Source organism: Sagittula sp. S175, from assembly GCF_049800975.1.
Classification (GTDB): domain Bacteria; phylum Pseudomonadota; class Alphaproteobacteria; order Rhodobacterales; family Rhodobacteraceae; genus Sagittula.
In genome coordinates this window covers 1-57,671 of sequence record NZ_JBNAGB010000015.1, presented here as the reverse complement: position 1 = coordinate 57,671, position 57,671 = coordinate 1, and the positions used below count along the sequence as shown (strand labels likewise).

The 57,671-nt window shown below is 66.1% G+C and carries 48 protein-coding genes (1 of these 48 running past the window's edge); 28 read left to right on the top strand and 20 right to left on the bottom strand.

Translation table 11 applies throughout. The annotated features are described in order from the left end of the window. From ACP16H_RS17565 to ACP16H_RS17555, 3 genes are all read right to left on the bottom strand, one after another. A protein-coding gene (locus ACP16H_RS17565) for a TIM barrel protein (protein ID WP_425073557.1) crosses the window boundary here: on the bottom strand, window positions 1-194 show its 5' portion. It extends 610 nt beyond the left edge of the window; only the first 194 of its 804 coding nucleotides appear in the window; it begins with the start codon at window positions 192-194; its stop codon lies off the left edge, out of view. Window positions 195-371: 177 nt separating this feature from the next. Next, window positions 372-506, bottom strand: coding sequence for a hypothetical protein (locus tag ACP16H_RS17560; RefSeq protein WP_425073556.1), 135 nt, complete (start codon window positions 504-506; stop codon window positions 372-374). A gap of 6 nt (window positions 507-512) precedes the next feature. Further along, window positions 513-698: a LacI family DNA-binding transcriptional regulator gene (locus ACP16H_RS17555; protein WP_425073555.1), complete on the bottom strand. Its 186-nt coding sequence runs from the start codon at window positions 696-698 to the stop codon at window positions 513-515. Window positions 699-848: 150 nt separating this feature from the next. Between ACP16H_RS17555 and ACP16H_RS17550 the strand changes: the two genes are divergently transcribed. Together ACP16H_RS17550 and ACP16H_RS17545 are read left to right on the top strand one after the other, a co-directional pair. Further along, window positions 849-1,928 (top strand): fatty acid desaturase family protein, encoded by a 1,080-nt coding sequence (locus tag ACP16H_RS17550; RefSeq protein ID WP_425073554.1) that lies wholly within the window; start codon window positions 849-851, stop codon window positions 1,926-1,928. A 31-nt stretch (window positions 1,929-1,959) separates the two neighbouring features. After that, complete coding sequence (locus tag ACP16H_RS17545) at window positions 1,960-2,268, top strand: MocE family 2Fe-2S type ferredoxin (RefSeq protein ID WP_425073553.1); 309 nt, start codon at window positions 1,960-1,962, stop codon at window positions 2,266-2,268. A gap of 18 nt (window positions 2,269-2,286) precedes the next feature. On the opposite strand, the gene ACP16H_RS17540 is transcribed toward ACP16H_RS17545, so the two are convergent. Further along, entirely contained in the window at window positions 2,287-3,090 is an 804-nt protein-coding gene (locus ACP16H_RS17540) for a sugar phosphate isomerase/epimerase family protein (RefSeq protein WP_425073552.1), read from the bottom strand. Then, entirely contained in the window at window positions 3,090-4,775 is a 1,686-nt protein-coding gene (locus ACP16H_RS17535; RefSeq protein WP_425073551.1) for an FAD-dependent oxidoreductase, read from the bottom strand. Before ACP16H_RS17535 ends, ACP16H_RS17540 begins: the two co-directional genes overlap by 1 nt. 116 nt (window positions 4,776-4,891) lie before the next feature. On the opposite strand from ACP16H_RS17535, the gene ACP16H_RS17530 reads away from it, so the two are divergent. The 6 genes from ACP16H_RS17530 to ACP16H_RS17505 all read left to right on the top strand — a co-directional run bounded on the left by ACP16H_RS17530 (window position 4,892) and on the right by ACP16H_RS17505 (window position 11,880). Then, window positions 4,892-5,809, top strand: coding sequence for a LysR family transcriptional regulator (locus ACP16H_RS17530; protein WP_425073550.1), 918 nt, complete (start codon window positions 4,892-4,894; stop codon window positions 5,807-5,809). Between the two features lie 154 nt (window positions 5,810-5,963). Continuing rightward, window positions 5,964-6,965: a Bug family tripartite tricarboxylate transporter substrate binding protein gene (locus ACP16H_RS17525; protein WP_425073549.1), complete on the top strand. Its 1,002-nt coding sequence runs from the start codon at window positions 5,964-5,966 to the stop codon at window positions 6,963-6,965. Window positions 6,966-7,077: 112 nt separating this feature from the next. Then, complete coding sequence (locus tag ACP16H_RS17520) at window positions 7,078-7,650, top strand: tripartite tricarboxylate transporter TctB family protein (RefSeq protein WP_425073548.1); 573 nt, start codon at window positions 7,078-7,080, stop codon at window positions 7,648-7,650. After that, entirely contained in the window at window positions 7,647-9,149 is a 1,503-nt protein-coding gene (locus ACP16H_RS17515) for a tripartite tricarboxylate transporter permease (protein ID WP_425073547.1), read from the top strand. Before ACP16H_RS17520 ends, ACP16H_RS17515 begins: the two co-directional genes overlap by 4 nt. Window positions 9,150-9,151: 2 nt before the next feature. Then, entirely contained in the window at window positions 9,152-9,997 is an 846-nt protein-coding gene (locus tag ACP16H_RS17510) for a shikimate dehydrogenase family protein (protein WP_425073546.1), read from the top strand. After that, entirely contained in the window at window positions 9,994-11,880 is a 1,887-nt protein-coding gene (locus ACP16H_RS17505) for a bifunctional sugar phosphate isomerase/epimerase/4-hydroxyphenylpyruvate dioxygenase family protein (protein ID WP_425073545.1), read from the top strand. Before ACP16H_RS17510 ends, ACP16H_RS17505 begins: the two co-directional genes overlap by 4 nt. 187 nt (window positions 11,881-12,067) lie before the next feature. On the opposite strand, the gene ACP16H_RS17500 is transcribed toward ACP16H_RS17505, so the two are convergent. After that, window positions 12,068-12,826, bottom strand: a complete 759-nt coding sequence (locus tag ACP16H_RS17500; protein ID WP_425073627.1) for an IclR family transcriptional regulator domain-containing protein — start codon at window positions 12,824-12,826, stop codon at window positions 12,068-12,070. 105 nt (window positions 12,827-12,931) lie between these two features. Between ACP16H_RS17500 and ACP16H_RS17495 the strand changes: the two genes are divergently transcribed. Genes ACP16H_RS17495 through pcaF form a run of 3 tightly spaced genes read left to right on the top strand, consistent with a single transcriptional unit; the run spans window position 12,932 to window position 15,521 of the window. Continuing rightward, complete coding sequence (locus ACP16H_RS17495; RefSeq protein ID WP_425073544.1) at window positions 12,932-13,639, top strand: 3-oxoacid CoA-transferase subunit A; 708 nt, start codon at window positions 12,932-12,934, stop codon at window positions 13,637-13,639. Next, window positions 13,636-14,334, top strand: coding sequence for a 3-oxoacid CoA-transferase subunit B (locus ACP16H_RS17490; protein ID WP_425073543.1), 699 nt, complete (start codon window positions 13,636-13,638; stop codon window positions 14,332-14,334). The genes ACP16H_RS17495 and ACP16H_RS17490 overlap by 4 nt, the downstream gene beginning before the upstream one ends. Further along, a complete protein-coding gene (gene pcaF, locus ACP16H_RS17485; protein WP_425073542.1) occupies window positions 14,331-15,521 on the top strand; it encodes a 3-oxoadipyl-CoA thiolase in 1,191 nt (396 codons plus the stop codon). Before ACP16H_RS17490 ends, pcaF begins: the two co-directional genes overlap by 4 nt. A gap of 155 nt (window positions 15,522-15,676) precedes the next feature. Here pcaF and htpX read toward each other — a convergent pair whose 3' ends face one another. After that, the gene (htpX, locus tag ACP16H_RS17480; protein WP_425073541.1) at window positions 15,677-16,582 is read right to left on the bottom strand and encodes a zinc metalloprotease HtpX; all 906 of its coding nucleotides are present in this window, start codon (window positions 16,580-16,582) and stop codon (window positions 15,677-15,679) included. Between the two features lie 232 nt (window positions 16,583-16,814). On the opposite strand from htpX, the gene ACP16H_RS17475 reads away from it, so the two are divergent. The 11 genes from ACP16H_RS17475 to ACP16H_RS17425 all read left to right on the top strand — a co-directional run bounded on the left by ACP16H_RS17475 (window position 16,815) and on the right by ACP16H_RS17425 (window position 32,222). Next, entirely contained in the window at window positions 16,815-17,408 is a 594-nt protein-coding gene (locus ACP16H_RS17475; RefSeq protein WP_425073540.1) for a DUF6931 family protein, read from the top strand. A 53-nt stretch (window positions 17,409-17,461) separates the two neighbouring features. After that, entirely contained in the window at window positions 17,462-19,189 is a 1,728-nt protein-coding gene (gene tagH, locus ACP16H_RS17470) for a type VI secretion system-associated FHA domain protein TagH (RefSeq protein ID WP_425073539.1), read from the top strand. Window positions 19,190-19,243: 54 nt separating this feature from the next. After that, complete coding sequence (locus tag ACP16H_RS17465) at window positions 19,244-20,587, top strand: ImpA family type VI secretion system protein (RefSeq protein WP_425073538.1); 1,344 nt, start codon at window positions 19,244-19,246, stop codon at window positions 20,585-20,587. Between the two features lie 130 nt (window positions 20,588-20,717). Then, window positions 20,718-21,221 (top strand): type VI secretion system contractile sheath small subunit, encoded by a 504-nt coding sequence (gene tssB, locus ACP16H_RS17460; protein WP_425073537.1) that lies wholly within the window; start codon window positions 20,718-20,720, stop codon window positions 21,219-21,221. Window positions 21,222-21,245: 24 nt separating this feature from the next. Continuing rightward, complete coding sequence (tssC, locus tag ACP16H_RS17455) at window positions 21,246-22,748, top strand: type VI secretion system contractile sheath large subunit (protein WP_425073536.1); 1,503 nt, start codon at window positions 21,246-21,248, stop codon at window positions 22,746-22,748. A 63-nt stretch (window positions 22,749-22,811) separates the two neighbouring features. Then, window positions 22,812-23,309: an Hcp family type VI secretion system effector gene (locus ACP16H_RS17450; RefSeq protein ID WP_425073535.1), complete on the top strand. Its 498-nt coding sequence runs from the start codon at window positions 22,812-22,814 to the stop codon at window positions 23,307-23,309. Window positions 23,310-23,453: 144 nt separating this feature from the next. Then, window positions 23,454-24,050 carry a type VI secretion system baseplate subunit TssE gene (tssE, locus tag ACP16H_RS17445; RefSeq protein ID WP_425073534.1) on the top strand — a complete coding sequence of 199 codons (597 nt, stop codon included), beginning with the start codon at window positions 23,454-23,456 and terminating at the stop codon, window positions 24,048-24,050. Further along, window positions 24,047-25,975, top strand: coding sequence for a type VI secretion system baseplate subunit TssF (gene tssF, locus ACP16H_RS17440; protein ID WP_425073533.1), 1,929 nt, complete (start codon window positions 24,047-24,049; stop codon window positions 25,973-25,975). Before tssE ends, tssF begins: the two co-directional genes overlap by 4 nt. After that, entirely contained in the window at window positions 25,972-28,152 is a 2,181-nt protein-coding gene (gene tssG / locus ACP16H_RS17435; RefSeq protein WP_425073532.1) for a type VI secretion system baseplate subunit TssG, read from the top strand. The genes tssF and tssG overlap by 4 nt, the downstream gene beginning before the upstream one ends. 72 nt (window positions 28,153-28,224) lie before the next feature. Further along, window positions 28,225-30,954 carry a type VI secretion system ATPase TssH gene (gene tssH / locus ACP16H_RS17430; protein ID WP_425073531.1) on the top strand — a complete coding sequence of 910 codons (2,730 nt, stop codon included), beginning with the start codon at window positions 28,225-28,227 and terminating at the stop codon, window positions 30,952-30,954. A gap of 158 nt (window positions 30,955-31,112) precedes the next feature. Further along, window positions 31,113-32,222 carry a peptidoglycan-binding domain-containing protein gene (locus ACP16H_RS17425; protein WP_425073530.1) on the top strand — a complete coding sequence of 370 codons (1,110 nt, stop codon included), beginning with the start codon at window positions 31,113-31,115 and terminating at the stop codon, window positions 32,220-32,222. Between the two features lie 33 nt (window positions 32,223-32,255). Here ACP16H_RS17425 and ACP16H_RS17420 read toward each other — a convergent pair whose 3' ends face one another. From ACP16H_RS17420 to ACP16H_RS17400, 5 genes are all read right to left on the bottom strand, one after another. Then, on the bottom strand, window positions 32,256-32,642 hold the full coding sequence (locus ACP16H_RS17420) for a type II toxin-antitoxin system VapC family toxin (RefSeq protein WP_425073529.1): 387 nt from the start codon (window positions 32,640-32,642) through the stop codon (window positions 32,256-32,258). Further along, window positions 32,639-32,866, bottom strand: a complete 228-nt coding sequence (locus tag ACP16H_RS17415) for a type II toxin-antitoxin system Phd/YefM family antitoxin (RefSeq protein WP_425073528.1) — start codon at window positions 32,864-32,866, stop codon at window positions 32,639-32,641. The genes ACP16H_RS17420 and ACP16H_RS17415 overlap by 4 nt, the downstream gene beginning before the upstream one ends. Window positions 32,867-32,895: 29 nt before the next feature. Continuing rightward, a complete protein-coding gene (locus ACP16H_RS17410) occupies window positions 32,896-35,421 on the bottom strand; it encodes a peptidoglycan DD-metalloendopeptidase family protein (RefSeq protein WP_425073527.1) in 2,526 nt (841 codons plus the stop codon). 87 nt (window positions 35,422-35,508) lie between these two features. Then, a complete protein-coding gene (locus ACP16H_RS17405) occupies window positions 35,509-37,026 on the bottom strand; it encodes a hypothetical protein (protein WP_425073526.1) in 1,518 nt (505 codons plus the stop codon). A 189-nt stretch (window positions 37,027-37,215) separates the two neighbouring features. Continuing rightward, the gene (locus ACP16H_RS17400) at window positions 37,216-37,572 is read right to left on the bottom strand and encodes a DUF1036 domain-containing protein (RefSeq protein WP_425073525.1); all 357 of its coding nucleotides are present in this window, start codon (window positions 37,570-37,572) and stop codon (window positions 37,216-37,218) included. Window positions 37,573-37,802: 230 nt separating this feature from the next. On the opposite strand from ACP16H_RS17400, the gene ACP16H_RS17395 reads away from it, so the two are divergent. The 6 genes from ACP16H_RS17395 (at window position 37,803) to ACP16H_RS17370 (ending at window position 42,441) form a co-directional block, all read left to right on the top strand. After that, entirely contained in the window at window positions 37,803-38,339 is a 537-nt protein-coding gene (locus ACP16H_RS17395) for a hypothetical protein (RefSeq protein ID WP_425073524.1), read from the top strand. Window positions 38,340-38,514: 175 nt separating this feature from the next. Beyond that, window positions 38,515-38,949 (top strand): hypothetical protein, encoded by a 435-nt coding sequence (locus ACP16H_RS17390; protein WP_425073523.1) that lies wholly within the window; start codon window positions 38,515-38,517, stop codon window positions 38,947-38,949. A 33-nt stretch (window positions 38,950-38,982) separates the two neighbouring features. Next, window positions 38,983-39,624 carry a MotA/TolQ/ExbB proton channel family protein gene (locus tag ACP16H_RS17385; RefSeq protein WP_425073522.1) on the top strand — a complete coding sequence of 214 codons (642 nt, stop codon included), beginning with the start codon at window positions 38,983-38,985 and terminating at the stop codon, window positions 39,622-39,624. A gap of 69 nt (window positions 39,625-39,693) precedes the next feature. Then, window positions 39,694-40,089, top strand: a complete 396-nt coding sequence (locus ACP16H_RS17380; protein WP_425073521.1) for an ExbD/TolR family protein — start codon at window positions 39,694-39,696, stop codon at window positions 40,087-40,089. A 1-nt stretch (window position 40,090) separates the two neighbouring features. Further along, a complete protein-coding gene (locus tag ACP16H_RS17375; protein ID WP_425073520.1) occupies window positions 40,091-40,498 on the top strand; it encodes an ExbD/TolR family protein in 408 nt (135 codons plus the stop codon). Beyond that, window positions 40,495-42,441: a hypothetical protein gene (locus tag ACP16H_RS17370; protein ID WP_425073519.1), complete on the top strand. Its 1,947-nt coding sequence runs from the start codon at window positions 40,495-40,497 to the stop codon at window positions 42,439-42,441. The genes ACP16H_RS17375 and ACP16H_RS17370 overlap by 4 nt, the downstream gene beginning before the upstream one ends. 214 nt (window positions 42,442-42,655) lie before the next feature. On the opposite strand, the gene ACP16H_RS17365 is transcribed toward ACP16H_RS17370, so the two are convergent. The 8 genes from ACP16H_RS17365 to ACP16H_RS17330 all read right to left on the bottom strand — a co-directional run. Continuing rightward, window positions 42,656-43,213, bottom strand: coding sequence for a GNAT family N-acetyltransferase (locus ACP16H_RS17365; RefSeq protein ID WP_425073518.1), 558 nt, complete (start codon window positions 43,211-43,213; stop codon window positions 42,656-42,658). A gap of 99 nt (window positions 43,214-43,312) precedes the next feature. Further along, window positions 43,313-45,523 carry a protein kinase domain-containing protein gene (locus tag ACP16H_RS17360; RefSeq protein WP_425073517.1) on the bottom strand — a complete coding sequence of 737 codons (2,211 nt, stop codon included), beginning with the start codon at window positions 45,521-45,523 and terminating at the stop codon, window positions 43,313-43,315. Then, window positions 45,520-46,329 carry a PP2C family protein-serine/threonine phosphatase gene (locus tag ACP16H_RS17355; RefSeq protein WP_425073516.1) on the bottom strand — a complete coding sequence of 270 codons (810 nt, stop codon included), beginning with the start codon at window positions 46,327-46,329 and terminating at the stop codon, window positions 45,520-45,522. The genes ACP16H_RS17360 and ACP16H_RS17355 overlap by 4 nt, the downstream gene beginning before the upstream one ends. A 15-nt stretch (window positions 46,330-46,344) precedes the next feature. Further along, entirely contained in the window at window positions 46,345-47,007 is a 663-nt protein-coding gene (tagF, locus tag ACP16H_RS17350) for a type VI secretion system-associated protein TagF (RefSeq protein ID WP_425073515.1), read from the bottom strand. 26 nt (window positions 47,008-47,033) lie between these two features. Beyond that, entirely contained in the window at window positions 47,034-50,672 is a 3,639-nt protein-coding gene (gene tssM / locus ACP16H_RS17345) for a type VI secretion system membrane subunit TssM (protein WP_425073514.1), read from the bottom strand. 3 nt (window positions 50,673-50,675) lie between these two features. Further along, window positions 50,676-52,481 (bottom strand): type IVB secretion system protein IcmH/DotU, encoded by a 1,806-nt coding sequence (icmH, locus tag ACP16H_RS17340; RefSeq protein WP_425073513.1) that lies wholly within the window; start codon window positions 52,479-52,481, stop codon window positions 50,676-50,678. Beyond that, complete coding sequence (tssK, locus tag ACP16H_RS17335) at window positions 52,481-53,815, bottom strand: type VI secretion system baseplate subunit TssK (protein WP_425073512.1); 1,335 nt, start codon at window positions 53,813-53,815, stop codon at window positions 52,481-52,483. Before tssK ends, icmH begins: the two co-directional genes overlap by 1 nt. Window positions 53,816-53,964: 149 nt before the next feature. Then, on the bottom strand, window positions 53,965-57,671 hold a 3,707-nt coding region (locus ACP16H_RS17330; protein ID WP_425073511.1), incomplete at its 5' end, for a beta strand repeat-containing protein.

Sequence of the window (57,671 nt, the reverse complement as noted above, 5' to 3'; positions counted from 1 at the left end):
TGGCTCAGGCCGACGGTCCGCAGGCCGGCTTTCGTCATCTCGTCGGCCACCGTCTCGGCGGTAAAGCCTTCGAACAGCGCGCGGCCCAGGTCGTTGCGGAACTCGACCCCGACGCACCCCAGCCCCTGAGCCATCTCCATCAAGGCGCGCCAATCGAGGCGCGGCGCGGTCATGTGGTTCAGCGCGAATTTCACGTGTCGTTCCTCTCCCTTGCGTGGGGCGGCACCGCGACCCGACAAGACAGAAAAGGCGCGGGAAACTGATTCTGGTCAAACCGTTTCGCCTCAGGATGCAGGTTTTCCCGTCGATGAGAGGCATCTGTCCCGGTCAGTAATAATACAACCGTATAACGGTGCAGAAGAATTCCGGACTCACCAGCAGGGAATCCAGAAACACCTGCCCTGCCCCGCTCGACCGCCATGCGCCATGTCCGCCAGCAGCAGGGTAAATGGGTAAATGCCGACAAGGTCGGAATTGCGCTCCAGCAGATCCAGCAGATCCAGCATGACCTCCTACGTCAGCCGCCGTGTGTCCTGGTTCACCAATGTGTCGAGCATAGTAAACTCCTGCGCCGCCTCGGCCACGCGGCGGGCGGTGTCCTCGCGCACGCCGGGGGCGGCGGCCACCACGCGGTTCACCGTCGCGATGCTCAGCCCCGCCTCGCGGGCCACGTCCTGAAGCGTCGGTCTGCGGGCCATCCTGTCCTCCCCCGGGGCGCATTCCTGAAACGATTATATCATCCAATCAGATCGAAAATGATACGCGCTAGACATATTCATCGCAGCTCATTGGCAGATGCGACAGCCCGCGCCTAATCTCCGGCATCAGCCGACCGGAGGGAGGAACCCATGGCCCGTCGCGACTATTCCTTGCTGGGCGAGGACGCCCGCCGCGCCGTCGACACCGGCCTGGCCGCCGCCGAGTGGTATCACACCGACATCCCCCGCAAGCAGATGAAGGCGCTGATGCAACGCGCCGACCAGCCCGCCATCCGTGACACCGCGATCCTGTTCGGCTGCATGATCCTGTTTGCGGGGCTGGGCATCGCGCTCTGGCCCTCGTGGTGGTCCGCGCCCTTCTGGCTGGCGTATGGCGTGCTTTACGGGTCGGCCATGGATTCGCGTTGGCACGAATGTGGCCACGGCACCGCCTTCAAGACGCGGCGCTACAACGACTGGCTGTATCAGGTCGCCTGCTTCTGCATGATCCGCAACCCCGTCACATGGCGGTGGAGCCACACCCGCCACCACACCGACACCATCATCGTCGGTCGCGATCCGGAAATCGTCGCCATGCGGCCTCCGGCGCTGTTTGCAATCTTCCTCAACTCCTTCGGCATCCTCGATGCGTGGCACGGCTGGGGCCGGATGCTGTACAACGCTGCCGGAAAAATCCACCCGGAGGAAGCCGACTTCATCCCCGAACAGGAGCGCCCCAAGGTTATCCGCGTGGCCCGCATCTGGACGGCGATCTACGCCGCGACCATCGCGCTGGCGGTCGCTACGCAGTCCATCCTGCCGCTCATGGTGATCGGCCTGCCCCGCCTTTACGGCGCATGGCACATGGTCCTCACCGGCCTCATGCAGCACGCGGGCCTCGCCGACAACGTCACCGATCACCGGCTGAACACGCGCACGGTCTATATCAATCCCGTGTCGCGCTTCATCTACTGGAACATGAACTACCACGTGGAACACCACATGTTCCCCATGGTCCCCTACCACCAGCTGCCCGCCCTGCACGACGCGATCAAGCATGACCTGCCCGCGCCCAACACCTCAATGTGGGACGCCTACCGCGAGTTCCTTCCGGTGCTGAAACGCCAGCTGGCCTACGAGGATTTCTTCCTCAAGCGGGACCTGCCCGCCTCAGCCAAGCCCTACCGCGAGGATTTCCACGCCTCTGCCCTGGGCAACGCCGCAAAATAACACCACATCAAGGACTTACGGGAGGAAACGCATGCCCTGGATTGACGCATGTGCCACGGATGACATCGAAGCAGAGGACCTTATCCGCTTCGACCACGCAGGCCGCACCTTTGCCATCTACCACGCGCCCGACGGCGATTTCTTCTGCACGGACGAGAAATGCACCCACGAGGACGTGCATCTCGAAAACGGGCTGGTGCAGGACTATGAAATCGAGTGCCCCAAGCACAACGCCACCTTCGACTACCGCACCGGAGAGGCCCTTCGCGCGCCCGCCTGCGTCAACCTGAACACCTACGCGGTGAAGGTCGAAGACGGCCGCGTCTGGATCGAGGTCTGAGGCACGGCCAAGCCGCCGTCAGACCAGCGCCAGCACCCGGCGCGTGGCGGCCATGATCTCCTGCATCACCTGTGCCGCGCCGACCTCGGCGGTGCGCCGCGTGCGCGGCACCTCCAGCCCCAAGGGCAGGTCAGCGGGCAGCGCGCCCAGGAAGGCCGCCAGGTCGATCTGCCCCTCGCCGGGCGGCAGACGCTCCTCGCGGGCGGTGAACAGCAGCGTCTCCTCTTCATAGCGCGGCAACACCGGCGCATCGCACAGATGGGCAAAGCGCAGCCGCTCCGGCCCCAGCCCCGCCAGCGTCGGCAAGCGACTGTTGGAGCGGTCGAAATGCAGCGCGTCGGGCAGGATGCCGACCCCCTCCCCCGCCTGCGTGACGACGCTTAGCGCTGCCTCCAGCGTGGGCACCACCGTCCACGGAAAGAACTCCAGCGACACGCCGATCCCCCGCGCCCCGGCACGTTCCGCCAGCGTACCCAGCGTGTCGGCCAGCCGCCCCAGGTCGGGATCATAGGGCGCGCAGATGACCTCCCGCGCCCCCAGTGCGGCCCCGGCGTCCAGCAGCGGGTCGAGGTCACGCAACACCAGTCCCGGCTCGATCTTCAGGAACTCCACGTCATGCACCGCCAGCCCAGTGGCGCGCAGCGCGGCCTGCGTCGCCCGCATCATCGCGGGATCGTCCATCAGCGGATACCCCGGCGAGGTCGGCGTTACGCGCCGCAGCCGCAGCCCCACCGCGTCGAACCCCGCGTCACTGGCCGCATGGATGAACGCAGGCGGCGCAAGCTCGATGGCGCTCAGGTGTGCAATGGACAGTTTCCGCATCACTCTCCCCCCGCCGCATGCCGGCCCGCGATGAAACCAAAGGTCAGCGCCGGCCCAAGGTTGATGCCCCCCGCCGGGTACTGCCCGCCCATGACGCTCGCCATGTCGGTCCCCGCCGCGTAGAGGCCCGGCACCGGGTCGCCGCCCGCATCCAGCACCCGCGCCGCGCCGTCCGTGCGCAATCCGGCAAAGGTGCCAAAGCTGCCCGGCACCACCTGCACCGCGTAAAACGGCCCCTTGTCGATCGGCGCAACGCAAGGATTCGGCCCCACGTCCGGGTCGCCCTGCAACCGCGTGTAAGGCGTACTGCCGCGCCCGAACGCCGTATCCTCGCCCCGCGCCGCATCCGCGTTGAACCGCGTCAGCGTCGCGCGCAGCCCCTCCGGGTCGATGCCGCAGGCGGTGGCCAGCGCCTCGGGCGTCTTGCCCGTCTTCAGGTAGCCCGACCTGATCCACGGCTTGATCGGCACCGGCGCGGGCCGCACGATGCCCAAGCCATAACGCCGCAGGAACCGATGATCGCAGACCATCCACGACACGGGCGGCTCGCCGTCCGGCACCGCCTCCAACATCTCGCGAACGTAGTCGTGATACCCAAGGCCCTCGTTGCAGAACCGCCGGCCATTGGCCAAGACGCCAATCACCCCCGGCTTGCCCCGGTCGATGATGTGGGGAAAGACCGCCTGTCGCCCGTCCGGCCATGTCACCCGCGACACCGGACACCAAGCCCCCGGCGCGGCAAGGTCGCGCGCCTGCTGGCCCCCCACGCTTTCGCCCAGTCGCAACCCGTCGCCCGTCGCCTCGGGCACTGCCAATGTGGCGTGGGTTTCAGGCCTCGGAAAGGTCTCCAAACGCCGGTCCATGTCCTGCGGGTAGCCGCCCGTCGCCAGCACGACGCCACGCGCGGCCTGCACCGTGACCTCACCCTCCGGCCCGCGCAGCACCGCGCCGGTCACCGCGTCACCCTCCCGCGTCAGCCGCTCGACCGCATGGCCCACGCGCACCTCCACCCCGACATCCAACGCAGACCGCAACAGCCGCCCCACCAGCGCCTGCCCATTGCGCAGCTGCATCCCGCGCCCATGCCGCGCCAGATCGAACAGATGCACCCCCAGCCGCCGCGCCACATGCAGCGCCGATCCCACCGACCGCGTCGCCGTCATGAAGGCGCGCAGGTCCGGCCCCGCCTGTATGGTCATCCCCCAGAACGATGTCTCGGGCAGCGGCTTGCGCAGCAGGCGCACAGCGTCCCCCAGCGCCCGCCCGTCATAGGGTTGCGCGATCACCGACCGCCCGCCCATGCCCGCGCCGGGCTGGTGGCTGTAGGTGTCGGGGATCTTCGCGCCGCAGTCAAAACTCAGCGCCGTATGCGCCTCGAAAAACCCCACCATTTCCGGCGCGGCCTGCAGAAATGCATCCACCAGTTCCGCGTTGAAGGTATTGCCCAGCACCGCTTCAAGGTAGCGGCGCGGCGCGTCCCGGTCCTCGGTGATGCCATGACGACGCGCCACCGGGTTGCAGGGCGCCCAGATCCAGCCGCCCGACCACGCGGTCGTGCCGCCGACCACCTCGGCCTTTTCCACCAGAACGACCCGCGCGCCGCGATGCGCCGCCGTCACCGCCGCCGCCAGCCCCGCCGCGCCCGATCCCACGACCAGCACATCACACATCACCACCTCGGACACGCACAATCCTTCCCTTAGACCGGGCGGCACCCTCTGCCCCTGCTAGGGCTAACGTCAAATGCTTGTTCTTGCAGATGCGTAACCTGATGTTAATTTCCGGCGCAGGAGGACCGCCCATGCCGGAAATGACCCTGCGCCAGATCGAGGTGATCCGCGCCGTGATGCTGACGGGCACCATCAACGGGGCGGCGCAGATGCTCAACGTCTCGGCCCCGGGCATCAGCCGCCTTGTCAAACACACCGAGGAAAGCCTCGGCATCCGTCTGTTTGAACGCAAGGCCGGGCTGTTCGTGCCGTCGATCGAGGCCAGCAAGGTCTTTGACCAGCTGCGCGAGGTCTACAAGGGCGTCGCCAACCTGCAAGACGCCGTGGGTGCCCTGCAAAAGGGCGAGGACGTGCGTCTGGCCTTTGCCTCTGCCCCCTCGGTCGCGCAGTTCATCGCCGCCCGCGTGATGCAGCGGGTGCGCGGGCGCTACGCCGACCTGTTCATCGACCTGAACATCCTCAAGATCGAGGAAACCCTCGATTACCTCCTGCTGGAGCGCGGCGAATTCGTCATCATGAGTTCCCCCATCCCCAACGCCGCCGTAGAGAACGAGAAGATCGCCGAGAGGCGGCTGGTGGTCATCATGCCCGACGGTCACCCGCTGGCCGCGCAGCGCGAAGTGTCGGTGCACGACCTCGCGCGGGAGTCGCTGATCGGCATCGACCCAGCCGACCCCTATGGCCGCATCCTCGCGCAACCCTTCGAAAACGCCGGGATCGAGATGCGCCACGCCATGCGCGGGCGGTTCGCGCAAACGGTCGTCAGCCTCGTCCGTCACGGGCTTGGCGTGGCGCTGATCGACGAGTTCTCGGTCGCCGAGGTCTACATGCCCGGCGTCACCCGCCGCCCGTTGAAAGAGGCCAGCGGCGTGTCGATCCACGTGGTGCAAAAGAAGGGCCGCGTGCTGTCTGGCTTTGCCGAATACGCCATCGCGCAGTTCCGGCGCGAGCTGACAAAGGCGGTCGAGGACGGCCCCTGGATGCGGTAATGATGCGCTGACTGGTGCGCACCAAAATAACATCATGTTAATGCGAACGCCAAATGCGCATTTGACGTTACGGCCCGACTCCTGCAATCAAGTGTCCCATGTCGTCCACCCGGCCTCGGGTGGTTTTGTGAAAACGACGCTTTGGGAGGATATCATGAAGCGCATTCTGTTCGGTGCCGTTGCGGCGCTCGCACTCTCCGCAGGCTTTGCCGCGGCCGAATACCCCGAAAAGGAAATCCAGGGCATCATCCAGTGGGGGGCCGGTGGCTCCACCGACACGGTGATGCGCTCCGTCACGCCGCACGCCGAAGAGGTGCTGGGCGGCACCGTGGTCATGCAGAACATGACCGGCGCCGTGGGTGCCATCGCCCTGAACTACGTGGCCGACGCCGAGGCGGATGGCTACACCGTGCTGATGGGCGCGGAAAACCCGATGCTCTACAAGATCATGGGCCTGGGCGACAAGGACTACGGCGAGTTCACGCCCGTAAACATCCTGGCACGCGGCACGCCGCTGCTGGTCGCCAACAACGACGCGCCCTTCAACACCTACTCCGAGATGATCGCCTACGTGAAGGAGCATCCGGGCGAGGTGCGTTTCGGCTCCACCGGTCCGGGCGGCCTACCCTCCGTCGTGACCGCGATGGTCGAGGCGGTCGAGGGTGATCTGGATGTGATCTTCGTCCCCTACGACGGTGACGGCCCGGCGCTGACCGGCCTGCAGGGCGGCGCAATCGACGTCATGCCCGCCGTTCTGGGTGCCGCCATCGAAGGCGTGAAGGCCGGCAACATGAAGGCGCTCGGCGTCGTCGATGTGGCCGAGAGCGACAAGCTGCCGGGCGTCGAGGCCGTGGGCGTCGTGAACCCCGGTTACGCGACCTACCTGCCCTGGGGCCCGTTCTTTGGCGTCTTCGTCAAGAAGGGCACGCCCGACGACGTGGTGGCCAAGCTGACCGACGCCTACGCGCAGGCCGCGCAGAACGCCGACTTCACCGCCCTGATGGACGGCCGTGGCTTTACCCTGATGAACATCTCGGGCGCCGAGGCAGAGGCCTTCCTGACAAAGTGGCAGCAGGGCACCGCGTGGCTGCTTCAGGACGCAGGCATGACCAAGGCCTCGCCCGAAGACTTCGGCATCGCGCGTCCGGCTGAGTAAGCCGAACAGGAACTCCCTGTCGGGTCCTCACAGACCCAAGGCACGACTGGGCGCTGCATTTCATCGAGGTGCAGCGCCTCTTTCATGACAGATCCAGCGGGAGGAGGGCCCCATGCGGATTGACCCCGAACATCACGACGGCACGTCGGACGCCACACCCGGCGGCGAAGCGGACAAGCGCCGCCCCGGCGAGCTGGTCTTTGCCGCCTTCCTGCTGGTGGCCAGCCTCGTGCTGGTGCACAGCGCCTGGGGCATCGAGAATTCATTCGGTCCCAACGGTCTGTCCTCGCCGCGCTCGATCCCGCTGGCGACAAGCGTCGTGATGGTGCTCAGCGCCGCCGTGGTGCTGCTGAAAACGCTCCGCCTGCCGCTGGACCGCACGGAAACCGTGATGCGCGACATCCTGCCGTGGGTGGTAATCCTGTTCGCGGGACTGCTGGTGGGCTACGGCCTGTTGCTGAAACCGCTGGGCTTCCTGCCGGTCTCGGCCCTCTTCCTGATCGTCGCGATCAAGGTCCTGTCGCGCCGCTCCTGGCCCTGGGCCATCGGCATTGCACTGGCCGCGCTGGTGGTGATCTGGCTGATCTTCCGCATCGTCTTCTCGGTCCTGATGCCCGCAGGCATCTTCCCCGAGGCCGAGCTGGTGCAATTCTTCCGCACGCTGTTGACGGGGGGCGCAGAATGAGCGCGCTTATGGATTTCTTCACCGTCTTCACCCAGCCGCAACTGCTGATGCTGGTGGGGGTCGGCACCTTCGCCGGGGTCTACGTCGGCGCGATCCCGGGCCTGTCGGTCACCATGGCCGTCTCGATCCTGATCTCGTTTACCTTCTCGTGGGACGTGCTGCCCGCCATCTCGCTGATGATCGGCATCTACATGGGCGGCGTCTACGGCGGCTCGCGCACGGCGATCCTGCTGAACATCCCCGGCGCGCCCTCGGCCATTGCCACGGCGATGGACGGCTACCCCATGGCCTTGCGCGGCGAGGCGGGCACCGCCATCGGCGTCACCACGGTCATGAGCTTCATCGGCGGCTTCGTCGGCATCGCCGTACTGGCGCTGGCGGCCCCCTTCGTCGCGGATTTCGCGCTGAAATTCCAGCCGCGCGACTACATGCTGCTGGCGATCCTCGGCATCCTGCTGGTGGGCTCGCTGAGCCAGGGCTCGCTGGTCAAGGGCATCTTCGCGGGCGCACTTGGCATCGCCATCGGCGCGGTGGGCCGTGATCCGCTGACCTTCACCGAACGCTTCACCTTTGACCTGCAACTGATGAACGGCGGGATCTCCTTCATCGCCGTGATGATCGGCATGTTCGGTGTCTCCGAGGCGCTGCTTCAGCTGCACCACGTCGACAAGGACGCCGTCCGGCAAAAGATCACCCGCATCGTCCCGTCCCTGTCCACCGTAAAGAAACACCTGCCGCTGTCGCTCCAGACGTCCTCCATCGGCGTCATCATCGGCGCGCTGCCCGGCACCGGCGGCGATATCGCGGCGCTCATGGCCTACGACCACGCCAAGCGCGTGACAAAGAACCCCGAACGCCCCTTCGGCCAAGGCGCGATGGAGGGCCTCGTCGCCCCCGAGACCGCCAACAACGCCGCCGTCGGCGGGGCCTTCATCCCCATGATGACGCTGGGCATCCCCGGCGACGCGGTGACCGCCATCATGATCGGCGCGCTCTTCATCCACGGGCTGAACCCCGGCCCCATGCTGATGATCGAACAGCCGCACATGTTCTGGTTCATCGTCGGCTGCCTCGTGATGGCGAACTGCTTCATGCTGCTGTTCGGCCTGACGGGGATCAAGCTGTTCACCAAGATCGTGGAAATGCCGCGCTCGGTGCTGATCCCGCTCATCATGCTGCTGTCCATCGTCGGCGCCTTCGCGGTGAACAACTCCATCGCCGATGTTTACTGGATGCTCGGCTTCGGCGTGTTTGGCTACTTCATGCGCCATTACGGCTACCCGCTTGGGCCGGTGATCCTCGGCGTGATCCTGTCGCGTTTGCTGGATGACAATTGGCGGCGTGCGATCATCTCCGAACGCGAGGACCTTGGCCGGTTCTTCGAGGGGATCGTGACCAGCCCGCTGTCTTTGGTGCTGATGATTGCCGTAATCCTGGTATTCGTGTCGCAGACGCCCGTGTGGCGCTGGGGCAAGTCCAAGCTCTTCAAGGAGTCCTGACCATGACCTCTCCGGATCTGAAACTCGGCCTGATCGGCGACAATATCGCCCGCTCCCGCGCGCCGGTGCTGCATCGGCTGGCCGGGGAACAGAATGGCATGGTCGTGCAATACGACCGCCTGATCCCGCGCGACATGGGTGAGGACTTCGACGAGGTCTTCGACCGCTGCGCCGGGCGCGGCTATCGCGGCATCAACGTCACCTACCCCTACAAGGAACGCGCCGCGAAGAAGGTCACCATCCCCGACCCGCTGGTCGCCGCCATCGGCGCGGTCAACACCGTGCTGTTCGAGGACGGCGGGCCGAAAGGGTTCAACACCGATTACAGCGGCTTCATCGCCGGGTATCGCGGCGTGCGCGAGGCCGCGCCGGGCATCTGCTGCCTGATCGGCACCGGCGGCGTGGGCCGCGCGCTGGCCTTTGGCCTGCTGGCACTGGGGGCCGAGGAAATCCGCCTCGTGGACCGCGACGCGGCCAAGGCCGAAGCACTGGCCGCCGATCTGCGCGCCGCCGGAAAACCCACCCGCATCGTCACCCACACGGACGCCGAGGAAGCCGCCAAAGGCGCGCAGGGCCTGCTGAACGGCACCCCCGTCGGCATGGTGGGCTACGACGGCACCCCCCTGCCCGCGCCCTGCATGGCCGGGGCCGAATGGGCCTTCGACGCGGTCTACACCCCCGTTGACACCCAGTTTCTGAAGGACGCCGAGGCCGCCGGTCTGACCATCATCTCGGGCTACGAGCTGTTCTTCTGGCAGGGCGTCCACGCGTGGGACCACTTCGCCGGCAAGCCACTCGACCAGGCCCAACTGCGCGCCTCCTTGCAAGCAGAGGCGGACGCGGCATGAAAACCTCCATCGCCACAGTCTCCATCTCCGGCACCCTGCGCGAGAAACTCTCCGCCATCGCCAAGGCCGGTTTCGACGGCATCGAGATCTTCGAGCAGGATTTCGTCGCCGACGAGGGCAGCGCCCGCGATATCGGCAACATGATCCGCGACCACGGGCTGGAGATCACGCTCTTCCAGCCCTTCCGCGACTTCGAAGGGCTGACCGGCGACCTGCGCCGCCGCGCCTTCAACCGCGCGCGGCACAAGTTCGACACCATGGCCGAGCTGGGGACCAACCGCATCCTCGTCTGTTCTTCCTGCCACCCGCAGGCGCTGGGGGGCATCGACCGCGCCGCCGATGATTTCGCCGAACTGGGCGACATCGCCCGCGAATACAACATCCAGGTGGGGTTCGAGGCGCTGGCATGGGGCCGCCACGTCAACGACCACCGCGACGCGTGGGAGGTCGTGCGCCGCGCCGATCACCCCAACGTGGGCGTCATCCTTGACAGCTTTCACACGCTCTCGCGCAAGATCGACCCGAACACCATCCGCCGCATCCCGGCGGACAAGATCACCTTTGTCCAGCTGGCCGACGCGCCGCTGATCGACATGGACCTGCTGTACTGGTCGCGCCACTTCCGCAACATGCCGGGCGAGGGCGACCTGCCCGTGACCGACTTCATGCGCGCCGTGTCGGCAACCGGCTACGACGACTGGATCAGCCTGGAGATCTTCAACGACCAGTTCCGGGGCGGCCGCCCCGAGGGGCTGGCGCTCGACGGTCACCGCTCGCTCATCGCGCTGATGGATGACGTGCGGCGGCTGGAGCCTGACGTCTCCGTCGACCTCCCCGTGATCCCCGCCCGCGTACAGGTGCAGGGCGTCGAGTTCATCGAATTCGCCACCCGCGGCACCGAGGCCGAGGCCCTGCGCAAGCTCCTCGCCTCCATGGGATTCGCCGCCATCGGTCAGCATATCTCGAAGCAGGTCACGCTCTGGCAGCAGGGCGAGATCCGCATCGTCCTGAACGAGGAAACCACCGGATTCGCCGACCATGCCTACAGCGTCCACGGCACAGGCATCTGCGACGTGGGGCTGAAGGTCGCCAGCGCCGCCGACACCACGGCGCGCGCCCGTGAACTGGGCGCCACGCTGTTCAACCAGCCCGTCGGCCCCGGCGAATTCGACATTCCCGCCATCCGCAGTGTCGGCGGCTCGGTCATGCATTTCATCGACGAGAAAAGCGGCCTGTCCGAGGTCTGGGACGTGGAATTCCGTGACGCAGGCGGCCCGACCACCGGCGCGGGCCTGCGCCGCATCGACCATCTGGCCGAAACCATGAGCTACGACGAAATGCTCTCGTGGTCGCTGTTCTACACCTCGCTTTTCGACATGCGGCCCTCGGGGATGAACGACGTGATCGACCCGGACGGGCTGGTGCGCTCTCAGGCGATCCGCACGCCCGACGCGGCGGCACGCATCACCCTGAACGGGGCCGAGACGCATCGCACGCTGGCAGGCTCCTTCCTCGCGGAGTCCTTTGGCGGCGCGGTGCAGCACGTGGCCTTTACCAGCGACGACATCTTCAGCAGCGCGCGTCACATGGCCGAGGCGGGCTTTCAGCCGTTGAAGATGACCGACAACTATTACCGCGACCTCGCCGCGCGCTTCGATCTGGACGCCGACCGCATCGCCGCCATGCAGGCGCATGACATCCTCTACGACGAGGATGCTCAGGGGGCGTTCTACCAGTTCTACTCGCAGCCCTTCGGCGGCGGCTTCTTCTTCGAAGTGGTGCAGCGATTGAACGGCTACGACGGCTACGGCGCGCCCAACGCCCCGTTCCGCATCGCCGCCCAGAAACGCATGATGCGCCCAAAGGGGATGCCCAGCACCTGACACGCGACCCTTGGCACGGGCGTCAGCCCGGGCCGCGCCCGAACCCTCCCCCCGGGAGGGCGCATTGGCGATGGTCCGCAACACGCGCTCGTCAGGGACTTTGATGCGCAGCGCCTGCCACAGGCGTTCAAAGCGCCCACCCAGGGTTCGGGCGCGGCCCTCCGCTCTGTCATTGTCAGGTAAGAACTCAGGTCAGTACTCTGGCTAACCCCTCCTGCGTGCGCCGCAGCGGCGGCAGGTAGAGCGCCTCCAACTCGGAGGCCTCTCCCTGCACCGCGGCCACCCCGGTGTTCAGCGCCGCGACCACCTGCCCGCGCGCATCCAGCAGCGGCACGGCGATCGACCGCAGCCCCAGTTCGACCTCCTGGTCGATGATGGCAAAGCCCTGCGCCCGCACCCGCGCCAGCTCCTCCATGATCTCGCCCGGATCGGTCAGGCTGAAGGCCGTGCGCGGCGTCAGATCCGACCGATCCACCAGCGCCCGCGCCTCCCCAACCGGCAGCGCCGCCAGCAGCACCCGACCCATGGACGTGCAATGCGCTGGCAGCCGCGATCCCGGCAACAGCCCCACCGACATCACGCGCCGCATGGCAGCGCGGGCCAGATACACGATCTCCGTCTCGTCCAGAATGGACACCGAGGTCGACTGACCGATCTTCTCCGACAACTGATCCAGCCAAGGCTGCACCCTCTGCGGCAGGGGCAGCGCCGCCAGCGCCCCCATGCCCAACCGCAGCACGCGCGGTGTGAGGGTAAAGAACTTGCCGTCGAACTCCGCATAGCCTTCGTGATGCAGGGTCAGCAGGCAGCGCCGGGCGGTGGCGCGGTCCAGCCCGGCCCTCTCGGCCACTTCGGAGGTCGACAGGCGCGGGTGCTCCGCCCCGAAGGCCGCGATCACCCGCAGCCCCTTGGCAAAAGAGGCGACATAATCCGTCTTGGTCACGATGCGCACACCCCGCTGCACGATCCGAACAAATCTCACGATGCGCACAAAAGGGATCGCCCGACAACCCGCCCCGCGCTACCCCTGTCGCCAGACAAGGAGACCTGCATGGACAAGACACTCCCCTCGCTGGCCGAGGCGGTTCAGCGCATCCCCGATGGCGCGACCGTGATGATCGGCGGTTTCGGCGGTTCCGGCGCGCCCATCGAACTGATCCACGCCCTGATCGACCACGGCGCGAAGCACCTGACCGTGGTGAACAACAACGCGGGCAACGGCCACGTGGGCCTTGCGGCGCTGATCGAACAGGGACAGGTGGACAAACTCATCTGTTCCTTCCCGCGCTCCGCCGACCCGCGCGTCTTCACCGAACGTTATCTGGCGGGCAAGATCGAGCTCGAGCTGGTCCCCCAAGGCACCCTCGCGGAACGCATCCGCGCCGGTGGTGCGGGCATCCCGGCCTTCTTCACCCCCACTGCCGCGGGCACCGACCTGGCAGAGGGCAAGCCGCAGCAGGAATTCGACGGGCGGCTCTACGTGCAGGAACGTTGGCTGAAGGCCGATTTCGCGCTCATCAAGGCCGAACAGGGCGACCCGCATGGCAACCTGACCTACCGGATGGCCGCGCGGAACTTCAACCCGGTCATGGCCATGGCGGCCACCACCACCATCGCGCAGGTCAGCCGCATCGTGCCGCTTGGCGCGATCGACCCCGAACACGTCATCACGCCGGGCATCTTCGTCAGCCATATCGTCGAAGTCGCGACCCCCGCGCAGGAAGAAGACCTTAACCGGGCGGAGGCCGTCTACCCATGACCGACCTTGAACAGCTTGAGACCGTGAAACTCTCCAACGCGCAGATCGCATGGCGCGCGGCGCAGGACATCGAGGATGGCGCTTACGTGAACCTCGGCATCGGCTTCCCCGAAATGGTTGCCCGCTTCCAGCCCGAGGGGCGGCAGGCGATCTTTCACACCGAAAACGGCGTGCTGGACTTCGGCGAGGCCCCGCCCAAGGGTCAGGAGGACTGGGACTGCATCAACGCCGGGAAAAAGGCGATCACGCTGAAGCCGGGCACCGCGTTCTTTCATCACGCGGACAGCTTTGCCATGGTGCGCGGCGGGCATCTGGACGTCGCAATCCTCGGGGCCTACGAGGTGGCGCAGAACGGTGACCTCGCGAACTGGTCCACGGGCAAGGGCGGCGTTCCGGCCGTCGGCGGCGCGATGGATCTGGTGCAAAGCGCGAAACGCGTTGCCGTTCTGACTGACCACGTGACCAAGAAGGGAGAGCCGAAACTCGTCGCCCAATGCTCCCTGCCGCTGACAGGCGTGGCCTGCGTGACGCGCATCTATTCCTCGCTCGCGGTGATCGATGTGGTGGACGGCCAGTTCGTCCTGCGCGAAAAGGTGGACGGCCTCTCGTTCGACGAGTTGCAATCCCTGACCGGCGCGACGCTGCACACTGACGGCGACGTGCTGCCCCTCACCTGCCCGAAGGACCTGAAATGACCGAAGTCTACATCTGCGATTACATCCGTACCCCCATCGGCAAGTTCGGCGGCGCGCTGTCTGCCGTGCGCACCGACGACCTTGGCGCGGTGCCGATCCGGGCGCTGATGGCGCGCCATGACATCGACTGGACCGCCGTGGACGAGGTGTATTACGGCTGCGCCAACCAGGCGGGCGAGGACAACCGCAACGTCGCGCGCATGTCCGCCCTGCTGGCCGGTCTGCCGGTCGATGTGCCGGGCACCACGATGAACCGCCTCTGTGGCTCGGGCATGGACGCGATCCTCGCCGCCGCCCGCGCGATCAAGGCAGGCGAGATCGACCTCGCCATCGCCGGGGGCGTGGAATCCATGACCCGCGCGCCCTTCGTCATGCCCAAGGCGACCACCGCGTTCTCCCGCGCGAACGAGGTCCACGACACCACCATCGGCTGGCGCTTCGTCAACCCGCTGATGAAGGCCCAGTACGGCATCGACTCCATGCCCGAAACCGCCGAGAACGTGGCCGAGGATTTCAACATCTCGCGCGAGGATCAGGACGCCTTTGCCCTGCGTTCGCAGGAGAAGGCCGCCGCGGCGCAGGCCAGCGGTCGCCTTGCACAGGAAATCACCCCCGTGACCATCAAGGGCCGCAAGGGCGACACCGTGGTCGACACCGACGAACACCCCCGCGCCACGACCATCGAGGCGCTGTCGGGGCTGAAGGGCTTCGTCAAACCGGGCGGCACGATCACGGCGGGCAATGCCTCGGGCGTGAACGACGGCGCGGCGGCGGTCATCATCGCCTCTGCCGAGGCGGCAAAACAGCATGGCCTGACACCCCTCGCCCGCATCATCGGCGGGGCCACGGCGGGCGTCGCGCCGCGCATCATGGGCTTCGGCCCCGCGCCCGCATCCAGGAAACTGATGGCCCGTTTCGGCCTGACGGTGGACGACTTCAGCGTGATCGAACTGAACGAAGCCTTCGCCTCGCAGGGGCTCGCCACGCTGCGCGATCTGGGCATCGCGGACGACGACGCGCGCGTGAACCCGAACGGCGGAGCCATCGCGCTGGGTCACCCGCTGGGCATGTCCGGCGCGCGCATCACCTGCACCGCGATCCACGACCTGCAACCGGGCCAGAAATCCCTGTCCACCATGTGCATCGGTGTGGGTCAGGGCATCGCCATCGCGCTGGAACGGGTCTGACACCCGGTCTTAACCCTTGCGCGGCAAGGTCCTTTCCCGGACCCGCTGCGCAAGGCACAACCGGATTTGCGGGCGCAAATTGTCAGCCGGCAATTTGCACCCGCAACCCGCAATGTGAATGAAATCAGTGGCTTGGCCTGACAATTTGGCCGATGTCAGCCCCAGGGACCGCCGCCACCGCCGCGCACACGCCTGATCCGGTCCTGCCGCACGGGGCGTTGAGCCGCAGACGGTCCCGACATCCCGGCCATCTGACGCAACGCGGCAACGCGGTTCTCGGTCGCCGGATGCGTGGCGAACAGGTTGTCCGTCGCCCGCCCGTGCAGCGGGTTGATGATGAACATATGCGCCGTCGCGGGGTTGCGCTCTGCCGCCATGTTGTCGATGCGCGAGGCCCCCTGCTGGATACGCTCCAGCGCCGAGGCCAGCCACATGGGGTGGCCACAGATCTCGGCCCCGGCCTTGTCCGCCGCGTATTCGCGGGTTCGGGAGATCGCCATCTGCACCAGCATCGCGGCAAAGGGCGCGAAGATCATCATGGCCAGCGTGCCAAGGAACCCCATCCGGTTGTCCCGCCCGCCAAAGAACATGGCAAAGTTTGCCAGCATGGTGATCGCCCCGGCAAAGGTCGCCGTGATCGTCATGATAAGCGTGTCGCGGTTCTTGATATGCGCCAGTTCGTGCGCGATGACGCCCGCCAGTTCCTCGCGGGACAGCGACTGCATCAGGCCGGTGGTCACCGCCACGGCGGCGTTCTCGGGGTTGCGGCCCGTGGCAAAGGCGTTGGGCTGCGGCTGGTTGATGATGTAGACGGCGGGCATCGGCAGGCCCGCGTTGTTCGCCAGCTGGCCGACCAGCTCGGTCAGGCCGAACCGGTCGCCGCGCGTCAGGACCTGCGCGTTGTGCATCCTCAGCACGGCCTTGTCCGATCCGTACCACGCCCAGAGGTTCGTACCGGCGGCGAACAGCAACGCCAGAAGCGCGCCGCCCTGACCGCCCAGCATGTAGCCCACACCCATGAACAAGGCCGTCATCGCGGCCATCAGCATCCCGGTTTTCATCTGTCTTCTGCGTATGATTGCTCTGTCGATGATGTAGGATCGCACCGTCCTGTCTGCCAGTCCCCGCGACGGCACGCGCACCTTCCCCGGCGGTCCCTGGCCTGTCCCTCTTGCGTCCGGGGCAGCATTTCGGTCCTATGGGATGGTCAGGGCCTGCATCTTGTACGGAAACACCGCGCAATGGCGTATCTCCCTACTTGACCGGACGCCCACTAAGGGAAAAAGTCGAATCATGGCAAACGACGTGCAGGATATCACCGAGGACAAGACCCAGCCGCCCATGTCGGCGCTGCGGTACGAGACTCCTTTCGAGCTTTACTCGGAGATGCCGCAGGTCAAGCAGATGACCCAGCATCGCCCCCGCGACGACGAGGACAACGTCGAGTATCTCAACAGGCTGTCCGGATCGACTACACCCGAAGAGGCAGTGACCTTCACCGCCTTCGCTGCGGTGCCCGCGATGGCGATATGGTGGGGCTACGAATGCCTGCGGCTCGCCTCTGACGACATGACGGCCAGCGACCGCGAACTGATGGAACTTGTCGCCAACTGGTGCAGCTATTCCGACAACGAGAACCGTTACCGGGTGATGAGCCGCGCGCTGTATGCGTCGGTGCGCAGCCCGGCGGTGTTCCTCGGACTGGCCGTGGGCTGGTCCGGCGGGCCGATCGCGCCGAACGACTCGGCGGTGGTCCCCGCGCACCGCGCGCCCCGGGCGATCAACTCGGCCGTGCTGTCCAGCCTCGCGAGGGCCGAACTGTCGCAGCGCCCGGTGCGTCTGGCGCGGTTCATCGACCAGGCCTCGGCGCTGTTCCGCCCCTTCTGATTTTTGATCTGCCCCACTGGTTTAAGTCGGGCAAGACTGGTTAATTGAACGCGATGACACTGGTATTGCGAATCGAGAACTTCGATCAGCTGGAAAATGGCGGGCCGCTCTCGCTGCAGCTGGATGGACGCAGCGCGAGCGTGGGCCGCCGTGCGTCCATGGACTGGTCTTTGCCTGATCCGACCAAGATGATCTCGGGGCACCACTTCGACATCACCTATGAGAACGGCAATTATTACCTGACCGACGTGTCGATGAATGGCACCTTCGTCGATGGCCAGCGCCACCGGCTCGAAGGGCGTTTGCAACTGCATGGCAACGAGCGGCTGATCGTCGGGCATTACATCATCGGCGTCACCGTGCAGCAGGCCGCCCAAGAGGTCAGCCAGCCGGTGCAGGACCCCGGTCTCACGCAGGACGATCCCTGGGGGGCTTATGATCCCTCGGGCATGCAGCCCGTGTCCGGTGGTCGTGGCGGTGCGGGTCTCGACGCGCTGAATGGCGGGTTCGTGCAAGTGCAGCGCCCCGGCGGCACCGGCGGGATGAAGACCGAAACCTCGTTGCAACTGCCCATGGGTGGCGCTGCAGGTGGCGGGATCGGCATCCAGACACCCACCGGCTGGGGCCAGCCCCTGCCACCCCAGCCACAGGCCCCCGAAGAACCCTTTGTTGCCTATGTCCCGACCCTTGGTCAGGACGAACCCGCTGCACCTGCACCGCTGCCCGAGGCTTCGCGCCCCCGCACGCAGCTGTCGCAGCCGCCCTATACGCCGACCTTCGGGCAGGACGCGCCTGTTGCCGAGCCCGAGAGGCCCGAGGCCGCGCCCTACACCCCACCCGTTGAACAGGACGCTCCGTCCGCGCCCTACACGCCGACCCTTGGCCAGGACGTTGGTCGCGAGGAAACCGGAGAGGTCTCGGCCCCTCCGCAGTCCGCCATGCAGCCGCCCCAGCCGCCGCGTGCAGGGGCCTTTGCACCGTCCTTCGGCGTGCAGGGCGAGCCGACCCCGGCAGTCCCGTCGGTTCCCGTCCCTCCGGCCGCGCAGGCGCCGCACGCTGCGCCACAGCCTCCCATGCCGCAGCCGCCGATGCCCCGGCCCGTGCCGCCCATGGCGCCTTCGGCTGTTCCGACACCTCAGCCGTCTTACGCGCCGCCTCCGCCGCAGCACGAATATCCCGCGCCGCAGCCCGCCGCGATGGGGGGCGACGTGGCCCCTGCCCTGCGGGCCTTCTGCGAGGGCGCAGGGCTGGACCCCAAGTCGGTGAAGAACGAACAGGCCGTGCAGTTGATGCACATGCTGGGCAAGTGCGTCCGTATCGCGACCGAAGAGTCCATGCAGATGCTCAAGGCCCGCGCCGACGTGAAGAACTTTACCCGTGGTGGCGTGCGGACCATGCTGTCCGCCAATGCCAACAACCCGATGAAGTTCATGCCCGACAGCCAGCAGGCCTTGGAACTGATGTTCGTCGCGCCGCGCGATGGCTTCATGACCGGGGCCGATGCCTTCAAGGATGCGATGAAGGACATCCGCATCCACCAGGAAGCGGTGTTCCGCGCCCTGCAACCGGCGCTGGCCGAGGTCTTCCGTGGCCTGTCGCCCGAGGAAATCGAGGCCGCCTGTGAAAGCACCGGCGCGAACCTGCTGGGCAAGCGGTCGGGCAAGCAGTGGCCGACCTACGTGGAGCGCTGGGACCAGAAGGCGCAGGCCGGGGAACACGGTATCCTCGACGCCTTCCTTCAGGCGTTTGCAAGGGCCTACGCCGAGGCCAACAAGGGTTGATTTTAAGGACGCGCCCCGGGCCAGACCGGGGCGCTTTTTTGACGGAGCACATTCATGGATCTCGAGAAGCTGCTGACGCCGATCTCGGAGGAGGCCCCCTGTGGTCCCGACCTCGAACCCGAGGGTGATCCCGACTACGACGAAGCCTACTTCGACCGCATGGGCGAGCTGCCGGAATGGTATTTCCGGCCCGGCGTGGAAAAGCCCGACGGCTCCATGACCCCCGACCAGTTCTTCGACCCCAAGTCGGTGAACTTCCGCGAGGAATGCGGGCTGATCGACCCGATCCTCGAACGCACCCGCGACCTGCGTCTGGTGGTGCTGCGCGCCCAGTGGGCGATCCTGTCGGGCAACCTGCCAAAGTTCATCGAATGCATCGACTGGGTGGCCGGGCTGCTGGAAACCTTCGACGCGGATGTCCATCCGACCGACAGCAGCGACCGCCGCAGCGCGGTCAACGACCTGAACGACGTGAACACGGTGATGTACCCGCTGATGTTCGCGGGGCTGACACCAACGGGTGACGCCAGCCTGCGCAAGCTGAAGGTGGCGCGCGGCGAGCTGTCGCCGCTGCAATCCGAACAGGAACTGGAACAGGCGCCGATCCTCGATTCGCTGTCCTCGGCCTCCAACGCCAAGGCGGTGGAGAAGATGCTCGAACAGCTCTTGAAGCTGCGCGAGGCGTTGAACCGGATCAAGGCCGCCTGCGAGAAGAGCGCCGTGGCGAAGTTCTCGCCCGACTTCTCCCGCTTTGCGCCCACCGTGAACGAGATGATCGACGCGATCACCAACGCGCGCTCCGACCTGCTGTCCGCGGCCACCGCGGCAGAGGAGCCGGCAAGCGGCGAGGCGGGCGAGGATGACGGCGGGGCGACCTCTGGCGGTGCGGTCTTCTCGGCGGCGGCGGCTGCGGCGCAGGGGGGCGGCACGAGCGTGGTCAGCCACCTGCACGCCAAGCGGATGCTCGAGGCCTGTGAGAGCTATTACCGGCTGTACGAGCCGTCCTCGGCGACGCTGCTGATGGTGACCCAGGCGCGGTCGCTCATCGGCAAGCCGCTGCTGGAGGCGCTGGAGACCCTGCTGCCCGATCACGTCGAGGAAGCGCAGGTGAAATTCAGCCCCGCGACGGGGTTCCTCTTGGGAATCGCACGCATCCGTGAGTTGACCAACGACTACGGCGACGACCCCGCGGACCCGCTGCCCGAACCCGATCCCGGCCCCGAGGTAAGGATTACCAGCCCTGCCGAAGCAGCGGTCGCGATCCGGGCAGTCGAAGACTATTTCCGTAAAGTTGAGCGCTCCAGCCCGATTCCGACCCTGTTGTCACGTGCAAGAAGCTATCTGGACCGTGATTTTCAGTCTATAATCGAGGAGCTGATCCCGAAGGAAGAGGACTAGGTAGGTGATCACCTCCGGTTGTGCAAGTAGGGTTTTGCGGTATATCTAGAACGTTGACTTTAGGTCCGCTTGGCGGTTTGATTTTCCACAAGATTGCAGAGATGCAACAAGAATTCAGGGAGTTTTCCTCATGTCAGATTCCGGTTCCGGCTACATCAAGCGTAACCGTCCTCCGCGCGTCTCGATCCAGTATCAGGATCCGTACGAGAGCGAGAAGATGGTGGAACTGCCCTTCGTCATGGGTATGCTGTCCGACCTGTCCGGCAACAACCCGGGCGTCGAAAAAGAGGATGTGACCGAACGCACTTTCACCGGCGTGACCAAGGACACGCTGGACGACTACATGGCGTCGATCGAGCCCGGCATGGCCTTCATGGTCGAGAACAAGCTGGACCCCGAAGGCGGCAAGATGGGCGTGGACCTGAAATTCCACTCCATGGACGACCTAGAACCGACCGCCATCGCGCGGCAGGTCCCGGCGATGAAGAAGCTTCTCGAAGCACGCGAACAGCTCGCCTCGCTCCAGCGCTACATGGCGTCGAAGCCGAAGGCACAAGAGCACATCAAGAAGCTGCTGTCCGATCCCGAACTGCTGGCCGCACTGGGCGAGCAGGCCGGCAAGGACGAAGAGTAATCGGCTGGGGACGGGGACAAGATCATGGCTAACGACGCACAACTCGAACAGCAGGGCGCAGGCGCAGTCGCCGAGTCCGTAAACGAGCTGTCGGAATTCTCCGACATCCTCAAGCAGACGATCAAGCCGCGCACCGACGTGGCGGAACGCGAAGTGGACAACGCGCTGGTGACGCTGGTCCGCGAAGCGCTGAACGATCAGACCATCATCGAAGACGACGTGATCGACACGCTGGACGCGATGATCGCCAAGCTCGACCAGAAGCTGAGCGATCAGATGAACGCGATCCTCCACCAGGAGGAATTCCAGCAGTTCGAAAGCCAGTGGCGCGGTCTGGCCTACACGCTGAACAACGCCGAGACGGACGCGACGCTGCAGGTCAAGGTGCTGAACATCTCGAAATCGGAACTGGCGGCGATGACCCGTCGCTATCCCAAGAACAAGTGGGAACAGTCGCCGATCTTCCAGATGGTCTACGAACAGCAGCTGGGCACGCTGGGCGGCAAGCCCTTTGGCTGCCTCGTGGGCGACTACCACTTCGACCACAGCTCGGCCGATGTGAACATCCTGCGCTTCATGGGCCGCATCGCCGAAGCCTCGCTGGCGCCTTTCATCTCTGGCGCGTCGCCGACGCTGCTGGGCATGGACAGCTGGAACGAGATCGGCGTGCCGCCGGACCTGTCCGAGATGTTCGAGAATGCGGAATACGCGCAGTGGAACTCGCTGCGGGATTCCGAAGTGTCCCGCTTCATCGCGCTGACCCTGCCGCGTGCCCTGGCGCGTGAACCCTACGGGCCGGACTCGACCAGTGTCGTCGAGGAATTCGACTTCCGCGAGGAGACCGACGGCCACGGCGGCACCCAGTACGCCTGGATGAACGCGGCCCACGCCATGGCCACCAACATCAACCGTGCCTTCAAGGAACACGGCTGGACGGTGCGCATCCGCGGCGTGACCTCGGGTGGTGAAGTGACCAACCTGCCGACGCATGTGTTCGACACCGGCGACGGTGACAAGCAGATGAAGTGCCCGACCGAGGTGTCGATCACCGACCGTCGCGAAGGGGAACTGTCGAAGGCGGGCCTGATCGGCCTGATCCACCGCCAGAACACCGACAAGGCGGCCTTCATCGGCGCGCAGTCGCTGTACAAGCCCAAGAAATACGTGGATGACCTCGCGACGGCATCGGACAACATGTCCTCGCGCATCCCCTACATCTTCGCCGTCTCGCGTTTCAGCCATTACCTGAAGGTCATGGTGCGGGACAAGATCGGTCAGAGCCCGACCCGTGCGCAGCTCGAGATCGAATTGCAGACCTGGATCAACAAGTACGTGACAGGCAACCCTGACACCGCGACGGAATTGGAAAAGGCGAAGCGTCCGCTGGCAGGAGCAAAGGTCGAGGTCGTCGAGGACGAACTGAACCCCGGATACTACACCGGCAAGTTCTTCCTGAAGCCTCATTTTCAAATGGAAGGCATGGATATCGGCATGAGCCTCGTGTCGAAACTGCCGGCCGGCAAGTGATTGCGGCCCGCATGACGCGGGCAGCGAAACGTAACTTAATTCAGTGCCTAAAGGAGAAACACCATGGCAATTGATTGCTTTCTGAAACTCGGCAACGGCATCAAGGGCGAATGCCAGGATGCGGATCACAAGGATTGGATCGACATCCTGTCCTGGTCGTGGGCCATGTCCCAGTCCGGCACCACCCACATGGGTTCGGGCGGCGGCGGCGGCAAGGTCAACGTGAATGACATCGCTGTCACCAAGTACGTCGACGCGTCCTCGCACGACCTCATCAAGCGCTGCTGCTCGGGCGAGCACATCGCCGACGGCCACCTGATCGTCCGCAAGGCCGGTGGCTCCAAGCCGATCGACTACATGCAGATCAAGTTCAAGGACATCATCATCACGTCGTACAACACCGGCGGCATGAAGGATGGTCTGGACCGCGTTCAGGAATCGCTGACCATGAACTTCCGCATGTTCGAAGTGAAGTACACCAAGCAGAACCAGAAGGGTGCGCCGGACGGCGAATTCACCGCTGGCTGGGAAATCGCCGAGAACAAGGAGTGGAGCGCGTAAGCCTCCCCTGCCTTTACGGCATACCATTCGCGAAGGGCGGCCCCGTGCTGCCCTTCGCACCAGATTTTTCTTTTATCCTCGGGGGATGGCCGTTACGTTTCGTCGCAGAGGTCTCTACCGACCCATTGATTTCGAGAGCGTGACATGACCGCCGACGATCAGGATCTATCGACGCAGGTGACCCGCGTCTGGCGCAAGGAAGACCGCGCCAAGGTCTCGATCATGCAGATTTTCCGCAGCTACCATCATGACCGTCGCCGCCGCCAGCATGCGCAATCCGCGCAAAAGGAGGACGGCGAGACCACCGTCACCCGCCGTATCGACTTCCGCGAGGGGGTGAACGAGGACGCGCTGCGCCACCACATCGAGGCGGACCTGAGCGCGCTGATGAACACCATCCGGCTGGACGCGATCCAGCCGCTCGACAAGGCACCGCATGTGGCGAAGTCGATCCTGAACTACGGCTTCCGCGACCTGTCCAGCGTCACCCTGCGCGAGCTGCATTCCGAGAGTATCCGCAATTCCATCAAGCAATCGCTGATCGACTACGAACCGCGCCTTGTGCCCGGGTCCATCGAGGTCTCGGTCAAGCAAGGTGATGGCGGCAACAACCAGCGGATGGAGCTGTTCATCTCGGCCGATCTGATGGGCGATCCCGTTGATATTCCCATGGATTTCGACGCCGAGGTCGATCTGGGCGCGGGCAAGCTGCGCATGTCCAAGCTGAGGGTGCAGATGTGAAACAGGCCTTCCGCGACGCATACAACCGCGAGCTTGGCCTGCTGAAGGAGCGGGCGCGCGAATTCGCGCAGGAGTACCCCGGTCTGGCGGACCGTCTGGGAGGCCTGCTCGAGGAAAACATGGACCCCACGGCGCAGGCGCTGCTGGAGGGGTCGGCCTTCCTCGCCGCCAAGGTGCAGCTGAAGATGACCGAGGAGTTCAGGGGCTTCACCCGCGAGCTTCTGGACCAGCTGATGCCGGGCGTGCTGGAACCCACGCCCTCGGTGATGACCGTCCGCGCTGCCGCGCCCTACGAGGACCCCAAGATGGCGGCGGGTCTGCACTTCCGCGCGGGCGACTACATGGAGGCGCGTTACGTCGACTCGGAGAAACGCGTCTCCTGCCGTTTCGCGCTGGCCGCGCCGCTGTCGCTCTGGCCGGTGGCGCTGGCCGAGGTGCGCTACCTCTCGCGCACGGGACAGGTGGGGGCCGTGGTGCCGGAACCGGCCAAGGGCACCGTGGCGGGGATGCTGCTGGACATCGCGCGCCTTGGCGTGACGGGCAAGACCGACGACAGCGAGCCGATCGGCGAGTTGCAGGCCGATGCGTTGCAGTTCCACCTCGCCGGGCCGATGGACGAGGCGATTGCGCTCTACGAACAGATCTTCTGCGACCGGGTGAAACTGACCCTGCGCTGGCAGAACGCGCTTGGCGATGACGTCTACCAGACCCTTGCGCCGCATCAGGTGGAACAAGTGGGCTTTGACCGCAACGAGCGGCTCTTCCCGCACGACGACCGCCTGTTCGAAGGTTTTGCCCTCCTGCGCGAAACCTTTGTCTATCCGCGCAAGTTCCTTGGCTTCCGCATCAAGGGATTGAGGGACGTCTGGCCGCGCGTCCCCGGAAGCCGCGTGCAGCTGATATTCGAATTCGACACATCGAGCCAGAAGCTTGCCGCGCAGCTGTCGCTGGACGACATCCGCCTGCATTGCGCCCCTGCGGTGAACCTGTTCGAGGAAAGCGCCGCGCCGATCCGGCTGGATGACAAGGTGCATGAACACGTGGTGCAGCCGCTGTCCACGCCCGTGACCCACTACGAATTTCACCGCATCACCGAGGTTTTCGCGCATTATCGCGGTGGTCAGGGCAAGACGCGGGTCTACCCGCTGTATGCGCTGCCGGGCGACAAGGTCTCTCCGCGCCACGCTTTGTATTTCTCGACCCGCAAGAAGAAGCGCCGCATCACCGCGCAGGAGCGCAAACAGGGCATTTCGCGGTCACGCTATCGCGGGACGGAAACCTTCCTGACCCTGTACGAGCCGCCCGACGACGCGCGGGTGCAGCGCTTGCAGGTCAAGGGGATCTGTTCCAACCGTCACCTCGCCGGGGAACTGCCGATCAAGCAGGGCGAGGAAGATTTCTATTTCTGCGATGAGTCCAGCATCCGGCTGGCCTGCATCGACGGCCCGACCCCGCCGCGCGATTCACTGGCCGATCTGGAAAACAACGCGGCGCATCGGACGACCTCGGGCGATGTGTACTGGCGGCTGATCTCGCATCTGTCGCTGAATTCCTACGGCATCCTCGGCCGCAACGGCACCGACGCCGCCGACGCCCTACGCGAGATGATGCGGCTGTTCGCCGATCTTTCGGACAGCTTCATCGAGGCGCAGGTGGACGGGTTGGTGAAGGTCGAGACGCGGCAGGTCCCGGCCTCGATCCCGCACCCCGAGGGGTTCCATACGGCGCGCGGCCTCGAGGTCACGCTGACCTTTGACGAGGACGCCTTCGAGGGGTCGGGCGTGATGCTGCTGGCCTCCGTGCTGGACCGTTTCCTGGCGGAATATGCCAGCGTGAATTCCTTTACCAAGACCGTGGTGAAGACCTTGCAACGCGGCCATCTGAAGACCTGGCCGCCCCGGCTGGGCGGGGGGCGTGTGCTGTGAGTTCGGACGGCTGGGACGACGACGAAAAGACCGTCCTGTCCTGGTTGGACGGGGCCGACGGGTCCGACGGGGGCAAGCCCGCGGCGAAGAAACCCGCGCCCGCGAGGCCGTCCGAAGACGATGAAAAGACCGTGTTCCGCGCGGCGTTGCCGCTGGGTCCCGGCGCGCCGAAACCGTCCGAAGCGCCCAAGCCAAAGCTGCCGGTGGCGGAGGATGACGAACGCACCGTCTTTGGCGCGGCGCTTCCCTTGGGACCCGGGGCCACGCCCCCGAAGCCGCCCGCGACCCCTGCGGCGAAACCTGTAGCGCCTTCAACGGATGACGACGAGCGCACGGTCTTTGGTGCGGCGCTGCCCCTGGGGCCGGGGGCGGCGAAGGCCCCCGAGGCGCAGGCTGACCCGACGCCAGAACCCGAGAACGACGCCACGAATGACCCATGGGGTGACGACGGCGAAAAGACCATGATCGCGCCGCTCCCGATGCCGGGAACCGGCAGTACGCAGCCGCCGAAGCCGGTGGCGGCTGTCCCCGAGGAACCCGAGGAACGGACTGTCCTCGCCCCTCTGCCGATGCCCGGCACCGGGACGACGCGCCCGCCGCAGCCTGCCCGGAAACCGCCTGTGGCAGAGGCAGCGGACGACGAGGAAAAGACCGTCTTTGCCCCCCTGCCCTCGGCCCCGATGCCGGGAACCGGCAAGACGCAACCGCCCGCGGCCATGGAAGACGACGATGACAAGACCGTCATCGGTGCGCCGCTCGACTGGTTCGACGGGCCGACCACGCCGCCCGAGCCCCTGCCCGAGACGCAGGCCGACACGCTGCCCTCCTTTGCCGCGCTGCCCGACACGCTGCGCCTGAAATCCACCACCTCGATCCAGCGCTTTGTGCCCAAGGGGTCCTGGACGCTGGACGAGACCATCGAGCAGGCGCTCTTGGGTCACGGGCTGGAACAGGCGCTGCGCCGTGCGACGCGCCGCGCGCCGAATGGCCTGACTCCGGTGCACCGCGACGCCTTGGTCCGCGACGCCTCGCAGCGGCTGAAGCACCCTTCGGATGCGTTCCTCGACGATGGCCTGCTGACCACCTTCCGCCAACTGGTCGCCACGCGGATCAGCGATCTGGCCATGGACGAGCTGGACGTCGTGCCGGAGATGCCCGAGGGCCTCGACCCGCGCGAACAGCAGGAATGGCGCGCCCTTGGCAAAGGGCTGTTCGTGCTGCTGCGCGACATGGAACGCCGCGCCGGGGACAAGCCGCGGATCGGCAAGAACGCGCGGCTGCATGACCGCGTGGTGAAGCTGGGACAGGACCCGTTCACCTGCATCCCCGCCTCCGAGGTCGCGCGCTACGACCCGACAAAGAAAATTCCCATCGTGCGCGCCCAGTTCATGGGGTTCTTCGGTCCCTTCGGGGCTTTCCCGCTGAACTGGACCGAAGAGGTCCAGCGCTGGTTCCAGCAGGGCGACGACAGTTTCGTGGCCTTTGTCGATATCTTCACCTTCCGCTTTCAGGAGCTGTTCTTTCGCGCCTGGTCCGATGCCCGCGCGATCACCCAGTTCGACCATGCCTCGGGCGACCGGTTCGAGGATTACATGCTGTCCTTCACCGGCAACGGCACCCCGGCGATGCAGGGGCGCGACGCGGTCAGCGACACGGTCAAGGCGCGCTATTCCGGCCTTGCCGGTGGGCGGATCAAGTCGCCCACGCGCCTGCGCCAGATGCTGCAACTGCACTTCGACGGCAAGCTGCGGGTGGAGATCGAGGAACTGGTGCCCACATGGCTGAACTTCGAACCCGATACGCTGAGCCAGCTGGGGATGCAGGCCTGCGGCATGGGCATGAACATGCACCTTGGCAGCCGCGTGCGGTCGGTGGGCGAGAAGATCCGCATTCACCTCTACGTGCATTCCATCAAGAATTACTTTGACCTGCTGCCCGGCGGCTATGACCATGCGCATCTGCGGGACCTGGTGTTCTGGTATCTGGGCGAGGCCTACGAGATCGAGACGGTGATCTGGCTGCCGCAGCCGGAAATCCAGCCCGCCGTGATGGGCGTCAGCGCGCAGCTGGGCTGGATGGCCTGCCTGAAGCCGCCGAAGGGCGACCCGGACAAGATGGTGCAGGTCACGGTGTTCAAGCTTTTGCCCCCCAAGGGGGACGAGAAGGAGGCCGCGTGATGGCCGCAACAACAGGGGGCGCCTGACCGGGGGGATAATCCGGCGGGCATTTTTTTGGAAGGGACGGATTGAATGTCAGGGATTGAGATCGAGAGCTACGCTCTCAAGATGAACCAGGCGGGGTACAACGCCTTTATCCAGGGGATGCGGCAGGCGCGGGGTGACCGCAACCGCCAGATCGACCTTGTGCACTGGCTGTGGCCGGTGGTGTCGAACAAGAATTCCGACGTGTCCGTGACGCTGAACGCGCTGGGGCTGAACCGGGGGCAGGTGCTGAAGGACCTGCAAAACGCGCTGGGGAAGCTGGACAAGAACGTCACCGAGACGCCCGGCATTTCCGAGCAGTTCATCGACGCGCTGAAGCACGCGTGGACCTATGCGACGCTCTTGTTCGGGGAAAGCCAGATCCGCACCGGCCACGTGCTGACGGGCATCCTTCAGGACGACCACCTGCGCCGCCACATCATGCGCTATTCGTCGGTGTTCGGCGACATCTCGGCGGATGTGCTGGCCAAGGAAAGCCGCCGCTTGTGGGTGGATTCCGAAGAGGAAACCATGCGCCCGATGGACGGCTCGGGGCTGTCCTCGCCGTCGGCGGGCCAGCCGGGCGAGGACGATAACGGGCGCGCCGGGGCGTCGACCGCGCTGGGGCGGTTCTCGGTCGATATGACCGCCGAGGCGAAGTCGGGCAAGATGGACAAGATCGTCGGGCGAGACGATGAAATCCGCCAGATCGTCGACGTGCTGCTGCGCCGCCGCCAGAACAACCCGATCCTGACCGGCGAGGCCGGGGTGGGCAAGACCGCCGTGGTCGAGGGCTTCGCGCAGCGGCTGGCGGCGGGTGACGTGCCGCCGAACCTGCGCGGCACGCGGCTGCACATGCTGGACATTCAGGCCATGCAGGCGGGTGCGTCGATGAAGGGCGAATTCGAGCAGCGGCTGAAATCCGTCATCGACGAAGTTCAGTCCAGCCCGACCCCGATCATCCTGTTCATCGACGAGGCGCACACGCTGATCGGCGCGGGCGGCCAGGCGGGCACCGGCGACGCGGCGAACCTGCTGAAACCGGCGCTGGCGCGCGGGACGTTGCGCACCATCGCGGCGACGACATGGTCCGAGTATGCGAAATATTTCGAGAAGGACCCGGCGCTGACCCGGCGCTTCCAGCCGGTGAACGTCGAGGAACCGAGCGTCGAAAAATGCTGCTACATGCTGCGCGGCATCCTTGGCCCGATGGAGAAACACCACGGCGTGCGGATTTCCGACGAGGCGATCGTCTCTGCCGTGTCGCTGTCGCACCGCTACATCCCGGCGCGGCAACTGCCGGACAAGGCGGTCTCGCTCCTGGATACGGCCTGCGCCCGCGTCGCCGTCTCTCAGGCCGCCGTGCCCGCCCGCATCCAGGACCTGCGCGAGAAGATCGCCGCGCTTGATGTTGAAATCAAAGGAAAAATCAGCGAACGCGATCTGGGCGAGACCAACGAGGAGCGCGTCACCGAGGCCGAGTCGGAGAAGGAAAACCTGATCGCGGAACTGGCCTCGTATGAGGAGAAGTACACCGCCGAGAAGGCGCTGGTGGACAAGATCCTGCTGCTGCGCAAGGAAATCGCCGTGGCCGAGGGGCGTGACCCCGACGAGGTGATGGACAACCGTCCCGCCGAGGAAGACGTGGCCAGCGACGCCGAGGCCGAGACCGAGGGTGCCCGGATCGACCCCGAAGCCGCCCGCGCCGAGATGCGCGCCGTCATGGGGCAGCTCGACGAGGGCGACGCCGACGACCGCATGGTCTATGCCCATGTGGACAGTCAGGCGGTGGCCAGCGTCATCTCGGACTGGACGGGCATCCCCGCCGGTCGCATGGTTCAGGACGAACTGGAGGCCGTGCTGCATCTGGCCGAGCATCTGCAAGAGCGCGTCATCGGGCAGGACCACGGCCTGAAGGCCATCGCCAAGCGGATCGAGACCAACCGCGCGGGCCTGTCCAACCCGAACAAGCCCATCGGTGTCTTCATGCTGTGTGGTCCCTCCGGTGTGGGCAAGACGGAAACCGCGCTGGCACTGGCAGAGGCCATCTATGGCGGTGAGGACAACATCATCACCATCAACATGTCGGAGTATCAGGAGGCCCACACGGTCTCGCTGCTGAAAGGCGCGCCTCCGGGCTATGTCGGCCATGGCGAGGGCGGTCGTCTGACCGAGGCGGTGCGGCGCAAGCCCTACTCCGTCGTGCTGCTGGACGAGGTGGAAAAGGCCCACCCCGACGTGCACGAGCTGTTCTTCCAGGTCTTCGACAAGGGCATCATGGAGGACGGCAACGGGCGGCGCATCGACTTCAAGAACACGCTGATCCTGCTGACCTCGAACGTCGGCACCGATGTCATCATGGAGATGGCCGAGGGCGGCAACACCACCCCGGACGTCGAGGAACTGGAAACCGCGCTGAAACCCTTCCAGCTGGAGGTCTTCCCGCCCGCCCTGCTTGGCCGGATCGTGTCGATCCCGTACTTCCCGCTGGGGCCGACCGTGCTGGCCGGCATCACCAAGCTCAAGATCGGCAGCGTGGCCAAGCGTCTGAAAGGCGCACATGGCGCGACGCTGGTCTATGGCGACGAGGTCATCGACCACATCGTCGAACAGTGTCGCGACCCCGACTCCGGTGGCCGCATGATTGACAACATCATCACCAACTCCATCCTCCCCGACCTGTCCCGGCAGGTGCTGAACCGCATGGTTTCGGGCGAGGGCATGAAGGAGGTCACGGTGAAAGTGAACGACGGCAAGTTCGAATACGAGTTTGCCTGAGACGACCCGGTCGCGCCGCTGTGGCGCGGCCTCTTCCAACGGTCGCGCCTGTCACGTGGCGCGGCACCCCCTTGCGGGCCATTCATTTCCCGGCTCGCAGGGCAATACGATTGTCACACGCGCATATTTCAGGCGCCCTTAGTCAGCAGGAGCATTCCATGCCGATCAATTCCACCATCTTCATCACCGGCAGTGTCGGGAACGGCGGCAAGAACGAGAAACAGGACGTCATGGCCGTGCAACAACGGCTCAACGACCTGATGAACCCACCCCGCATGAAACTCGTCGTCGACGGCAAGGCGGGCAAGTTCACCATCCGCATGATCCGCGATTTCCAGAAGGGCGCGGCGGGGTTTTCCTATGGCGACGGGCGCGTTGATCCGAACGGGCGCACGCTGGCCGCGCTGAACGATCCGTCATCCGAAGGCAAATGGGCCAACATGTCGATCCCGCCGGAGGAGGCGCTGAAACCCAAGAAGGGCGACGGTGCGGCGCTGAACCCCAAGGAAGACGACAACCACGAGAAGCTGCAGGTCGCCGTCGCGGGCGAGGTGAAGGACAAGGACTACACCGACAAGCTGATCGACGAGTTGCTGAAGGACTACGGCACCTCGGTCAAGGCGATGCTGGCGCTGCTTGGCTCGGCGGATGATTTCAACAAGATTGCCCATGCCATCAAGGTGCTGAAGGACCTCGGCCTGAATGCCTCGCAGTCGGCCAAGGTGATCGGCATCATGCTGACCCGCACTTCGGCGCCGCTGACCATCGCGCTGCTGAAGGACGTGGCGGCCTCGGGGTCGAAGATTTCGACCGCGCTGAAGAAGCTGGGCAAGCCCATGGTGATCTTCGCGGTGATCGTCACCGCGCTCGAGTGTTACAACTACTTCCGCAAGGGCGAATACGGCGCGGCGGCGGGCGAGATCTACAAGCTGGGCATGGGCATCGCGGTGCCTTGGGCGGCATTGCTGGACGCGGTGCAGTCGATCATCGAGGGCATCGCGCCGAGCCTGAAAGGCAACCGCGCCTTTGACGCGACCTTCAAGGTACTGCGCGCGATCAACCCGCTGGCGGCGGGCGGCGTTGCGGTGGATACGGTCGTGACTTTCGTGCAGATGGCCGTCGAAGGCGTCATGAACGGCAAGCTCAACACGAACCACCTGGACAAGCTGGTCGACCGGATGAAGTCCGGCCCGCTGTCGATGTTCGCCGAATTCGGCGAGTTCCTCGGCGACAAGGCGTGGGATTTCTATTCCTGGGCCAGCAGCTGACGGGGGATTGCCGGGGCACTGCCGGGGCGCGGCTTACCAGAGCCGCGCCACCTGCACCTGGTCAAAGATCGCGTCTGACGAGATGAGCGTCAGCCCCTCGACGCGGGCGGTGCAGGCGATCATGCGGTCGAAGGGGTCGCGGTGGTCCCAGTCCATGAGGGCGGCGGCGAGCGTCGCCTCGGCCCCCAGCGGCAGCAGGTCCAGCCCGTCGCGGTCGGCCTGTGCCGCCAGCCCGGGGGCGTGGGGCGCCATCTCGGGCCATTTGCCCAGCCGCACCTTCTGTCCGATCTCGTAAAGGCTGATGACCGAGAGCGCCACGCGCGGCGCGTCGAGGATGGCGGCGCGTGCCACGTCCGTCAGGCGCGGGTCATCCGTCAGCACCATGGCAAAGGCGTTGGTGTCCAGCAGCAGTCCGCTCACGCGCCCCAATCCGCCAGCTCGTCCTCGGAAAGGGGCGCGAGGAAGGCGTCGGAAGGTGGGGCGAGGCGATCCTTCAACCCGCCGATGGTGACGCGGGCGGGGCGGGCCGGGACGATCTCTGCCGCGGGGATGCCATGGCGCGTGATGACCACGCGTTCGCCGCGCAGCGCCGCTTCGATCAGTTTCGACAGGTTGGTCTTGGCTTCGTGGACCGAGGCTTGCATGGGATCACCGAGTTTGACTTAGCCATAGCTTAGTCTTTTTTCGCGTCCGTTTCAATATCGTCGGTTTCTGTGTCGTTCGCCTCGCTGGCCACCGACTTGGGCTTGGCGGCCTCGGCCAGGATCTTGTCCACGGTTTCCTGGAATTCCTTCACCTCCTTCGGCACGGCGCGGACCACCGGGGCCGGGGCGCTGCTGCCGGAGGAGACGACCGGCGACCCCTTCACCTGCATCTTGCGGTCGGACCAGGCCACGAGGTCGCCGATGGTCTTGCCCCGCAGGAAGGGGTTCGCGCCGACGACGCCCGCGCCCATGACGTCGATCACCGCCGCCTCGCGCGGGGCCGACAGCGCCTTGGCCGCGCCGCCTGCACCAAGGAAGTGGCACAGGTAGAGGTTGCCCGGCGTGATCGTATGCCCGCGCGAGCGCAGGTAGGCCTCGCCCTCGCGCGCAAGGTTGCGCACCATCTCTCGCGACAGCGCGGGGTCAAAGCGCAGTTCCAGCAGCTCGGCCCGCGACATGCTGCGGGCAAGGTCGGGGCGGTAGTCGCGCATCATGCGCAGCCAGGTGCTTTCGATGAACTGGCCAAGGCCGGTGGCGGTGGACAGCGGGTTCTTGGCGCGGGCATTCCCGGCGCTTTCGACCTTGATGATCTTGTTCACCAGCGCCTCGACCGCCGCCGAACCCTCCTGCCCGCCGGTGGAGACCACGGCGGCGACGGCCACGGTCGCGCGCTGCGCCAGCGGGTCGACGAATTTGCCGTTCACCATCAGCTCGAAATGCAGGTGCGGACCGGTGGAGCGTCCGGTGGTGCCGACGTAGCCGATGACATCGCCCGCCTTCACCGCCTGCCCCTGCTGGAAGTTGCCGTATTTCGACATGTGGGCATAGCGGGTTTCCTGCCCGCCGGGGTGGCTGAGGTAGATCACGTTGCCATAGCCGCCGCCGGGGCCACGGTATTTCACCGTACCGTCCATGGCCGCGACGATGGGCGTGCCGGTGGGCGCGGCCCAGTCGACGCCGTTGTGGTTGCGCACCTGCTTCAGGATCGGGTGGTGGCGCGGGCCGAAGCCGGAGGTCTTCACCCCCTTCACCGGCACCACCATGCCGCCGCCCATGCCCCCTGCCCCGCCGCCGCCACCTCCGGCTGCGAGGTTCTTGAGGTCGAAGCAGGCGAACCCGGCGTCATTGTCGCTTTCGGTGACGTAGCATTTCAGCTTGCCGGACGGCCCTTCGATGCCGACGTAAAGAACGCGCCCCAGCCCGTCCCCCTCCGGTCCCGGCTGGTTGGCATAGAGCACGGTGAACTTGTCCTCGTCGCTGGCGAAGCGGTCGAGGTCGAAGTCCTTGGACAGGATCAGGATCAGCTGCCCGACCAGCGTCTGCGGCAGGCCATTGGCGATGGCGGTGGAATAGACCGCGTCGATCAGGCGAACCTCCTTGGCCTGCTCGGCCTTGGCGACCAGCTCTCCGGTGCGGTCCATCAGGTTCTCGGTGAACCACGGATCGGCGCCAGAGGCATAGCGCCCCTCGCCCAGCCGCACCAGCGTGCCGATATAGCCGTCGGGGCCATAGACCGACATCTGGATCAGCTCCGGCCCGGTGTCGCGGGGGCGAAAGCGGACGGCGACGATGCTGCCGCCGGGGAGGTTTTCCGGCGTGCCGATCTGCGCCTCGGCGGCGCGTTCGATGGCGGCGGCGTCCTCTTCGGAGAACCGCGCCGAGGTGAGGACCTGCGCCAGCGGGCGCTCGGTCTGAAGCGCCGTCACCGTGTCGTCATAGAGCGCCACGCGTTCGGATTCGCGCAGGGCCAGCACGGTGGAGGTGGTGTTTTCGATCCGGGTTTCGACGTAGACGGCGGCGCCTGCCTCGGCCCCTTCGGCCTGAAGCGCGTCCTCGTCCGTGGCGATCAGGTCGCCCCAACTGCTGTCTTCGTCCACGGCCACGACTTCGCCTGCTTCGACCGGGGCCTGGGGTTGGGCCACGGGTTCCGGTGCGGCGGCGGGCGCGTTGCCGGAACTGCGCTGCGCCTGAAACAAGGCGAAGTCATCGGCGGAGGACGGCAGCACGAGGTTCAGGCGCTGTTCGGCGGCGACGAGGGGTTCGTGCAGGTAGACGAGGCGCTCTGGCCCCTCGGTCCCGGCGCGGGTGGGCAGGAAACCGGACGGGCCAGCGAGATAGGTCAGGTTCTCCGCGCTTTCCGAGGCAATGCGCAGGATCATCGGATCGACCTGCAGGTCGGCGGGCAAGACGGGGGTGAAATTCGTCGCGGCCACGTCCTGCTGGGCATCGTCGGCCTGAACGAGGGTGAAGTCATCGTCTTCGGACAGCGCGTCCTCGGCATAGTCGGTCGGGGTGGTGTCACCGGGGGCGAAGATCATCCAGCCGATGAACGCGATCAGCCCCAGCCCAAGAATGCCGCCACCGGCCATGATGGCCCGGCGGATCTGCCGTCGTTTGCGTCTGCGCCGGGCGTGTTCGCCCGTGGTGCGCCACATCTGCCGCTCGCGCGCGCTGTCGCCGGTCTTCTTGAAGGCTGGGTCGACGTCGATCGGCATTTACAGGGTCATGAAATGGCCAATGGGTTCAAAGGGCAAAGCGCGCCGGATCGGGTCGTGGCGCGCCTGTTGTGTGTGGGCTGCGCCTCAGCGGAAGACCCCGCCGAAGTTGCTGCCGCCGAAGTTGCCGCCGCTGGAGCGCGGTGCGGGCGCGGGCGCTGGTGCAGAGCGCGCCGGGGCGGGGGCAGATCGCGTGGTGCTGCGCGAGCTTGAGGTGCTGGCGGCGGCGCGACGGGTCGTGGTGCCGCCGGTGGCGCGCGGCGTGGTGCGGGCGGCGACGGGCGCGGGCTTGGGTTTCGGGCAATCGACCTCGTCATTGCCGAGGATCAGGCGGAAGAGGTCGATGGACGCTTCGGGGCTGTCCAGCGCGGCCAGCTTCTTTTTCTGCAGCTCTTCGTAATACAGGGTCGAGCCGCGCTGCGAGCCGCGCCCGTAATCGCCGTCGATCCGGCCGAGGTAGCAGTTCATGCGGCCCAGTTCCGTCTGGATCACCTTGGCCAGCACGCGCCCGCCGGGCGGGTCGAAGGTGCCGCTTTCGAGCATCGAGGCGTAGAGTTCCGGGTTGTCGCGGCGCAGCTTGCGCAGCTGTTTCAGCGAGGCGTCGATGACGCGGTTGTCATCGGTAAAGCTGGCGAGCGCCGAGGAGTCGGTGTCGATCTCCGAGGACAGCGAGGCGTCGGTCACGCCCTCGATCAGGCCGACAAGGATCGACGGTTCGGGCAGGCCGGCGGCGATGGGCAGGGCGGCCATCTGCGCCTGCGGAAGGCTGTTGAAAGTGACGCGCACGACGGCGGCATCCTCGGGCGCGGGGGCCTCGGGGATCTGGGCGGGCATGACGATCTCGATCACGTCGTCCTCGATCAGGGTCGGTTCGCCGGAGATCGAGAAGTCACCGTCCAGAACCGCCAGTTGCACCACGTCGTCGGGCAGGAATTCGACGATCTCCTCGACCGGCTCCTGTTCTTCGACCGCGCGCGGACCGGTGAGACTGACCGGGGCCGAGACGCTGCCGGTCACGTCCAGACCGTGCAGCAGGGCAAGCATGTCGCCGGTCAGGGCGTCCTCCTGCGAGAGGGTCTTGAGCTGGTCGGACAGTCGCGCACCGGGTGTGCAGGTGCCATCGGCGGGGGCGGAGGTCACGACCTGAAGCGCCATCCCGGCGGGCACGTCGGGCAGGATGACCTGCGCGGGTTTGGGCGTCCCGTCGGTGCAGTTCTCGACCATCAGCAGGATGTCCTGTGTCCCGGCCTCGGCCGCGCTGTCGAGGATGGTGGCCAGCGGCATGGTGCCGTCCTGCATGGAGATGCTGCCCGAGGGGATGCGACCGGAGTAGAAGATCACGAGCTGCGGCATGTCCTGAAGGCTGGCAAGCGTGTCGATCAGGCGGGCGCGGGGCAGGTCGCGGATCATGTCGTAGACCGGCAGGCCGCCGCGTTCGAAGGCCTGACTGGCGTGAAAGGCATCGGCAAAACTGCCCGGCGCGCCCGGTCCCGGCTGGCCGACGATGATCGCCTGCCAGTCCTGTGGCGCCTCTTGTGCAGTGCCGGCACGCGGCAGCGAGAGGGCCAGTAGGGTAAGGGTCGTGAGCGTCGCAAGTCGGCGCATGGGCGTTCCCCTGAAAGCTTTGTCCTTCAAATACCTGTGCATCCTACACCGGAAGGGTTGCAAAAAACGAGTCCCCTGCGCGCGATTGTGACCATGATTTTAAGGGCGACTGTCGCGATCACTCTACCGATACCAGGGTTAATGGTTTCCTTGGGCATTCCTTGCGGATGTCCGGGATGCCCTCGCGCATCAGGATGGCGGGTAGATGAACAAGGTCCAGCGTTCGCTTTTGAAGGTATCGACCTCCTTGAAGCGGGCTTCGAGGAAGCCGCGCACGAGGCAATCCTCGTCGCCCACCACGTCGAACCGCTTGGTGTCGATGCACATGGGCGTGGCGCCGCTCATGATTTCCTTGCCAAAGACATCCTGTGCGAAGACGTAGACGTAGCGGACACTGAGCACCTCGTCGATGACGTTGGCGCAGCGGTTCGGCCCGACGGTCCACCAGCCGGAGGTGGCGAAGTTCTCGTACTGGTAGCGCCCTACGGCCACGTTCAGAACGTTGAGTGTCTGATTGCAGACGGCGAATTGCGCCTGTGCGGTCACGGGGAGGATGCCTGCAAGGAGAGCAGTCGCCAGACCCGCACAACCGGCGAATTGCTGCCTAAATTTACGAAACCTCTGGAAATCTGGGCGAGAATGCCCATTTTGAACCTGTGCCCGGGTCATCAAGCCCTCAGATTAGTGTGTGTTTTTCCCGCAACGTAAAGTGTCGGCCCTAATTTCGCCACATTTTAAACACGAAAATAACTTACTTTGACGCTATACTGGATGCCATGAAAAACCTCGTCCTCACATGTCTTGGCCTTGTAGGCCTGTCCGCCGCAGGTGGTGCCGCGCTTTTCGCTGGTCACGCCGCGCTGGCCGCAGGACCGAAGCTGCCGGATCACGTGGTGCGTGCGCATGCGGTGGCTGCGTCGCGGGCCGTCGTTGCGACCCCCGCGGTCGTGGACCTGTCGCAGGCTTCCCCGGTCGAACTGGCGATCCAGCGTCACGGTGCCGCGGTCGACTTTGTCGAGGTCGAGGCAGAGGGCGCGATGCCTTTCGTGTCTTCTCAGAATTTCGACGGGCTGGCTCCTTACCGCGTGCTGCGCCCGATGGCGCGTCCCGACGCCTATACGGCCGTGGCCCAGGCCTCGGTGGCTGCGCCGAAACCGCGCGCCGTGGTCTCGCAAAACCGGACTGCACCGGCACTTGCGCCGCAGCGCACCGTGCGCCGCGCCCCGGTGATGCAGCCGACCTACCGGACCGAACCCGTTGCGCAACGCACCGGTCGCATCGATCCCGGTTACTTGCACGGCGTTTTCCGCTAAGTTGTGGAAAACATGGCCCGTACAGACAACGGCACGGGCACAACACACCGACAGGCGAACCGGTTTTCAGGGTATTCCACCTTGACATGATCGCCCCCTTCCCCGCTCAATGACGTGGACACGCACCCGGATTCATTTCGCCGGGCCGCACTCATTTTTGACGGGGGGAGTAGACATGACCAATCGCATTGCAGCGCTTTGCCTTGCAGCCACCTTGGCCGCGCCGACTGGCCTGCTGGCGCAGGAGGCCGAGGGCAGCTTCAAGATCGAGCTCAACGCCGCCGCCGAGACAGACAGCGGCAACTGCCGGCTCACCTACGTGGCCGAGAACCATTCCGGCAGCGCGCTGGACCAGACCGAGTACCAGGTCGCCATCTTCGACGCCGAGGGAATCGTTTCGCGCCTCCTGGTGCTGAAATTCGGCAAGCTCATCGACGGCAAGACCCGCATCCTGCAATTCGAACTGCCCGGAACGCCCTGTTCGGGCATCTCGCGCATCGTCATCAACGACAATTCCGCCTGTATCGACGCCGAAACGGGCAGCGAGACCGATATCTGCATGTCAAAGCTCGAGGCCTCCTCGCGCACCTCGATTCAATTCGGTATCTGAGTACCTTAGACGACCGCCTACATGGAGTGACTGATGGGTTCCTTCCTGCCCGATTCGTACAATCTTGCCTCGATCGTCGTGTTCGGCGCGCTTGGGCTGCTGTCGCTGCTGGCGATCACCGTGGCGGTCTACAAGTGGGTGCAGTTCATGACGCTGGGCGTCGGGCGCCGCAAACAGGCCGAGGAGATCCTCGACAACTGGCTGTCCGGCAAGGCCGACCTCGCCTTTCAGCAGGCGCAGCAGCGCAAGTCCGTGCTGGCCCGCATCCTTCAGGCGGTGTTCTCGGGCGTGCAGGCGAAACCCGGTGACGCCACCTATGCCGAGGAACTGGGCCGCCAGACCGCCATCATCGAGCTGGCCACCATGACCGACCGGATGCGCACGCTGGAAATGGTCGTGCAGGCGGCGCCCATGCTGGGCCTGCTCGGCACCGTGATCGGCATGATCGACGCCTTCAGCGCGCTGGCCCTGTCCGAGGGCGCGGTGGACCCCACCGTCCTCGCGGCGGGCATCTACACCGCGCTGACCACCACGGCGGCGGGTCTGGCCATCGCCCTGATCGCCTACTTCGTCGCCAACTACTTTGAATCCCGCATCGAGCGCGAGCGCAACATGATCGAAACGGTCATCTCTGCCGCCATCCACGGCCGCCTCGATCCCACCAAGAAGATCTGAGCCGGGCCACCCCCCATGTCTCACGCCTCGTTGAAGCTGCCCGTCCGGCCCCGGAGTTATCGCATCGCGATGACACCGCTGGCCGACGCCATGTTCCAGCTTCTGATCTTCTTCATGCTGACGTCCTCGCTGACGCCCTACTCGCTGCTGACGGTGCAGACCCCCGCCGAGGCCCCGAAGGAGGACACCGCCGCGCCCGGTCCGTCGAACACGCCTTCGACGCCCAGCACGCCGCCGGATGTGGCGATCTGGACGCTGGAGGCCGAGAAGATCATCATCGGCGGGCAGGATTTCACCTTTGACAGCCTCGATGCGCTGGCCGATGCGCTGGGGACCGACGTGGCCCCCGCCGAGGTGGTGATCCTCGTGCGCGACACCGCCCGCGTGCAGGATGTGACCACGGTGCTGGCGCAGCTGGCCAATGCCAACGTAGGCTCTGTCCGCGTCGCGCAGGGGGTGAACTGACATGCGCATGCGTCACGTCCCCGCCACGCACCAGAAACAGCAGCCCGACATCTCGTTGGCCATCGTCAACATCGTGTTGTTGCTGATCTTCTTCTTTCTCATCACGGGCCGGATGACCAACGCGCCGACCTTTGCCGTCGAGATTTCCGAGACCGCCGTGCTGCCGGTGGAACATCTGCCGAAGCCGATCCTGGAGTTGAAGACCGACGGCACCATGTGGCTGAACGGCGAGGAAGTGGACGAAGTGCAGCTGTCCAACGCCGTGGTGGACCAGCAGGTGCTGCATCTGCTGATTGACCGCAACGAAAGCGCGCAACTGCTGCTGGACGTGCTGGCGCGGCCCGAGTTTTCGCACCTGATGCTGCGCCTCGTGACGGTGCACCGCAGCGGCGGGGGTGAGGGCGCATGAGCTACCTCCCCTATGGTCGCGGCACGCCGGGGGGCTGGGTCCTGTCCGGCCTCGTCTCGGTCGCGCTGCATGGCGGGGTGATCGCCGTGCTGGGCCTGTCCGTGTCGCAGTGGTTCGTGGACCGCCCGCTGCCGCTGGCCCGCCCGGAATTCCAGATCACTTTGGAGCAGCTTGAATCCGATACCTTGGCCGGGCTGGTGGAACAGCTGGGCGACGCTGCCGGGCAGGACGCCGCCGAGGACCTTTCGGCCGCCGCCCCCGACGGCGACCTCACCCCCGAGATCCCCGAGGACCTGATCCCCGAAGAGATCACCCCCGACACGCCCGAGGAACTGGCGGCCTCCGACCTGAACGCCGAGGAACTGGCCCCCGAGGACGGTTTCGATGGCACGGAGGACGTGGCGCCCGAAGAATTGGCGCCGGAGGAGTTCGCGCCCGAGGAGCTGGCCGCTGAGGAGCTTGCGCCCGAGGAAGTCACCCCCGAGGACCCTGCGCCCGAGGAACTGGCCGCAGAGGACCTGACGCCCGAAGAAATCACGCCCGAAGAAGTCGTCCCCGAAGAAGTGATTGCCGAGGATGTCGCCCCGGAGGCGGTCGCGACAGAAGAAATCACCCCTGAGGAAATCGCGCCTGAGCCGGTCGCCCCCGAGGTGGTGGACACCGTCGACGCCCCCGAGGAATTGGTCCCCGAGGAGGTCTCTCCCGAACCCACCGCGCCCGAGGTGGCCGAGGTGGACCCGCTGACCGAGGCTCCCGCCTCTCCGCCCGAGGAAATCGCCGCGGTCGTGCCCGAGGACCCGCTGGTCATCGCCCCCAGCGCGGAAACCGACGATCCGCTGATCATCGACGATGGCAGCATTCAGGCCGGCGGCGGCACGCCGCTCCCGTCCGAGACCGACGCGTTGAACCCCATCACCTCCGAGGACGTGCTGCCGGTGATCCCCGACGAACAGGTCGTCGTCGGCGTCACCACCGACACCCCCGCCGAGGAGGACTTCGCCGCCCTGACGCCGTTGGAGCCGGAGGTCCCGGAAATACCCGGCGAGGAAGCCATCGAACCCACCGCCCTGCCGCTGGAACCCGAGGAGATCACCCCCGACCCCGCCGGGCCCGAGGAACTGAATCCAGAAGAGGTCACGCCCGAGGAAGTCGTCCCGGAAGACGTCGCCCCGGAGGAGACCCCGCAGGAAACGGTAACGCCGGAGACACCGGAAACCCCGACCGAGGCCACGACCGACACGGCCACCGCCAAGCCCGACGCCGTCCGCCCGCGTGGCCCGCGTCCCCGTGTCGTCCGACGCCCCTCCGCCCCGCCGTCGGAACGCGACCTTGCCATCGGTGACCTGATCCAGCGCATCCGCGCCCGGACCGAGGACAACTGCGTCATCGCCCTGCCCCGCCGCGACGGGCCGGATGGCATCGGCCTCGCCCTGCTGGCCGCCGAGGATGGCGCCATGGGCACCTTCGCCGATGCCGTCCTCGTCCGCCCCGAGGACGAGGCCATCCGCCAGACCCGCACCCTGCTGGACGCCCGGCAATGCCCTGCGCTGGCCTATATCGCGCGCAACCGCGACTACCCCGCCACCCGCATCGGCATGCGGCTGGACAATGCCGAGGTGCCTTCGGGCAACCGTGTCTCCGGCGTGATGCGCGGCGTGGGCAACCGCAACCTTGGCCTGTTCCTGGTGGACAACAACGGCGTGGTGCAGGATCTGGAGCGGTTCACCACCGCGTCGGGCCCCTTCGTGCGCTTTGACATCCCCGTGACCCGCGTCGGCCCGCTGCGGGACACCAAGCAGTTGCTGATTGCCATCGCCACCACCGAGCCGCTGGATGTGCTGCGCGAGCGGTCCGGGCAACGGGCGGAGGTGTTCTTTGCCGATCTCTCCAACGCGCTGAGCCGCCAGGCTGCGCTGGCCATCGTTGCCTTCGACGTGCGCTGAGGAGGCGCCGTGGCGTCGTTCGGGCGGCTGTTATGGGAAAGTGTGTCGGCTTCGCTGCGCTCAGGCGGCTGTACCTGGAAAGTGTTTCGCCTTCGCTACGCTCAGGCGACCGGCGCGCGGACTGACGCCCGCGCGCCGTCGGGGCTTTGCCCCGTTGGAGGCTCTGCCTCCAAACCTCCGAGGTATTTTCATCAAGATGAAGGGGAAAGGCGCGCTACAGCTTGGTCCGGGCGTAAAGGATGCAATCGCGCGGGCTGTCCGACAGGTTCGGGTGGCGGAAGTAGCGTTTCAGCAGGCCTTCGCGGGTCATGCCGGCCTTTTCCATGACCCGGGCCGAGGCGGGGTGTTCCGCGTCGCAGAAGGCCTCGCAGCGGAAGATCGCGGGATGGGCGAGGGCATGGGTGACGAGGGTCGCCAGCACTTCGGAGGAGATACCCTGCCCCCAGGCGTCGCGGCGCAGAACGTAGCCGTAGGTGACGATGTGGCCGCGCAGGTGGGGGTGGATCATGCCGATCAAATGGCCGGGGTCGTCCTGCGGGAAGATCAGCAGCGCCGCGCCGGTGCCGCGTTGCCATTCGCCGTCCACCGCGCGCAGGAAGGTCTGCGTGTCGCGCAGGATCTCATGGGCCCGCCAGCCGAGGAAGCGGGTCACCTGCGGATCGCTGGCATAGGCGTCGAAGATCGCCTGTGCATCCGCCGCGACGGGGCGGCGCAACCTGTGGCGCGGCGTGTCGAGACTGTCTGGCAGGCGATAGGGGGGCATCGGGGACATGCCTCCATAAGGCCCGCAACCCGTTAGGAAACCGTGACGGAGCGCCGGGAGTGCGGCGCTCCGTCCCTTGATCACTGAGCCTTGGTTACTGGGCCTTGATCATTGGGCGGGCGTCAGCTTCAGGTAGGTGACGGCGGCACTGGCCGCGCCGCCCCTCTCGCGGATTTCTTCGAGGATCAGCGGCAGGACCGCCGAGGCCTGGTCGCGGTTCTTCGCCAAAGCGGCGCGGGCAAGCGGCGTGTCCGCCTCTACCGCCAGCAGCAATTGCGGCGCCGGTTCTGCGCCTTCGCGCAGGTTCAGGGCAAAGCTCATGTTGCGCTGGTTGCCCACCGGGGCCGACAGCCTGTCCGTCAGGTTGTAGATCCCCCCCGTGGGCGAGATCAGGATCAGCCAGATCGCCTGCCCGGCGGGCACCGTCAGCTGTGCCGTCACCGGAGTCTCGCTGCTGACCTCATCGGCTGAGAGGAACATCTCGACCCCGTTGCGCCCCCTGCCCTGCAAGGCCTTGGCGAAATCCAGCACCTCGCATTGCGCGGGCGTGATCTCGCGCGGCAGCACCTCGGGGCGGGCGCCGAATTTCTCCTCGTAGGCCACGGGCAGCCCGGCAAAGGGTTCGCGCGTGGCGGAATAGCCCTCGATCACCCCGGCATTCGCGCCTTGCGAGACGCGGTTGACGAAGGTGCACGGCCCGGTCTCGAACTGCGCCAGAAAGCCCTCGCGCGTGTCGGCCTGCGGCGCGGGGATACCGGGGGGCGGAGGTGTGTCGGTGCCATCCGTACCGTCGGTCACCTGCTCGCCGCCCTCGGTGCCACCCAGCAGGCCGGTGCTCCAGGCGTAATAGCCGCCACCGCCGATGAGACCCAGCAGCACGAGGATCATCACCGCGACCAGCCCGCCGCCGCCCTTTTTCTGTTCGGGGATCGGCAGCGGCCCGAGCGAGGTGTTCAGCGTGACGTTCTGCGTCGCGCCCGGAATTTGCAGGCCCGGGGCCATGGTGCCGGTCATCGTCGCCCCGTGCGAAGTGTTGCCCGGCGCGGTCGCATGCAGCGGCGGCGGCGCGGGAGGCACCCAGCCGCCGAGGTATTTCTCGGGGATGAGGTGCGGGTCCTCCACCAGCGCCTTGACGTGGCGCATGTCGCGGGGGCGGGCCTCGGGGTTGGGTTCCAGCATGTAGGACAGGATCGGGCGGAGGTCCTCGGGGACGAAGGACAGGTCCGGAATCGACTGGCGCGACTGCACCGCCTCGACGATCGACGACCCCATGTCCAGCGGCTTGCCGATGGCGGCGGCGGCGACCAGCAGCGCGAGGCCGTAGATGTCCGTGGCGGGCGAGATATGCCCGCCGTAATGGCCCAGCTGTTCCGGGGCAACGTATTTGAACTTGCCCGCGAAACGCCCGGCCATGGTCGCCTCTTTGACCACGTTGGACTGCGCAATGCCAAAGTCGATCAGGCGCGCGTTTTCCACCCGCCCGCCTTCGAGCATGACGTTGTCCGGCGACAGGTCGCGGTGGATGACCTCGGCGTCGTGGGCCGTCGCAAGGCCCCCCGCGAGGCGCGACAGCAGGGTCTGGCATTCCGCCACCGATAGCGCGCCGTTCTGGGCCACGTGGTCCTTCAGCGGGATGCCCTCGATGAACTCCATGATCATGAAGTAGCGCTGAAGGTCCGGGTCCGGCACGTAGTTGTAGTAACGCACGATGGTTTCATCGACCAACCGCCGCAGCGTCTTGGCCTCGCGCAGGAACATCAGCCCGGCCTCGGCGTCGTCGGCCTTTTCCTGAAGGATCGCCTTGATCGCCACCGGATCGCCAGTGTGGATCTCGATCCCGCGATAGACCTCGCCCATGCCACCGGATTTCAGCACTTCGTCGATGCGGTAGTTGTTGTTGATGAGCGTGCCGATGGGCAGCTTGCCATGGGTGCGCGCGGCCTCGACCGCCGTCTGGGTCGACGGAGGCGCGGTCGGGGCGGCAGGGTCCTTGGGGTAGGAGGACGGGTCCTGCGGCGGGACCGAGCCGGCATAGGTCTCAGCCTCGCGCTGGGGCGCTTCGGTCTGGTGATAGGACGGTTCCGTCACCGTTTCGGGCGCGACCTGCGGCGGGATGGTCGGCTCGTCCTCCGGGATCGGTTCTGGAGCAGCCTCCTGCGGCGCCCACGGCTGTCCCTGCGGCGCGAACTGCGTGCGGTCGTCGTCGTCATCCGCCTCGAACCGCTGCGGCGGCTGGTTGGCGTGCCCCGGCTGCACCGGCGGCTGCGGGGTAAAGACCGTGCGGTCGTCGTCTTCGGGCGTGTCGTTGCTGCCGCTCATCCGCGCGCCTCACCGTTCGATTTGTCCAGTTCCAGCACGTCGTCCATCAGGTCGTCTTCTTCTTCCAGCTCCGGCGGCGGCAGGCAGCGCATGGCGATCACCGTCACGTTGTCCTTTGCCCCGCGCTCCAGCGTGAGGCGGATCATCCGTTCGCAGGCCTCCTTGGGCGGCGAGCTTGCGGCGATCTCGGCGATGTCCTCGTCGCTGAGGTGTTCCGTCAGACCGTCGGAACACAGAATGAAGGTATCGTCCAGCGCGAGTTTCCCCGAGACCACATCACATTGGGGTGTCTCTGTCACCCCGATGGCGCGGGTGATGACGTTCTTTCGCGGCCAGTTCTGCGCCTCCGCCTCGGAGATCGCCCCGGAATCGAGCAGCATCCGCAGTTCCGTGTGGTCGCGCGTCTGCTGCACCAGCTGGCCGTCGCGCAAGAGGTAGATGCGGCTGTCGCCCGACCAGATGCAGGCGTAATCCTCGCCATGGATCAGCAGCGCCACGAGGGTCGCGCCGATGGTTCCGCGTTGCAACTCCATCGCGTGTTCGAAGATGTCGGTGTTGGCGCGGTGGATGCGCTCCATGAACCGCGCCTGAAGGTCGTCGGGCGAGGCCGACATGCCGATGGAATTCAGCGCCTGCACGATGGTGTAGCTGGCATAATCCCCCGCCGCATGGCCACCCATGCCGTCCGACACCACCCAAAGCCCGCAGTCGGGGCGTGACAGGAAGTTGTCCTCGTTCACCGTTCGCTTGCAGCCCACGTCGGTGGCCTGTCCGGTCTCGAAGGTGAAGAACTCGTTGTAATCCATCGGGGTCCCTTCAGCCTATGGCTCTTCGGCCAGTGCCGCTGTTTCGATGCGGGGCTGTCCGGCCAGCAGCCAGCCCAGGGCGCCGGCGTCGGGCAGCCCGTGGCAACCCAGCCAGACCGGCAGGTGTGTGTCGTCGCCCGGTGCCCACCAGTACGACCGCTTTTGCGCGGCGCGGCTCAGGTCGGCGTTGGCGGCGGCGCGCAACAGCGCGTCGAGGTCGCCCTCGGGGTGATGTGCCCAGATGGTTGGGCCAAGGGCGCGCTCGGCCTCGCCCTCGGCGGGCAGGTCCAGCGTCAGCCCCTCCAGCAGGCTCGCACCCCCCTTCCCCGGCTGCATGGCGTCCAGATGCGCCTCCAGTGCCTCCCACGGGGTCTGGTCGGTCGCGCCGCCGTCGCCCGGCACGAGCAGGGATACGTTTTCGGCAGCGAGGATCAGCGGGTAGACCCGCCCCACCTTGTCGCGCGAAGGCCGCAGCACGCCCGCCACGGGCACGCCCAGCACGTCGCGTCCCAGCCAGAACCGCAGGCCCTGCGCCTCGGCCCACCATGCCTTCCAGTCCATGTGCGCCTCGTCCTGCACGCGCGCCAGCGTTCGGTCGAGCCAGGCCATCAGCGCGTCATGGGTGTCCTTGGACAGCCCCGCCTGCACGAAATCCCCGAACCCGGGGTGTTTGCCCATCACTCCGATCTGCGCACCCACCCGGCCTACTCCAGCGAGGTCGGGCAGGTGAAGTCCCGAAGCTCGCGCATCAGGAACGGCACGGTCGAGCTGTCGAACTCGATGCGGTAGGTGATCGACTGGCCCTTGATGGTGTAGCGCACGGTGACGACGTTGCCCTGCACCTTGGGCGACCCGTCCGCCAGCCATTTGGCGATGTCCCACCGCCCCTGGCTGAAATCGAACGACGCCTGATTGCCAAGCCGCGTCGGGATCAGCTCGATCGCCACGCCTGCGGTCTCGCCCGGCCATGTGAACCCGGCGGGCGTGGAATCCGGCTGCGTCGGGATCGACTTGCCGTGGATGGTCAGCGTCGCCAGTCCCACGCCCGGCGAAGAGGTCACATGCTTGATCGACATGTTGACCTCGGGCGTGTTCGAGCCGGAGGCAAAGAACGCCCGCTGGATTTTCTGTGCGCGGTCGAACTGCGCCAGCGCGGACGCCGACAGGCGCTGCCCGACAGCGGTCCCGGGATCGGCGCGCAAGCCGTCCGACTGGCGGATCACGTAAGGCGCGAGGTGCTGCGAATAGAACTGGTCCATCTTGCCGCCGGGGCCAAAGAACTGCCCGAAGATCGACGGCGACAGGTGCCGCGCCGAGCCGCCCGAGAAGGGGTAGAAGGGCGCGATCTCGTTCTTGCAGAACTGCGTCACCTCGTCGTTCAGCGCGCGGTTCAGGTCCGCCAGCGTCGCGTTCTCGGCCGCCGTGCGGAACTCCGTCTCCACCGCGCTGTTCATCGTGGCGATGGCGGCGGGCGCACCGGCGTTGGTGCGCGTCAGCGCCGTCAGCGCCTGGCTCAGCATCTGGTCGTCCGCAGGCGTCGGCGCGAAGACAGCGTTCGAGCGGTTCTCCTGCACGCTTGCATAAGCCTTCAGCATGAAGTCGATGGGACGGTTGCCGAAATCGCCCTTCACCAGCGACTGCCAGTCCTTGAAATCGTCCGAAATCCGCTGCACCCGGCGACGGTCGATGTCCTCGGCCAGCCCGCCCGACCCGGCGCGGGTCTGGATCTTGGCCCGGTTGCCGAGGTTCTCGAGGATCACGCGGCTGAAAACGCCCGAGCGCGAATAGATGCGGTCATAGGCCGCCGACCCCAGTGCGCCACCCAGCTCGCCGCCGCCCCCGGCAAGGATCGCCGCAGCGTCGGTCTCGGATATTCCACCGATCTGGTCATACAGGCGCATGAGGTTGGTTTCCTCGGTCACGGCCTCCGCCAGTTCGAGGATGGGCGAATTGGTCGGCGAAGCCGCGTAGCTGAGCAGGGTAAAGTTCGGCGCATCGGCGGACATCTTGGCGATGGTCAGCTTCTCGAACATCGCATTCCAGGCAAGCGTGAACTCGCGGCGGTACTTGGAGAACAGCTCGTTTTCGAGGTTCGCAAGCTGCGTGTCGAAGTTCACCCGGTCGCCGGTTTCGCCCAGCACCCATTGTTCCTCGGCCAGACGTTCCTTGGCCTGCACCATCTCGTCGACGAAATAGCCCCAGTAGCCTTCGAACGTGTACAGCCCCGGCACCCCAAGCTGGTCCAGCGGCGAGCCGTCCGTGGTGCGGAAGACCTCTCCGACATTGCCCGAGACCCGTTCCACGAGGTTGAAATCCGGCACGCCCGAAACGATAGCCCCTTCCTTGATCGCTGCGTAGGCCTGTTCGGCCAGCGGCAGGTTCACGATGCTCTCGCGGGCGCGGGTCTTGATGGACTCGTCGGTCTTGACCATCGTGTCCTGATTGCGGTCGAGGTCCAGCATGGCGTCGAGGTGGTCGAACAGGTGCTGGCGCTCGTCAAACCGCGTGGCCCCCGGCAGCATCACGGTCCAGACGTCCTGGAAATAGTTGCGGATCGCCTCGTCGCCCTCGCCCTTGGCCTCGGGGTCCTTGGCCAGCAGCATGTAGATCTTCAGCGCGCGATAGGTGCCTTCGGTGTCGCCGTCGATAATCATCTGGGGAATGGTGTTTTCCAGATCCAGCATCATGCGCGGACGCAGCATGCGTTCCAGACCGTCGGAATAGGCGGCGCGGGCCGACAACTCGATCTCGCGCGAGCGGTTGAGGCCGAAGCCCTCCCAGAAGGTCGCATTATGCGGGTTGCCATAACCCGCAGGCATGTTCCTGAGCGCATCCAGATGCGGGATCACCGGCGTCGGGTCCGGGTCGTCCACCACCGCGCGGTCCAACTCGTTGCGCGCGGAATCGAGGTAGACGGCGGCATGCGCCTCCGCATCGCGGACAAGGTTCGCGTTCTGCCAGAAGCTGTAGCCAAACGCCCCCATGGCCGCCGCCGTCGCCAGCCCGATCACGGAAAACGCCAGCGTGCGCAGGATCGCCACCCGACGCACCGCGCGGCGGTCGAAGTTCACCCAGTCGCGTTCTTCAAAGATCACCTTGGACAGCACGTCATGCAGGAAGTAGCTCTTGCCCTTCCCCGACATGAAGGCCGGCTGGAACCCGTCGCCGTGGTCCTGCGCCATCGCGCCCAGCACCTGGTCGATGGGCGTGCCCTCCTGCGTGCCGGAGGTGAAATAGAACCCCCGCAGGATCGCGTTGGTGTCATAGCGCGTCGGTTCGAACACGCGGCGGAGGAACTCCGTCACGTTGTCCTTCAGCATGGCCATCTGGCCGGGCAGGCCGAAAATGGCGATGCGAGAGGTATCGTCCGGCTCCTCGACCATGCGGTCGACCACCTCGTCGGACAGGCGCGTCAGCAGGGCGTCGAATTCCTCGGCCACCTGCGCGTGCGTCGCCTCGCGGCGGTCGCGGGTCTGGAAGGTCGTGCCCCAGGCCATCTTGCGCCGGGACTGGCTGAACGAATTGAAATACTCGCGGAAGCCGCTGATGAGGTCGGCCTTGGTGAACAGCACGTAGACCGGGAAGTCGATGCGCAGCGTCTGGTGGATTTCGCCCAGACGTTCGCGCACGATGGCGGCGTGGCTGGCCAGCGTCTCGGGCGTGCCGGTCAGCAGGTCTTCGATGGAAAAGGCCAGCACCACGCCGTTGATCGGCTGGTCGGGGCGGCCTTTCTTCAGCAGGTCGAGGAAGGCAGTCCAGGACGCCTTGTCCGCCTCGGCGTCGCTTTCCTGCATGGTATAGCGCCCGGCAGTGTCGATCAGCACCGCGTCCTCGGCGAACCACCAGTCGACGTTCTTCGTACCGCCAAAGCCCTGCGCGTTGTCCGCCAGCACGTCCTGACCGGGGAACTCGATCCCGGAATATTTCAGCGCCGTGGTCTTGCCCGCGCCGGGGGGGCCGATGATGACGTACCACGGCAGGTCGTAGAGGTAGTTCTTGCCGCCGGACGCCTTCAGCTTGGCCAGCGCCTCGGAGAAACGGGTGTTCAGCACCTCGCCGTCGCCCACGGGGGCCTGAACCAGACTGTCCTCGAGGTCCTTCGCCTTGCGGCGGCGGCGGGCGAATTTCCAGCCGTAGTACCCGAGGATCGGCGAGATGATGAGGAAGATGATCCCCAGCCGCACCCAGAGTTTCGAGAAGAACTCCGACCCGGTCATCGGCAGGCCAAAGAAGATCGCGAGGAAGACGCAAAGCACGCCCACCACGATCCAGAACTTCAGGAAGGCGCGCGAGGTCAGCACCCTTCCGATGGTGTGAAACATGCCAAAGACGAAACGTTCCATGTCTTACTCCACCTCGCGCCGGATCATGATCTCGACGCGGCGGTTGCGCGCGCGGCCTTCCTTGGTCGCGTTGTCCGCGATGGGTTCGACCGGGCCGAGGCCTTCGATCTGCACGCGCTCCTTGTCGGTCAGGTTGGCGGTCACGAGGTCCGCCACGGTCTTGGCGCGGGCCTCGGACAGGGATTCGTTGGTCTTGAACTGACCACGGCCAGAGGGCGGGATGCTGTCCGTATGACCCACGATCCGGATCGGACCGGATTGCGTTTCCAGCACTGCGCCGATGGCCGAGGCCAGCGCGCTGAGGTCGTTGGTCAGGTCGGCCTTGCCGCTGGCGAACCGCAGCGCCTCGCCCAGACGGATCAGCACCCAGTCGCCTTTCAGCTCGATCTCGACTTCCTGCCCGCTGAGCGCCGCCTTGATCTCGTCCAGCCGCTCGACCTTGGGCGGTTCGGGCTGGCGTTCCACCGGCGCGCTGCGCTCGATGGCGACGGGCGGCAGGTTGAAGTGCATCATCGCGATGCCGTTCTGGGTGAACCCTGCCTGCCGCGACAGCAGCGTGGCCAGCGTGGCGAACAGCGCCACCACCATCATGCCGCCGATGGCCGCAGCGACCCAGACCGGCACGCCACCGCGACGGCGCTTGCCGTTCACGATCACCGGCGCCCATTTCACGCTGATGTCGTCGTCGGGGCGCTTCACCACTTTGCGCAGCGTCTCGTAGATCGCCTTGCGGATGCGGGCCAGTTCGTTCGGCCCGTTCGGCATGGCGCGATACTGGCCCTCGAAGCCAAGGCTCAGGCAGACAAGGAACAGGTCGAGCAGGTTGAACTTCTGCCCCGGCGATTTCATCGCCTTGTCCATGCGCTGAAAGAAGCCCACGCCGGCGTTGCGTTCGCCAAAGAACCGCGCGCCCATGGAATATTCCAGCCACATGCCCCGGTCGGCGCCGGGCAGGTTCTGGACGATGTCGTCGGCGGTGGCGGACAGCGCGTATTTCGCGTCGGTGACGTCCTCGGCGGGAACGCCTGCTTCGAGTGCGTTCGATTCAAACGCGTCGATCTCGCGCGCGACGTGGTCCAGCAGCGGCGCGGATTGCATTTCCACCATGCCGGTGCGCAAGCGGCCCAGCAGGATCAACAGGTTCGCGGCAGCGGCCACCAGCGGGTTGTTCGGCCCCCCTGCCCCAAGGCCGGTGGCGCGCAGCGCATCCTCCAGCGCGATCTTCTGGCGCATCGAGGGCGCGGCCTGCGTCTGGCGCTGGCGCACCTCGGGGAACAGCTCCGCGCCGGAGGGGCGGCCCGTCTCGGCCTCGTACAAACGCCCCGAATAGTGGTTGCTGCCCGGGTTCCCCATGGGGCGCGGCTGCGGCTGGCTGGGGGCTTGCGGCGCGGCCCGCGTGGGCTGCGGCGCGATCGGCATCGGCGAGGGTCGCGGCGGGGCCGGCTGCGGCGGCGGCGCGGGCTGCTGGTAGGACTGCTGAGGCGTGGGCTGCGGTGTGATCTTGCCGCCAAGCCACGTGTCGTCGCCGTCGCCCCAGCTGGCCTGAGGCGGTTTCTGGATCGAAGAGGGCGGCGGTGTCTGCGGAAAGGCCGACGGACGGGGCTGTCCCTGCGGTGCCACGCGCGGCGGCTGCCCCTGCGGCGCGATGGGCGTGCCGAACACGGTGCGGTCCGGGTCGTTGGGGTTCACATCGGTGGCGCGCGGCGGCGGCGGCGCGGCGGGGCGCGGCGGCTGCCCTCCTGTCCCGGGGCGCGGTGCCTGCGGGATCGGCTGTCCGAAGACCGTCTTGTCGTCGTCGTCGCTTGCCATCACCCTTGCTCCGGAATGGCCCAAAGCTCCAGCTTCAGGTCTGGCCAGTTACCGGCGAAATGCATCCCGATGGCCGGAGCCTGCGAGAATTCGCGCCAGAGGTCGGTCGACTTGTCGAGTAGGAAATACACGTTCGAGGCGATCACGCGGATCTGCCGCGGCGGGTTCGGCATATGGACAAGGCCGATGCCCGGCAGGTTCGCGTTGATGATCTGGCGCATGGCGGTCGAGGGACCGACCTTGCACAGCTGCGGGAACTGCTGCTGCACCTGTGTCAGCGGCAGACCGCTGCTGACCTCCACGACAAAGGCCGCATTCGCGAACAGGTGGCGGTCGTTGACCTTCGCCAGGTAGGAATTCGCGCGGACCTCCTCCAGCGGCAGGCGCACGGCGCGGCCCACTTCCTGCGCCAGCAGGCTCTGGATGTCGTAGACAATGGGCGTGAACGACTCCTTCGGGCTGTCGTGGCGATAGCCGCCGTAGTCCTTCGCCTTGCGGTCCGCCTGATCGAAGGTCGTCAGCTCGCCCGCCAGCGACACCAGCTTTTCATACAGCCGCTCCGGGTGCACCGCCCCCTGCCCGCGCAGGTGGCGCAGGATCGGCAGTTCGCGGTTGATGACCATCAGCATCAGGTAATCCGTGGCCTGCATCCCCCCGCCGGACGAAGGGTCGGAGGCGTAGCGCGCCAGCATGGACAGCTTCGCCTCCATCCAGCCGATGACGCGGGAGAGATAGCCCTCGTAAGCCGGGTGGACGGCAAGGATCATCCCCGTCGGGGGCACGGTGTCATCCAGCGTCACCACTCCGTCGCGCATGTCGGCGATCCGCCCGAGGTAGACGTTCTGATGCCCGGGCTTGGGCGTGTTGCGCAGCGACAGCTCCAATCGCGGCGTCGCGATCTCGATCACCTGCTCGGACCGGGCAGAGGACGCATTGTCCACCACTGTCTCGCTGCCCAGCAGGTAGCGCGTCGCGGTGTCGGCGCTGGCGGCGGCCACGTCCTGCGCGTTGACTTCGATGTCGGGAAGGGTCAGCCAGATGCCGAGGCCGGATGCCTCTTCTTCGGGCACGGCGACGGGGGTCGGCAGGGGTGTTGCGTTCGGCGCGTCGAAGGGCAGACCGTCCGGCATGATCCCCACGACCGAGCGCAGACCGATGCGGCCCTGCTGCGCGAGATCGCGGTCAAAGGTCAGGTTGGCGATTCCCCAAGGGTATGGCGTGATCTGTGCGGTCCGGACGCGGAGAAGGTGCTCCATGTACCGGTCGGCCTGTTGCAGATGATGCGGCTGGAGGAACAGACCCTCTTTCCAGGCAACTTTGCTGTACCACGACATGACGTGAAATAGGCCCCTGTCTTAATCGACGGCCCTGTAAACCGGGCCTTGTTCAACAATTCGCGGCACCACGTCGCCGCAGCACCGCACCTGAAATGGATTTTGAAACGGGACCGGGGCGCGGTCAAGCGCCCCGGCCTGTCAAGTCATTAGAACTGCAACCTGACCTGTGCGGTCAAGCCCCAGCTGTCGAGTTGATCCGAGAAGCGGGTGTCCGCCCGGATCGAGGCATCCATCTGCCGCGCCGGAAGCGCGCCCTGGCCCGACATGATCTTGGTGTAGTTCACGCCGAAGCTGAGCTCGCCGAAGCCGTCGAGGTTCTCGGAGACCAGCGACTGCTGCGCGCCGGTCGAGGTCACGGTGAAAGTGCTCTTCAGATCGTCGCCGAAGTCCTTGAAGTAGGTGCCGGTGGCGAAATAGGTGAGCGCCGCGTCGCCGCTGGGCTGGACCTTGGTCTGTGCGATGGTTGCACCGAGGTAGCCGATCTTCTGCGTGATGTCCCCGATCTGCAGCACCGCGTCATCCGCCGTGGTGGTGGGATCGTTCTCGATCGAGATGGAGTCGGTCGTGATCTTGGACAACGAGAAGCCGAGGGTCGGCACCAGGCGGATGTTCTTTTCCTGGTTCAGGGTGTGCGAGTAGCTGAGCGACCCCGAGACGGTGCGGCCACGGCTGTCGAACTTCTGGCTGCTCAGACCCAGACCGCCCAGACCGAACGTGTTGGTTTCGCTCAGTTTGTAGGTGGTCTTGTCGGTCCGCAGGTTGATGTCGCCGAACCAGTTGCCCTTGGCCGCGCTCAGGTAGACGCCGCCGAAGAGCTGGTCGAAGTCCGACTTGATCGTGGTCGAGGTGGAGCCGAGGCTGACCGGGAGGGTGGTCTTGCCCATGTTGGTGCCGAGCATCGCACCGTAGGCCAGATCCCAGCCGTTGTAGTAGCCACCCGAGCAGGAGTTATCGATCCCCATCTGGACGCCGCCGTAGCTGAGGTCGATGTCGTTGGTCGCCGAGATCCCGGTGTTGACCGAGGTCGTGCCGAGGCTGGCCTTTGCCTTGCCGCCGGTGACGCGGCCCCAGGTGCCGACGGCACAGGGATCGTCGCCGGGGCTGACAAGCGGCGTGACCAGAGCGGACGACGGCCGGTTGACCACGGTGGAAATCAGGCTTTGCGTCGCCGCCACGCCCGAGACCACACCACCGAAGGCCAGGTTCGGGGTTGCGGTCAGCTGCACCTGTGTGCCGGTGTTCTGCAGGCTGTAGGTGTAGGACCCGCCGACCGGCAGACCTGTGAGCGTGGCGCTCAGGCCCGCGGTCGTGCCGCCGGTGGATTCCACCAGCGTGACCGGCGCCGCGATGTTGGCGTAGGTGGCGCTGACGTTTTGCAGTTGCAGGTTTGGCGTACCACTGACGTTGCCGGTTGCGACGACACGGTCAGCCGTGTCTGCAGCCACCGCACCCACCGTCGAGCCGCTGACGTTCACGTCCATCTGGATCGTGCCGTTCAGCACCGCATCGCCGTTGATCATGATGCGGTCGCTGGTGTCCGGCGTGGTGGCGTCGATCATGGAGATGACGCTGCCGGCGTCGGCGGTAAAGGTCTTGCCCGCGCCGGACAGGGTCACGTTCAGCGTCTGCTGGATGTCGCTGCGCATCAGGATGCTGCCGGTGGATTCCAGGACAATGTTGCCGGTGGCCTCTACCAGGTTCGCCGTCGCGCCGAGGACATTCTCGATGCCGCCGTTCAGGTGCGTGTTGCCGGTGCCATAGAGGGTGGCGCCGTCATAGAGGTTGACGGTGGCTCCGCTGCCGAAGTCCATCGTCACCGCCTGAAGGGTCATGCCCGCCAGAACGTCCAGCGTGCCGGCATTGACGGAGAAGATCCCGACGCCGGTGCTGGGCCCGGTGTCGAACAGAGCTGTGTTGCCGTCGATGGTCGTCTGGCCACCGTTCTGCGTGTAGTTGCCGGTGAAGCTGGCCGACGCGAGAGTCGCCGTGCCGGTGTTGGTGATCGTCTGGCCACCCAGCACGTTGGCATTGAGGTCCAGCGTCCCGGCGTTCGACGAGGCAGCCCCCAGCGTCATCGGAGCGTTCACGATGAACGTGCCCGCCGTGTTGAGGAAGCCCGCGCTCAGCGTGGTTGCCCCGGTGAAGGTCAACACGCCCGCCGGATCGTTCTGGGACACGAGGTTCGTGAACGTCCCGCCGGTGATCGTGTTGTTGATCCCGGTCAGGTTCACCTGGCCGACGATGGTGCCGTCGTTGTCGATGGTCACGTTGCTGGCGGCGTTGATCGCGGTGGACGCAGTCAGGGTCTCGCCTGCAGCGACGGTCAGCGTGCCGTCGTTCAGGGTGACAAGGCCCGTGATGGTGGTCGCGGACAGGACCGAAGTCTCGCCGCCATCCTGCGTCAGGGTGCCGGTGATCGTCGTGCTGCCCAGACCGTCACCCAGCAGCACCGTGCCATTGGTGTTGGTGATGTTGCCGGTCAGGCTGCCGTTCACATCCAGCACCGCATCAGTGGCGGTTGTGGTGGCTGCGCCGACGGTCACGCCGCTCGACGCGGTCAGGGTCGCGCCATCGTCGATGGTCAGGGTCGTGGTCGGAGCAGTACCATCCACGCTGACCGCGCCACCGATGGTGGAGTCGCCGTCCACCGTCAGCGTACCCGCGTTCAGGTCCACGGCCCCGGTGATGGTGCCGAACAGGGTCGACGCGGCGGCCACGCCGTTCAGCGTCACCGTGCCCACATCCAGCGTGGCCAGCGCCACCGAACTGTCAAGGTCGAAACGCGCTTCGCTGAAGGTCAGCGCCGAGGCGGTGAAGGTGGCCGTGCCGCTGGCATCGCCTGCCACGGTGAGCGCGATCAGGCTGCCGGTGAGGCTGTCCGTCAGCGTGCCCGTGCCGAGGTTGAGATCACCCCCGGAGAGGGTGATGCCCGTGCCCATCCCGCTTGCCACGATGGAGGTATTCGCGGTCGTGACCGACCCGTCGTTGACCGTGAGGGGCCCGCCGTTTGTGATCGTGCCTGTGCCAGAGGACAGGGTGCCACCGTCGTTGAAGGTGATGGAGCCTGCGCCGGACACGTTGTCGAAGGCACCGACCGAGGTCATGGTGCCATTGGTGCCGAAAGTGACCGCGCCGCTGTTGGTCAGCGCCGCCGCCGAGGACAGCGTGCCGTCCGTGCCGAAGCTCAGCGTCGTATCGTTGCTCAGATCACCCGTGTCGGACGAAATCGTCACGCCATTGCCCAGCGTCGCCGCCGCCAGTGCGCCGATGCTGACCGTGCCGCCGTTGACGGTCACGTTGTCTGCAACGTCAAGCGAGGTGCCCGCCGCCAGCGTCAGGGCGTTGGTCACATCCACGTTGGCATCCGCGTTCAGCAAACCGGTCGAAATCGTCGCCGTGTCGCCAAAGATCACGCCGGTGCCGTCCACCAGAGTCTCGACCCCTGCCCCCTGCTGGGTGAAGGCGCCGTTGACGTTGCCCTCCAGCGAGATCTGGACGGTCGACTGGTTGTCCAGCGTGCCCGTGATCGTGCCGCCGTTCAGGTCCAGATCCGCCGCTCCGGTCAGCGCCACGGAGGTGCCGGTCAGCGACGCCCCCGAGCCGACCGAGATCATTCCCGCGCTCGACGTCAGCGTGGTGAACCCGAGGTTCGTGCCCGCCGCCAGGGTGATCGCATCCGCCTCTGCCGAGGTGTTGTCGATCGCGCCAAGCCCGGTCAGCGCGCCGCCGTTGATGGCCAGCGATGCGCCCGCGTTGTTGTTCAGCGCGGCACCGTTCGAGGTCACTGTGCCCGTGGTCACGATGATGTCGAGGCTGTTCGCAATCGTCGTGGCATTCAGGGCACCACCGTCCG

Excerpts from the sequence above, each read along its gene's own strand:
- ACP16H_RS17555 (WP_425073555.1), bottom strand. The coding sequence starts at position 698 with ATGGCCCGCAGACCGACGCTTCAGGACGTGGCCCGCGAGGCGGGGCTG.
- ACP16H_RS17520 (WP_425073548.1), top strand. The coding sequence starts at position 7,078 with ATGCGGATTGACCCCGAACATCACGACGGCACGTCGGACGCCACACCC.
- ACP16H_RS17365 (WP_425073518.1), bottom strand. The coding sequence starts at position 43,213 with ATGTCCCCGATGCCCCCCTATCGCCTGCCAGACAGTCTCGACACGCCG.
- ACP16H_RS17525 (WP_425073549.1), top strand. The coding sequence starts at position 5,964 with ATGAAGCGCATTCTGTTCGGTGCCGTTGCGGCGCTCGCACTCTCCGCA.
- ACP16H_RS17475 (WP_425073540.1), top strand. The coding sequence starts at position 16,815 with ATGGCAAACGACGTGCAGGATATCACCGAGGACAAGACCCAGCCGCCC.
- ACP16H_RS17530 (WP_425073550.1), top strand. The coding sequence starts at position 4,892 with ATGCCGGAAATGACCCTGCGCCAGATCGAGGTGATCCGCGCCGTGATG.
- ACP16H_RS17425 (WP_425073530.1), top strand. The coding sequence starts at position 31,113 with ATGCCGATCAATTCCACCATCTTCATCACCGGCAGTGTCGGGAACGGC.
- ACP16H_RS17505 (WP_425073545.1), top strand. The coding sequence starts at position 9,994 with ATGAAAACCTCCATCGCCACAGTCTCCATCTCCGGCACCCTGCGCGAG.
- tssH (WP_425073531.1), top strand. The coding sequence starts at position 28,225 with ATGTCAGGGATTGAGATCGAGAGCTACGCTCTCAAGATGAACCAGGCG.
- ACP16H_RS17375 (WP_425073520.1), top strand. The coding sequence starts at position 40,091 with ATGCGCATGCGTCACGTCCCCGCCACGCACCAGAAACAGCAGCCCGAC.
- ACP16H_RS17410 (WP_425073527.1), bottom strand. The coding sequence starts at position 35,421 with ATGCCGATCGACGTCGACCCAGCCTTCAAGAAGACCGGCGACAGCGCG.
- ACP16H_RS17405 (WP_425073526.1), bottom strand. The coding sequence starts at position 37,026 with ATGCGCCGACTTGCGACGCTCACGACCCTTACCCTACTGGCCCTCTCG.
- ACP16H_RS17515 (WP_425073547.1), top strand. The coding sequence starts at position 7,647 with ATGAGCGCGCTTATGGATTTCTTCACCGTCTTCACCCAGCCGCAACTG.
- ACP16H_RS17360 (WP_425073517.1), bottom strand. The coding sequence starts at position 45,523 with ATGAGCGGCAGCAACGACACGCCCGAAGACGACGACCGCACGGTCTTT.
- ACP16H_RS17560 (WP_425073556.1), bottom strand. The coding sequence starts at position 506 with ATGCTGGATCTGCTGGATCTGCTGGAGCGCAATTCCGACCTTGTCGGC.
- tssM (WP_425073514.1), bottom strand. The coding sequence starts at position 50,672 with ATGGAACGTTTCGTCTTTGGCATGTTTCACACCATCGGAAGGGTGCTG.
- ACP16H_RS17540 (WP_425073552.1), bottom strand. The coding sequence starts at position 3,090 with ATGCGGAAACTGTCCATTGCACACCTGAGCGCCATCGAGCTTGCGCCG.
- ACP16H_RS17415 (WP_425073528.1), bottom strand. The coding sequence starts at position 32,866 with ATGCAAGCCTCGGTCCACGAAGCCAAGACCAACCTGTCGAAACTGATC.
- ACP16H_RS17355 (WP_425073516.1), bottom strand. The coding sequence starts at position 46,329 with ATGGATTACAACGAGTTCTTCACCTTCGAGACCGGACAGGCCACCGAC.
- tssK (WP_425073512.1), bottom strand. The coding sequence starts at position 53,815 with ATGTCGTGGTACAGCAAAGTTGCCTGGAAAGAGGGTCTGTTCCTCCAG.
- htpX (WP_425073541.1), bottom strand. The coding sequence starts at position 16,582 with ATGAAAACCGGGATGCTGATGGCCGCGATGACGGCCTTGTTCATGGGT.
- ACP16H_RS17495 (WP_425073544.1), top strand. The coding sequence starts at position 12,932 with ATGGACAAGACACTCCCCTCGCTGGCCGAGGCGGTTCAGCGCATCCCC.
- ACP16H_RS17490 (WP_425073543.1), top strand. The coding sequence starts at position 13,636 with ATGACCGACCTTGAACAGCTTGAGACCGTGAAACTCTCCAACGCGCAG.
- tagF (WP_425073515.1), bottom strand. The coding sequence starts at position 47,007 with ATGGGCAAACACCCCGGGTTCGGGGATTTCGTGCAGGCGGGGCTGTCC.
- ACP16H_RS17510 (WP_425073546.1), top strand. The coding sequence starts at position 9,152 with ATGACCTCTCCGGATCTGAAACTCGGCCTGATCGGCGACAATATCGCC.
- ACP16H_RS17385 (WP_425073522.1), top strand. The coding sequence starts at position 38,983 with ATGGGTTCCTTCCTGCCCGATTCGTACAATCTTGCCTCGATCGTCGTG.
- ACP16H_RS17465 (WP_425073538.1), top strand. The coding sequence starts at position 19,244 with ATGGATCTCGAGAAGCTGCTGACGCCGATCTCGGAGGAGGCCCCCTGT.
- ACP16H_RS17545 (WP_425073553.1), top strand. The coding sequence starts at position 1,960 with ATGCCCTGGATTGACGCATGTGCCACGGATGACATCGAAGCAGAGGAC.
- ACP16H_RS17370 (WP_425073519.1), top strand. The coding sequence starts at position 40,495 with ATGAGCTACCTCCCCTATGGTCGCGGCACGCCGGGGGGCTGGGTCCTG.
- icmH (WP_425073513.1), bottom strand. The coding sequence starts at position 52,481 with ATGGCAAGCGACGACGACGACAAGACGGTCTTCGGACAGCCGATCCCG.
- ACP16H_RS17550 (WP_425073554.1), top strand. The coding sequence starts at position 849 with ATGGCCCGTCGCGACTATTCCTTGCTGGGCGAGGACGCCCGCCGCGCC.
- tagH (WP_425073539.1), top strand. The coding sequence starts at position 17,462 with ATGACACTGGTATTGCGAATCGAGAACTTCGATCAGCTGGAAAATGGC.
- ACP16H_RS17450 (WP_425073535.1), top strand. The coding sequence starts at position 22,812 with ATGGCAATTGATTGCTTTCTGAAACTCGGCAACGGCATCAAGGGCGAA.
- tssB (WP_425073537.1), top strand. The coding sequence starts at position 20,718 with ATGTCAGATTCCGGTTCCGGCTACATCAAGCGTAACCGTCCTCCGCGC.
- pcaF (WP_425073542.1), top strand. The coding sequence starts at position 14,331 with ATGACCGAAGTCTACATCTGCGATTACATCCGTACCCCCATCGGCAAG.
- ACP16H_RS17380 (WP_425073521.1), top strand. The coding sequence starts at position 39,694 with ATGACACCGCTGGCCGACGCCATGTTCCAGCTTCTGATCTTCTTCATG.
- ACP16H_RS17395 (WP_425073524.1), top strand. The coding sequence starts at position 37,803 with ATGAAAAACCTCGTCCTCACATGTCTTGGCCTTGTAGGCCTGTCCGCC.
- ACP16H_RS17390 (WP_425073523.1), top strand. The coding sequence starts at position 38,515 with ATGACCAATCGCATTGCAGCGCTTTGCCTTGCAGCCACCTTGGCCGCG.
- tssE (WP_425073534.1), top strand. The coding sequence starts at position 23,454 with ATGACCGCCGACGATCAGGATCTATCGACGCAGGTGACCCGCGTCTGG.
- tssC (WP_425073536.1), top strand. The coding sequence starts at position 21,246 with ATGGCTAACGACGCACAACTCGAACAGCAGGGCGCAGGCGCAGTCGCC.